This window comes from Pseudomonas cremoricolorata DSM 17059 = NBRC 16634 (assembly GCF_000425745.1).
Taxonomy (GTDB): Bacteria; Pseudomonadota; Gammaproteobacteria; order Pseudomonadales; family Pseudomonadaceae; genus Aquipseudomonas; species Aquipseudomonas cremoricolorata.
This window is the reverse complement of record NZ_AUEA01000010.1, coordinates 56,428-112,890: the sequence shown is the minus strand read 5'-3', so window position 1 is coordinate 112,890 and position 56,463 is coordinate 56,428. Positions and strand designations below refer to the sequence as shown.

General features: G+C 62.8%; 55 protein-coding genes and 2 riboswitches (2 of these 57 cut by a window edge). Of the genes, 26 read left to right on the top strand and 29 right to left on the bottom strand.

The window, feature by feature from the left end; translation table 11 throughout:
- A protein-coding gene (locus H618_RS0113095) for a glucose/quinate/shikimate family membrane-bound PQQ-dependent dehydrogenase (RefSeq protein ID WP_028695485.1) crosses the window boundary here: on the bottom strand, positions 1-383 show its 5' end (the start). The gene continues 2,035 nt to the left of window position 1, outside the view; 383 of the gene's 2,418 nt are visible here — the first part of the coding sequence; the start codon lies at positions 381-383; its stop codon lies off the left edge, out of view.
- Positions 384-1,448: 1,065 nt separating this feature from the next.
- Here H618_RS0113095 and H618_RS21685 point away from each other — a divergent pair.
- The 4 genes from H618_RS21685 (at position 1,449) to H618_RS0113070 (ending at position 6,445) form a co-directional block, all read left to right on the top strand.
- Positions 1,449-2,333 (top strand): tetratricopeptide repeat protein, encoded by an 885-nt coding sequence (locus H618_RS21685; protein ID WP_050577311.1) that lies wholly within the window; start codon positions 1,449-1,451, stop codon positions 2,331-2,333.
- Between the two features lie 133 nt (positions 2,334-2,466).
- Positions 2,467-2,979: a sigma-70 family RNA polymerase sigma factor gene (locus tag H618_RS0113080; protein ID WP_028695483.1), complete on the top strand. Its 513-nt coding sequence runs from the start codon at positions 2,467-2,469 to the stop codon at positions 2,977-2,979.
- A complete protein-coding gene (locus H618_RS0113075) occupies positions 2,972-3,910 on the top strand; it encodes a FecR domain-containing protein (protein ID WP_028695482.1) in 939 nt (312 codons plus the stop codon). Before H618_RS0113080 ends, H618_RS0113075 begins: the two co-directional genes overlap by 8 nt.
- Positions 3,911-4,012: 102 nt before the next feature.
- Positions 4,013-6,445: a TonB-dependent siderophore receptor gene (locus H618_RS0113070; RefSeq protein ID WP_028695481.1), complete on the top strand. Its 2,433-nt coding sequence runs from the start codon at positions 4,013-4,015 to the stop codon at positions 6,443-6,445.
- Positions 6,446-6,488: 43 nt separating this feature from the next.
- Here H618_RS0113070 and H618_RS0113065 read toward each other — a convergent pair whose 3' ends face one another.
- Entirely contained in the window at positions 6,489-8,663 is a 2,175-nt protein-coding gene (locus tag H618_RS0113065; RefSeq protein ID WP_028695480.1) for a TonB-dependent siderophore receptor, read from the bottom strand.
- A 192-nt stretch (positions 8,664-8,855) separates the two neighbouring features.
- Here H618_RS0113065 and H618_RS0113060 point away from each other — a divergent pair, with 192 nt between their 5' ends.
- From H618_RS0113060 to ribB, 4 genes are all read left to right on the top strand, one after another.
- Positions 8,856-9,548, top strand: a complete 693-nt coding sequence (locus H618_RS0113060; protein ID WP_028695479.1) for a response regulator transcription factor — start codon at positions 8,856-8,858, stop codon at positions 9,546-9,548.
- Positions 9,548-10,900 carry a HAMP domain-containing sensor histidine kinase gene (locus tag H618_RS0113055; RefSeq protein ID WP_028695478.1) on the top strand — a complete coding sequence of 451 codons (1,353 nt, stop codon included), beginning with the start codon at positions 9,548-9,550 and terminating at the stop codon, positions 10,898-10,900. Before H618_RS0113060 ends, H618_RS0113055 begins: the two co-directional genes overlap by 1 nt.
- Before the next feature lie 92 nt (positions 10,901-10,992).
- Complete coding sequence (locus tag H618_RS0113050) at positions 10,993-11,889, top strand: alpha/beta hydrolase (RefSeq protein ID WP_033727671.1); 897 nt, start codon at positions 10,993-10,995, stop codon at positions 11,887-11,889.
- Between the two features lie 89 nt (positions 11,890-11,978).
- A riboswitch (FMN riboswitch) is annotated at positions 11,979-12,120 on the top strand.
- A 79-nt stretch (positions 12,121-12,199) separates the two neighbouring features.
- On the top strand, positions 12,200-12,841 hold the full coding sequence (gene ribB / locus H618_RS0113045) for a 3,4-dihydroxy-2-butanone-4-phosphate synthase (RefSeq protein WP_028695476.1): 642 nt from the start codon (positions 12,200-12,202) through the stop codon (positions 12,839-12,841).
- 248 nt (positions 12,842-13,089) lie between these two features.
- Here ribB and H618_RS0113040 read toward each other — a convergent pair whose 3' ends face one another.
- The 3 genes from H618_RS0113040 to H618_RS0113030 are packed head-to-tail and all read right to left on the bottom strand — an operon-like array spanning position 13,090 to position 16,742.
- The gene (locus H618_RS0113040) at positions 13,090-14,289 is read right to left on the bottom strand and encodes an SGNH/GDSL hydrolase family protein (RefSeq protein ID WP_028695475.1); all 1,200 of its coding nucleotides are present in this window, start codon (positions 14,287-14,289) and stop codon (positions 13,090-13,092) included.
- 1 nt (position 14,290) lies between these two features.
- Positions 14,291-15,352, bottom strand: coding sequence for an SGNH/GDSL hydrolase family protein (locus H618_RS0113035; protein WP_028695474.1), 1,062 nt, complete (start codon positions 15,350-15,352; stop codon positions 14,291-14,293).
- Complete coding sequence (locus H618_RS0113030) at positions 15,339-16,742, bottom strand: MBOAT family O-acyltransferase (protein WP_028695473.1); 1,404 nt, start codon at positions 16,740-16,742, stop codon at positions 15,339-15,341. Before H618_RS0113030 ends, H618_RS0113035 begins: the two co-directional genes overlap by 14 nt.
- A gap of 243 nt (positions 16,743-16,985) precedes the next feature.
- Between H618_RS0113030 and H618_RS0113025 the strand changes: the two genes are divergently transcribed.
- The 4 genes from H618_RS0113025 to H618_RS0113010 all read left to right on the top strand — a co-directional run bounded on the left by H618_RS0113025 (position 16,986) and on the right by H618_RS0113010 (position 22,110).
- Positions 16,986-17,228, top strand: a complete 243-nt coding sequence (locus H618_RS0113025; protein WP_028695472.1) for an exodeoxyribonuclease VII small subunit — start codon at positions 16,986-16,988, stop codon at positions 17,226-17,228.
- Positions 17,225-18,112 (top strand): polyprenyl synthetase family protein, encoded by an 888-nt coding sequence (locus H618_RS0113020; RefSeq protein ID WP_028695471.1) that lies wholly within the window; start codon positions 17,225-17,227, stop codon positions 18,110-18,112. Before H618_RS0113025 ends, H618_RS0113020 begins: the two co-directional genes overlap by 4 nt.
- 167 nt (positions 18,113-18,279) lie before the next feature.
- Complete coding sequence (gene dxs, locus H618_RS0113015) at positions 18,280-20,190, top strand: 1-deoxy-D-xylulose-5-phosphate synthase (RefSeq protein WP_028695470.1); 1,911 nt, start codon at positions 18,280-18,282, stop codon at positions 20,188-20,190.
- A gap of 45 nt (positions 20,191-20,235) precedes the next feature.
- Positions 20,236-22,110 carry a TonB-dependent receptor plug domain-containing protein gene (locus tag H618_RS0113010; RefSeq protein ID WP_028695469.1) on the top strand — a complete coding sequence of 625 codons (1,875 nt, stop codon included), beginning with the start codon at positions 20,236-20,238 and terminating at the stop codon, positions 22,108-22,110.
- Here the strand turns inward: H618_RS0113010 and H618_RS0113005 are convergent.
- From H618_RS0113005 to nrdR, 10 genes are all read right to left on the bottom strand, one after another.
- Positions 22,088-22,924 carry a cobalamin-binding protein gene (locus tag H618_RS0113005; RefSeq protein ID WP_033727685.1) on the bottom strand — a complete coding sequence of 279 codons (837 nt, stop codon included), beginning with the start codon at positions 22,922-22,924 and terminating at the stop codon, positions 22,088-22,090. The genes H618_RS0113010 and H618_RS0113005 overlap by 23 nt on opposite strands.
- 11 nt (positions 22,925-22,935) lie before the next feature.
- Positions 22,936-23,553, bottom strand: a complete 618-nt coding sequence (gene ribA / locus H618_RS0113000; RefSeq protein WP_028695467.1) for a GTP cyclohydrolase II — start codon at positions 23,551-23,553, stop codon at positions 22,936-22,938.
- A gap of 74 nt (positions 23,554-23,627) precedes the next feature.
- Entirely contained in the window at positions 23,628-24,362 is a 735-nt protein-coding gene (locus tag H618_RS0112995; protein ID WP_028695466.1) for a substrate-binding periplasmic protein, read from the bottom strand.
- 121 nt (positions 24,363-24,483) lie between these two features.
- Positions 24,484-25,449, bottom strand: a complete 966-nt coding sequence (gene thiL / locus H618_RS0112990; protein WP_028695465.1) for a thiamine-phosphate kinase — start codon at positions 25,447-25,449, stop codon at positions 24,484-24,486.
- Between the two features lie 18 nt (positions 25,450-25,467).
- Positions 25,468-25,968, bottom strand: coding sequence for a transcription antitermination factor NusB (gene nusB, locus H618_RS0112985; protein ID WP_028695464.1), 501 nt, complete (start codon positions 25,966-25,968; stop codon positions 25,468-25,470).
- Positions 25,965-26,441, bottom strand: a complete 477-nt coding sequence (gene ribH, locus H618_RS0112980; RefSeq protein WP_028695463.1) for a 6,7-dimethyl-8-ribityllumazine synthase — start codon at positions 26,439-26,441, stop codon at positions 25,965-25,967. Before ribH ends, nusB begins: the two co-directional genes overlap by 4 nt.
- Before the next feature lie 90 nt (positions 26,442-26,531).
- Complete coding sequence (gene ribBA, locus H618_RS0112975) at positions 26,532-27,623, bottom strand: bifunctional 3,4-dihydroxy-2-butanone-4-phosphate synthase/GTP cyclohydrolase II (RefSeq protein WP_028695462.1); 1,092 nt, start codon at positions 27,621-27,623, stop codon at positions 26,532-26,534.
- A gap of 23 nt (positions 27,624-27,646) precedes the next feature.
- A complete protein-coding gene (locus tag H618_RS0112970) occupies positions 27,647-28,312 on the bottom strand; it encodes a riboflavin synthase (protein WP_028695461.1) in 666 nt (221 codons plus the stop codon).
- A 43-nt stretch (positions 28,313-28,355) separates the two neighbouring features.
- The gene (ribD, locus tag H618_RS0112965) at positions 28,356-29,486 is read right to left on the bottom strand and encodes a bifunctional diaminohydroxyphosphoribosylaminopyrimidine deaminase/5-amino-6-(5-phosphoribosylamino)uracil reductase RibD (RefSeq protein ID WP_028695460.1); all 1,131 of its coding nucleotides are present in this window, start codon (positions 29,484-29,486) and stop codon (positions 28,356-28,358) included.
- A gap of 2 nt (positions 29,487-29,488) precedes the next feature.
- Positions 29,489-29,953, bottom strand: coding sequence for a transcriptional regulator NrdR (gene nrdR, locus H618_RS0112960; RefSeq protein WP_033727684.1), 465 nt, complete (start codon positions 29,951-29,953; stop codon positions 29,489-29,491).
- Positions 29,954-30,058: 105 nt separating this feature from the next.
- On the opposite strand from nrdR, the gene H618_RS0112955 reads away from it, so the two are divergent.
- From H618_RS0112955 to trxA, 3 genes are read left to right on the top strand one after another with little or no spacing between them, the layout of a single operon-like run.
- Entirely contained in the window at positions 30,059-30,514 is a 456-nt protein-coding gene (locus tag H618_RS0112955) for a YbaY family lipoprotein (RefSeq protein WP_028695458.1), read from the top strand.
- Between the two features lies 1 nt (position 30,515).
- Positions 30,516-31,175, top strand: a complete 660-nt coding sequence (locus H618_RS0112950; protein ID WP_028695457.1) for a class I SAM-dependent methyltransferase — start codon at positions 30,516-30,518, stop codon at positions 31,173-31,175.
- Between the two features lie 29 nt (positions 31,176-31,204).
- Entirely contained in the window at positions 31,205-32,080 is an 876-nt protein-coding gene (gene trxA, locus H618_RS0112945; RefSeq protein WP_033727670.1) for a thioredoxin, read from the top strand.
- Position 32,081: 1 nt separating this feature from the next.
- Here trxA and H618_RS0112940 read toward each other — a convergent pair whose 3' ends face one another.
- A complete protein-coding gene (locus tag H618_RS0112940; RefSeq protein WP_028695455.1) occupies positions 32,082-32,441 on the bottom strand; it encodes a hypothetical protein in 360 nt (119 codons plus the stop codon).
- 136 nt (positions 32,442-32,577) lie between these two features.
- On the opposite strand from H618_RS0112940, the gene H618_RS0112935 reads away from it, so the two are divergent.
- The 5 genes from H618_RS0112935 (at position 32,578) to H618_RS0112915 (ending at position 36,498) form a co-directional block, all read left to right on the top strand.
- Positions 32,578-33,162: a DUF2796 domain-containing protein gene (locus H618_RS0112935; RefSeq protein WP_028695454.1), complete on the top strand. Its 585-nt coding sequence runs from the start codon at positions 32,578-32,580 to the stop codon at positions 33,160-33,162.
- The gene (locus H618_RS0112930) at positions 33,163-33,873 is read left to right on the top strand and encodes an ABC transporter ATP-binding protein (protein ID WP_028695453.1); all 711 of its coding nucleotides are present in this window, start codon (positions 33,163-33,165) and stop codon (positions 33,871-33,873) included.
- On the top strand, positions 33,873-35,138 hold the full coding sequence (locus tag H618_RS0112925) for an ABC transporter permease (RefSeq protein WP_028695452.1): 1,266 nt from the start codon (positions 33,873-33,875) through the stop codon (positions 35,136-35,138). The genes H618_RS0112930 and H618_RS0112925 overlap by 1 nt, the downstream gene beginning before the upstream one ends.
- Positions 35,139-35,215: 77 nt before the next feature.
- Positions 35,216-35,707: a DUF3299 domain-containing protein gene (locus tag H618_RS0112920; RefSeq protein ID WP_425414199.1), complete on the top strand. Its 492-nt coding sequence runs from the start codon at positions 35,216-35,218 to the stop codon at positions 35,705-35,707.
- Positions 35,708-35,814: 107 nt separating this feature from the next.
- Positions 35,815-36,498, top strand: a complete 684-nt coding sequence (locus H618_RS0112915) for an OmpW/AlkL family protein (protein WP_028695450.1) — start codon at positions 35,815-35,817, stop codon at positions 36,496-36,498.
- Between the two features lie 74 nt (positions 36,499-36,572).
- On the opposite strand, the gene H618_RS0112910 is transcribed toward H618_RS0112915, so the two are convergent.
- From H618_RS0112910 to H618_RS0112900, 3 genes are all read right to left on the bottom strand, one after another.
- Entirely contained in the window at positions 36,573-37,505 is a 933-nt protein-coding gene (locus tag H618_RS0112910) for an NAD-dependent epimerase/dehydratase family protein (protein WP_028695449.1), read from the bottom strand.
- Positions 37,498-38,382: a sugar nucleotide-binding protein gene (locus tag H618_RS0112905; RefSeq protein ID WP_028695448.1), complete on the bottom strand. Its 885-nt coding sequence runs from the start codon at positions 38,380-38,382 to the stop codon at positions 37,498-37,500. The genes H618_RS0112910 and H618_RS0112905 overlap by 8 nt, the downstream gene beginning before the upstream one ends.
- 96 nt (positions 38,383-38,478) lie before the next feature.
- Complete coding sequence (locus tag H618_RS0112900) at positions 38,479-39,297, bottom strand: Cro/Cl family transcriptional regulator (RefSeq protein WP_028695447.1); 819 nt, start codon at positions 39,295-39,297, stop codon at positions 38,479-38,481.
- A gap of 174 nt (positions 39,298-39,471) precedes the next feature.
- On the opposite strand from H618_RS0112900, the gene H618_RS0112895 reads away from it, so the two are divergent.
- Together H618_RS0112895 and H618_RS0112890 are read left to right on the top strand one after the other, a co-directional pair.
- Positions 39,472-40,914: an alanine/glycine:cation symporter family protein gene (locus H618_RS0112895; protein ID WP_028695446.1), complete on the top strand. Its 1,443-nt coding sequence runs from the start codon at positions 39,472-39,474 to the stop codon at positions 40,912-40,914.
- Between the two features lie 70 nt (positions 40,915-40,984).
- Positions 40,985-41,974: an asparaginase gene (locus tag H618_RS0112890; RefSeq protein WP_028695445.1), complete on the top strand. Its 990-nt coding sequence runs from the start codon at positions 40,985-40,987 to the stop codon at positions 41,972-41,974.
- A gap of 81 nt (positions 41,975-42,055) precedes the next feature.
- On the opposite strand, the gene H618_RS0112885 is transcribed toward H618_RS0112890, so the two are convergent.
- A complete protein-coding gene (locus H618_RS0112885) occupies positions 42,056-42,802 on the bottom strand; it encodes a sulfite exporter TauE/SafE family protein (RefSeq protein WP_028695444.1) in 747 nt (248 codons plus the stop codon).
- Positions 42,803-42,920: 118 nt separating this feature from the next.
- On the opposite strand from H618_RS0112885, the gene H618_RS0112880 reads away from it, so the two are divergent.
- A complete protein-coding gene (locus H618_RS0112880) occupies positions 42,921-43,820 on the top strand; it encodes a LysR family transcriptional regulator (protein ID WP_028695443.1) in 900 nt (299 codons plus the stop codon).
- 89 nt (positions 43,821-43,909) lie between these two features.
- On the opposite strand, the gene H618_RS0112875 is transcribed toward H618_RS0112880, so the two are convergent.
- Both H618_RS0112875 and H618_RS0112860 read right to left on the bottom strand, forming a co-directional pair.
- A complete protein-coding gene (locus H618_RS0112875; protein ID WP_028695442.1) occupies positions 43,910-44,401 on the bottom strand; it encodes a hypothetical protein in 492 nt (163 codons plus the stop codon).
- Positions 44,402-45,114: 713 nt separating this feature from the next.
- Positions 45,115-46,008 carry a LysR family transcriptional regulator gene (locus tag H618_RS0112860; RefSeq protein ID WP_028695440.1) on the bottom strand — a complete coding sequence of 298 codons (894 nt, stop codon included), beginning with the start codon at positions 46,006-46,008 and terminating at the stop codon, positions 45,115-45,117.
- A gap of 108 nt (positions 46,009-46,116) precedes the next feature.
- Here H618_RS0112860 and H618_RS0112855 point away from each other — a divergent pair, with 108 nt between their 5' ends.
- Positions 46,117-47,289, top strand: coding sequence for a TDT family transporter (locus H618_RS0112855; RefSeq protein WP_028695439.1), 1,173 nt, complete (start codon positions 46,117-46,119; stop codon positions 47,287-47,289).
- A gap of 3 nt (positions 47,290-47,292) precedes the next feature.
- On the opposite strand, the gene H618_RS22485 is transcribed toward H618_RS0112855, so the two are convergent.
- Positions 47,293-47,868, bottom strand: a complete 576-nt coding sequence (locus H618_RS22485) for a uracil-DNA glycosylase (RefSeq protein WP_245586780.1) — start codon at positions 47,866-47,868, stop codon at positions 47,293-47,295.
- Between the two features lie 84 nt (positions 47,869-47,952).
- Positions 47,953-48,014, top strand: a riboswitch (Fluoride riboswitch).
- 122 nt (positions 48,015-48,136) lie between these two features.
- On the opposite strand from H618_RS22485, the gene crcB reads away from it, so the two are divergent.
- The gene (gene crcB, locus H618_RS0112845) at positions 48,137-48,520 is read left to right on the top strand and encodes a fluoride efflux transporter CrcB (RefSeq protein WP_028695437.1); all 384 of its coding nucleotides are present in this window, start codon (positions 48,137-48,139) and stop codon (positions 48,518-48,520) included.
- A 10-nt stretch (positions 48,521-48,530) separates the two neighbouring features.
- On the top strand, positions 48,531-48,860 hold the full coding sequence (locus H618_RS22480) for a DUF190 domain-containing protein (RefSeq protein ID WP_081673771.1): 330 nt from the start codon (positions 48,531-48,533) through the stop codon (positions 48,858-48,860).
- Here H618_RS22480 and tnpC read toward each other — a convergent pair.
- The 6 genes from tnpC to H618_RS0112815 form a co-directional block, all read right to left on the bottom strand.
- Positions 48,857-50,431 (bottom strand): IS66 family transposase, encoded by a 1,575-nt coding sequence (tnpC, locus tag H618_RS21680; RefSeq protein ID WP_050577309.1) that lies wholly within the window; start codon positions 50,429-50,431, stop codon positions 48,857-48,859. The genes H618_RS22480 and tnpC overlap by 4 nt on opposite strands.
- Positions 50,432-50,481: 50 nt before the next feature.
- On the bottom strand, positions 50,482-50,817 hold the full coding sequence (tnpB, locus tag H618_RS23210; protein WP_028695436.1) for an IS66 family insertion sequence element accessory protein TnpB: 336 nt from the start codon (positions 50,815-50,817) through the stop codon (positions 50,482-50,484).
- Positions 50,814-51,140, bottom strand: a complete 327-nt coding sequence (tnpA, locus tag H618_RS0112830; protein ID WP_028695435.1) for an IS66-like element accessory protein TnpA — start codon at positions 51,138-51,140, stop codon at positions 50,814-50,816. Before tnpA ends, tnpB begins: the two co-directional genes overlap by 4 nt.
- A 59-nt stretch (positions 51,141-51,199) precedes the next feature.
- Complete coding sequence (locus tag H618_RS21675; protein WP_154660660.1) at positions 51,200-53,284, bottom strand: DEAD/DEAH box helicase; 2,085 nt, start codon at positions 53,282-53,284, stop codon at positions 51,200-51,202.
- The gene (locus H618_RS0112820; protein ID WP_281169476.1) at positions 53,281-54,909 is read right to left on the bottom strand and encodes a HamA C-terminal domain-containing protein; all 1,629 of its coding nucleotides are present in this window, start codon (positions 54,907-54,909) and stop codon (positions 53,281-53,283) included. The genes H618_RS21675 and H618_RS0112820 overlap by 4 nt, the downstream gene beginning before the upstream one ends.
- A 479-nt stretch (positions 54,910-55,388) precedes the next feature.
- On the bottom strand, positions 55,389-56,463 hold the 3' end of the coding sequence (locus H618_RS0112815; RefSeq protein ID WP_028695433.1) for a 3'-5' exonuclease. It continues 1,214 nt past the right edge of the window; the window shows 1,075 of its 2,289 coding nt (coding positions 1,215-2,289); its start codon lies beyond the right edge, outside the window — the gene reads right to left on this strand; it ends in the stop codon at positions 55,389-55,391.

Genomic DNA, 56,463 nt, shown 5'->3' with positions numbered 1-56,463 from the left:
AGGCCGTAGGCGCTGCGCCCGGCGACGCCACCACTGGCACGCACCAGCATGGGATAGACCAGGGCCACGACCAGACCGATGGCGCCGAACATGAACAGGCGAGAGAACAATGGCCAGAACACCAGGCCGGCGTCGATCACTGCCCAGATGGCCGTGCCGAGCAAAAAGACCGCATACAGCCAGGCGCCGGCGGGTTTGCGCAAGGCTAGCAGGATGCCTGACAAGGTCATCAGAGCGCCGCCCACCAGGAAGTACCAAGAGCCACCCAGGCTGACCAGGCGACCGCCGCCGATGGCAAGGCCTGCTCCGAGCAGGCTGATGATCAACCCTAGCCCGATCAGAATGAAGGTTGCAGCTCGAAGTCGTGAGCCAGTGTTTGTCATGATTGAAGACCTCATGGGGGGATCATCTGAAAAGGTGGTTTTTCTGCTCGAGAGCGTTGCCGGCGAAAACCCATATGCCCGCCAACTGCCAGCGAACGGGTACGCCATGACCCGGCCCCAGAGCACGCCCATACCGCAGCCGAGGGCAAAAATCGTCGACCAGACGTGGTCCAGATCGGCGTAGGCGCTTTCGTCGAGCTCAAGCCATGCACCCTCGAGCACCATCGGTTGCTCGCAAGACCAAGGGTGATGGCAGAGACCGGGATGTGAAACGAAACGACGAAGGCGAACTGGTTTCGGGCAGGCTCTGACGCACGTCCATCGAACATGCACTTCTGCCCTGACAAGGATGACACAGGCAGTGGTCCGTCAAGGCGGCAGGTCGCAGTAACATTAGCTTACACGTTGTGACGACCGCCTGTCGTGCCTGAGGCACCTGGCCGATACGGGTTCCCGACCGCCACAGGCGATGCGAGTCCATGCTGGCCGCCCTGACTGTTTGCGCAGACGCCTGACCTGGGCTGCCCCCGATCGTGTCGCACCTTCATCTCAAGACTGTGGCTACAGAGCCTGGTGCGAGACCCTACGCAACATCTGATTGAAATGATGACGCAGGTGATGAGCAAGCAGTATGAAGATCCATTGTTGAATCAGTAGCCCAATGTTGAACTCAAACGCCAAACCCAAATCACTCTTTGAAAAAAATCAAACTTTGGCCGATTTTTTCTCAACAGCCGGAATATAAATTCCTTCACGGCTCCACACTACACACATCAAAATCTCAGAACATTCCTACCTGAAAAATCAACACATCCCTCAATATCACGCTGAGCTTTTATCCAAGCAGATGCACCAGCGCCATAATCGTAAATCCTGGAAACCACTATCAAATAAGCACACTGTAAAAGTTACACTTTATCGCTTTTCCCACCCGCACGTTTTCTCTAGAGTCCTGACCCGCCGGCACAGTCAAGTACGCCTCGCTCGCCAAGGTCTTTCAGAAAGGCCGATGCCGGTCCCAGCTAGGCGGCCACTGGCTATCCGTCTTTTTCAGAGAGTTCGTCAATGTATAAATCGGCGTTAATCATCGTGGCCGCCCTCGCCCTCACCGCCTGCGCAAGTCCGAATCCATCCACACACAGCGCCGAACTGAAGCTCGCCGCGGTGCGCTGCCTAGTATTGACCGAAACACCGCCGGTGAAAGCCAGTACCGTCGACTATGTGATGGCTCAGGCAGAGAGGGGCAACACCACGTGCATGAAGACGCTTGGAAAGATGTACCAGCATGGCAAGGACTATGGTGTTTCGCAGAACTTCACCAAGGCGCGTAGATTGTTCCGCGCCGTTAGCCACTATGATCCCTCCGCCTATGCGGCATTGGGCCAGATGGCGGAAGAAGGCCAGGGTCAGTCGGTCGATTACGTCAAGGCGCGCGGATTTTATCATCTGGCGGGCGAATCCGGTGCCATACAACTTGGGCAACTTGTGGAGGCAGGAAAAGGCGGCCCGAAGGATGTTGACGAAGCCTTGGCGCTTTACATGAGTGTCATGCGCCGCTTCGACGACGAGGCGTGGAACAACGTAGCTCGTCTACGCCACTTGGGGCAGCCGTTCGACGCCTTGCAGCGCGAGCGGTATCAGGACTTGTGGGTGCGGGGTGTGCATGAGCGGTTAGGCTCGATCCTCAAAAGCCGAGAGTCAGTCGATGCCTTCAGGGCGAGTGGGCAAATCGACGAGGTCAGGACGGCCAAATTGTTTCTCACCTTCACCGCCGACAGCGGCAAACCGAGGGTCAGGCTGAGCGAGCGTACCGGGTATGCTCGTCTGGATGCGGCGCTACTCAGTGTGGCATCGACCTTCAGCATGGGCTCGTCTGCGCCGTTCACCGACAAGTCAGGCAAAGTGGAAATGATCGCACCGGTGATCTTCGCAACCCCATTCGAGCTGTAAAGCTCGCGATCGATGTCCACAACGAGGTGCCTGTGCCGCTCAAACTGCGAGCCAGTTACCACCAGCGACCGCTTGTTATCCTGCTGGCTTTTCGCCAACAATGTAGAGAATCATTCTCACATAGCACGCTGCCATGTCTGCCCTCGATTCCTCTTCTTTGCATCAGCTCTACCAGGCCCACAACGGCTGGTTGAAACAGTGGCTGCGCACGCGTCTGGGCAATGCCAGCGATGCGGCAGATCTGGCCCAGGACACCTTCGTGCGGGTGCTGGCTGCGCGAAATGTGCAGTCGATTCGCGAGCCGCGCACCTACCTCAGCGCCATCGCCCGGGCGTTGATGATCGATCGCTTCCGCCGCCGCGCCATCGAGCAGGCCTACCTGGAAACGCTGGCTTTACAGCCCGCTGCCGTGGCGATCTCGCCGGAAACTCGGCTGTTGATCATCGAGACGCTGGTGGCAGTGGATGCGCTGCTCGAGGGCCTGGGTGAGCGAACCCGAGGGATTTTCCTTGCCGTGCAGCTCGAAGGCCTGAGCTACGTGGCCGCAGCCGAACGCTTCATGGTATCGGTGACCACGGTGAAGAAGCATATGGTCCGCGCCCTCACCCACTGCCTGCTGTTGGCCCAGGAAGGCGACGGTGCTTGAGCGCAAGGAGCTGGAGGCCGCAGCCAACTGGTACGTGCAACTGACGGCGCAGCCTGGGCACGCCCCCACCCAGGCAGCCTGGCAGCGCTGGCTGGCGGCCGACACGCGGCACGCCCAGGCTTGGGCGCAGGTGGAAAAGCTGCAACGTCAGTTCGCCCAGTTATCACCCGAACAGGCCCTGCCGACCTTGGCCGGCGCCAGGGCTCGACGGCGTCAGGTGCTGAAAGTGCTTGGCGTGCTGCTCGCCGCTGGAGCTACGGGTACGGGCGCACTGCTGGTCGAACCGCTGCCCTCGCGCCTGGCGCGGTACCGCACCGGTAAAGGCGAGCGCCGGCATCTGCAATTGGCCGATGGCAGCCGGCTGCTGCTCGACACCGACACCCGCGCCGATGTGCATTTCAACGAGCGGCGCCGTGAAGTCCAGCTGCATCGAGGTCGACTGCTGCTCGAATCCGCCGCCGACCCCGCCCACAGGCCGCTGCTGGTACTGACCCCGCAAGGCAGCGTGCGCGCCTTGGGCACGCGCTTCAGCGTGTCCAGCCAAGGCGAGCACAGCACGGTGCAGGTGTTCGAACACGCTGTGGAGCTACGCCCGCTGAACAACCCCGGCGCGCTGCTGCGGGTAGAGGCCGGCGAGCGCTCGAGCTTCGATCGGCAAGGCCACGACGCCATCGCCGCGCTGCCGCCCGGCAGTGATGGCTGGACCCGCGGCATGCTCATGACCCTCGACTGGCGCCTGCGTGAGGTGCTGACCGAACTGGCCCGCTACCGCCCTGGCTATCTCACCTGCACCGACGCTGCCGCCGGGCTGCGGGTGACCGGGGCGTTTCGCCTGGACGACAGCGATGCGGCGCTGGGCAACCTCGCCAGCGCCCTGCCGATTCGCATTCAGTACCTGACCCGCTACTGGGTACGCATCGACTTGGCATGAAAAAACCGCACGCAGGGGTTGCCGATTTTCATTCTCGTTCGGCCATGCACTGAAGCGGCGATCACTGCCGCACCTCTGCCACGTCGACGAAAGGAAAATCGCATGTCCCGCCCCACCCCGAAACTGCCCAGTGCGCTGGCGCGTGCCGTTCACCTGGCCTGGCTCGGCCTGCTGGTCGCGCCCATCACTGCGCTGCCAGGGCTGGTCATGGCCCAGGCCCAGGTCACCCGCTTCGATATCGCCCCCGGGCCGCTGGGCAAGGCACTGGCGGAGTTCGCCAATCGCGCCGGAGTGACGCTGTCGTTCGCCAGTGAACAGACCGCTGGCCTCAGCTCGCCAGGCTTGCGCGGCGATTATGGGGTGGATGATGGCCTGGCCCAGCTGCTGCAAGGCAGCGGGTTGCAGGTGCGCCGGGAAACCAATGGCGGTTACCTGCTGATGCCCAGCACCGCCACCAGCGACGGTGCGCTGGAGCTGACCGCGCTGAGCATTTCCGGCAAGGCGCCAGGCGCCACCACCGAAGGCACCGGGTCGTACACCACGGCATCGTCGAGCAGCTCGACGCGGCTGAACCTGTCGCTCAAGGAGACCCCACAGTCGATCACCGTGCTGACCCGCCAGCGCCTGGACGATCAGAAGCTCGACACCCTCACCGACGCTCTCGATGCCGCCCCGGGCATCACCGTGATCCGCGAAAGTCTGGGCGCAGACAGCACGGTGTACATGTCACGCGGCTTCTCGATCCGCAACTTCGAGATCGACGGCGTGCCGACCTCGGCCAACATGGACAACTACACACAGAACACCGCGATGTACGACCGAGTCGAGATCGTGCGCGGCGCCACCGGCCTGATCAGCGGCATGGGCTACCCCTCGGCGACCATCAACCTGATCCGCAAGCGCCCGACCGATGCTGCGCAAGTGCTGCTATCGGCCGAGGCCGGCAGTTGGGACCGCTATGGCCTGAGCGTGGATGTGGGCGGTGCGCTGAACGACGCCGGCACGGTGCGCGGCCGTTTCGTCGCCGATCACAAGGACCAGCACGCCTGGATCGACCGCTTCAGCCAGGAAACGTCCACCCTGTATGGCATCACCGAAATGGACCTCAGCGACTCGACGCTGCTGACCTTCGGCCTCAGCCACCAGGTGACCCACAGCAACGCGCCGATGCGCACCGGCTTTCCGTTGTTCACCGTCGATGGCCAGCGCACCGACTTCAAGCGCTCGTTCAACACCTCGCCGGACTGGAGCTACTACGATCGCCAGCAGAGCACGCTGTTCACCTCGCTGGAGCACCAGTTCGCCAACGGCTGGAGCGGCAAGCTCGAATACAGCCACGCCCGTAATGCCTACGACACGGTGATCGCCTATGTCGACGGCGAGATCGACCCGGTCACCGGCGAAGGCGCGACCATTTCGCCCAACCGCTGGCAAGCCACCCCGACCCAGGGCAACCTCGATGCCTACCTCACCGGCACCTTCCCGTTGCTCGGCCGTGAGCATGAGCTGATCGGCGGCGTCACCCTGTCGCGCATCGAAGAACGCGGCACCGCCAACTACGGCGGCTGGCAAAGCGCCCGCACCGGCTACGACGACACCATCGACGACATCTTCAACTGGCACGGCCAGTCGCCCAAGCCGGTGTTCACCAAGTTCGGCACCACCGACATGACCGAAACCCAGTACGCCGCCTACCTGACCTCACGCTGGCGCCTGAGCGATGCGGCCAGCCTGATTCTCGGCACGCGCGTGGTCGACTGGCACCGCGAGAACCTCAACAAGCCCTACAGCGGCGACCGCCAGCGCACCGAGCGCACCGAAAGCGGCGTGGTGATTCCCTACGCCGGCCTGGTCTACGACCTGGATGACACCTGGACTGCGTACGCCAGCTACACGCAGATCTTCAACCCCCAAGGCAATCAGGTGCGCGATGTGAACGGCTCGCCGCTCGACCCGCTGGAGGGCACCGGCTACGAGCTGGGGCTGAAGGCCGACTTCTTCGACAGCCGCCTGAACGCCAGCCTGGCGCTGTTCCGGGTCGAGCAGGACAACCTCGCCGTGGCCGATGGCAGAAATCTTCAGCCCAGCGGCTTCCAGGCCTACCGCGCCGAGAGCGGCACCACCAGCGAAGGGGTGGAACTGGAGGTCAATGGCGAGTTGAGCGAAGGCTGGCAGGTGATGGCCGGCTATTCCTACAACGTCAGCTTCAATGACGACGACAAACGCATCGTCACCGAGATTCCGCGCAACAGCGTCAAGCTCTTCACCACCTACCGCCTGCCCGGCGAGCTGGACAAGTGGACCGTCGGCGGCGGCGTGAACTGGCAGAGCGCCGCCGGCTACGACCTGAGCTACGCCACCACGCAAAGCAGCTACGCGGTGACCAACCTGATGACCCGCTACCAGATCACCCCTGCGCTGTCGGCCACGGTGAACCTCAACAACCTGTTCGACAAACACTACCTGACCACCACGGCGGGCGGCCTGTACGGCGCGCCGCGCAATGTCATGACCACATTGCGTTATGCGTATTGACCCCGTTGGTTAGTGCCCTGCCGCGTGGGTGAGCCAGACCGGTTCAGAACGTGTAGCGAGCGCCGACCATCATGCTCCGCGAAGGCCCGTAGAAGTTGAAGGTCGAGGTCGAGCCGACCCGGGAGAGGTAGTCACGGTCGAACAGGTTGTTGACGTTGAAGGTCGCGGTCAGCTTGGACGTGAGCGGGTACGACAGCATGGCGTCGACGGTGGCATAGCCCGGCGCGTCGATACGTACGCCGCCGTTCTCAGCGTGGAAGTTGCTCATCGCCGAGATCCCGCCGCCAATCGCCAGGCCGCTGAGCGGCCCCTGGTCGAGGGTGTACTTGCTCCACAGCGAGGCCTGATGGCGCGGCATGATGAAGAAGGTGGTCTCGGCATCGCCCTTGACCGTGTCGGTCTGCATCCAGGTGTAGCCGGCGAGCAGTTCCCAGTTGGTCGTGAGCTTGCCGCTGACCTCCACTTCCATGCCTTTGACCCGGGTCTTGCCCGTGGCCACCGAGTAGCCGGTATCCACGCCGTCTGCGTCGAAGGCCGTGGTGGCGCGGTTCTGGTCGGTGAGGTGGAACGCCGACAGGCGCGTGTTCAAATCACCTCCGTAGAAGCTGCTCTTGAGCCCGAACTCATACTGCTCGCCCTCACGCGGCTTGAGCACCCGGCCCTGGGCGTCGGTGTCGGATTGCGGCTTGTACACCTGGGAGTAGCTGGCATACAGCGCATGGGTGTCGGTCAGGTCATAGACCACGCCGCCATAGGGTGTGAAACGGCCATCCACGCGTTTGTCGTCAGTTGCCGTCGCACCGGTGCTCAGGGTGGTGGTGTAGAAGTCGCCGCGGTACCAGCTGAAACGGCCACCGGCGATCAGCGCCAGACGCTCGACCGGGCGCAACGTGACCTTGGAATAGAGGCCATATTCTTCCTCCTGCATGCCGGTCTCGGTGCTGTAGTTGGGCGACGGTTTGGCGAAGTCGGTGGGGCGGTAGCTGCCGACATCGATCACGCCGAGGTTGCTGGTGCCGTTGAGGTACTCGGTGTCGTAGTTCTTGTAGTCGCTGCCGACCACGAATTCACTGACCTGGCCGAAGGTGGCGAAGGGCTGGCTGTAGCTGGCATCCAGCGAATAGGTGTCCTGGGTGAAATCCCGGGCGCTGACCCGCTCGGAATTGGCCCCGGTGTTGGCGTTGGTGGCGGTGAAGGCGTACAGGTAGTCGGTCCTGCGCTGCGAACCGCGGGCGGCGATACGGCCATAGCCGCCATTGTCGAAACGGTGGGTCAGCTCGGCGACCAGGTCGGTGGTCTTGCCGTCGAAATGGTTCCAGTCGGCGCCGAGGAAGCGCGAGTGGCTGAAGTCCGGCACCTCGCCCGACAGACTGGCCGGGTAGCCGTTGTGCGGAACGATGTTCTTCACTTCATGGATCAGACCGAACGACAGCGTGGTGGCTTCATCGAGGTCGACATCCAGCGCGCCGTAGTAACTGTTGCTGGTGTTGGCGTTGTAGTCGACTTCGCCGTTGGTGTCGTCGCGCGAGGCGATGAAACGCCCACGCACCCGGCCTGCATCATCCAGCGGGCCGCTCAGGTCGATCTCTTCATGGTTGGTGTCCCAGGTGCCGTAGCTGGCGTCGACATGGCCCTGAAATGCTGCGGTCGGGCGCTTGCGCACCATGTTGACGATGCCGCCCAGCTCGCTGGTGCTGCTGAACAGGCCTGCCGGGCCGCGCATGATTTCCACGCGGTCGAAGGCCGCCAGCGAAGGCACGGTGCCGAAGATACTGCCCATCGGCGCTGGCAGGCCGTCGATGTTGTATTCGCTGTACTCGTAGCCGCGGGCGTAGATCGACGAGCGGCCGCTGTCGTTGGTCAGCGTGCGCAGGCCCGCGGTGTACTTGGCCAGGTCGTCCAGGTGCACGAACTGGCGATCCTTGAGGTAGTCCTGGGTGTAGACGGTGATCGACTGCGGGATCTCCTTGAGCGAGGCCGGGGTCTTGGTGCCGACGGTCGCGGCATCGACGCTGTAGCCGCCGGTGGCTTCGGAGGGCAGCATGTCGTACAGGCGATTGCCTTCGATGGTCAGCGCGGGCAGGTCCAGCGCGGGCTCGAGGCTGGTCTGCTCGGCAACCGTCTGCGCCAGCGCCGAGAAGGAAAATGGCGCCAGCATGCCCAACCACAGCCAGCCACGAATGCGTCCCGAGTTGCCCAAACCGTTGCTACCGCACATGCCCTGCTCTCCCCGCCCAAATGATATTGAATCGCAAACGCAACACGTTGCTTTTTGCGAAGATACCGAAGCCGGTACTGGGGTGCAGCAGGCTTAACCTTCTTAACCCTTGCGCCTGCGGGCAGCGATTGCCCTGCCTGGCCGACAGTGGGATGATCGCCAACTGATAAACATTCTCATAACCAGCCAACCATGCCGACCTCCCTCCTACTCGTCGAAGACGACCTGCGCCTGCGCCACGATCTGCGCGAGCATTTCCTCAACCGCGGATTTCAGGTACAGGACTGCGCCACCGGCACACAGGCGCTGGAGCAGGTGCAGCGGCGCACGTTCGACCTGGTGCTGCTGGACATCATGCTGCCCGGCATCGACGGCCTGAGCCTGCTCGACCAGCTACGCCGCGAGCAGGCGGTGCCGGTGATGCTGATGTCGGCGCTGGGTGCCGAGCAGGATCGCATCAGCGGCTTCACCCGCGGCGCCGACGATTACCTGCCCAAGCCATTCAGCCTCGCCGAACTGGATGCGCGCAGCGATGCCCTGCTGCGCCGCGCCGCCTACGGTCGTGAGACGGCGCGCGAGGCCCAGGGCAGCGGCTTGCAGTTCGATCACCAGGGTCAGGATGTCTTGCACCACGGCCGCGCCGCCGGACTGACCGCGTCCGAGTTCCGCCTGCTGGTGACCCTCAGCGCACATCCCGGCGAAGCCCTGAGCAAAGCCTTTCTTTACCAGACCGTGCTGTATCGGGCCTACACCCGCCTGGACCGCGGGCTGGATGTGCATGTGTGCAACCTGCGGCGCAAACTGGCCGACATCGGCGCGCAGCACCTGCAGATCCAGGCAGTGCGCAGCCAGGGCTACGTGCTGCTCGACGCCGGTCACGACTGATGCGGCGCCATCCCCTGCTGTGGAAACTGGCGGCCATTCAAGTGAGTTTCGGGCTGCTGCTGACCTGGCTGATCTGGACCTGGGGCTTGTCCGTCGAGCGCAGCAGCTACTTTCTCGCACCCGCCGATCAAGCCTACCTGGCCCGCTACGCGCAACAGGCCGAGCAGGCCTGGCAAGAAGGCGGCGCGACTGCCGTGGACGCGTTCGGCAAGCAACTGGCAGCAGCTGAAGACACCTGGGTGGCGGTGGTCGGTGCCGATCTGCAAAGCCTGGGCAGCACCGCGCTGAGCGCAGAGGAGTCGGCCAACCTGGCGTTCATGCGCAAGCTCGACTGGCCGCTGAGCCGGCGCCTGCAGGATCAACTGCCCTACGTCAGCATCGAGTTTCCCCGCCACCCCGAACTCGGCCGGCTGGTGTTGCAGCTACCCGAACGCTTGTTGCCCACTGGGCTGACGCCCTGGACCCACGTCGTCACCCACGGCGTGGCCCCTACCTTGCTGGCGTTGCTGCTGGGGCTGGCGCTTTATCGGCAACTGGTAGTGCCGCTCAACCGCCTGCGCGATCGCGCCGACGCTCTGCGCGCCGACAACCTCGACAGCCCGGCGCCTGCCTTGCAAGAGCGTCGCGACGAGCTGGGTGAGCTGGCCCAGGCCTTCGAACATATGGCCGCGCGGCTGCGCCAGAGCCTGGAGCAGCAGCGCCTGCTGCTGCGCACGTTGTCCCATGAACTGCGTACGCCGCTGGCGCGGCTGCGCATCGCCCATGACAGCGACCTGCATGGCGCGCAGTTGCGCGAGCGGGTCGGACGCGAAGTCGACGACATGCAAAAGCTGCTCGAAGACACCCTGGACCTGGCCTGGATGGACACCGAACAACCGCAGCTGGCGACCGAGCCGGTGCCCGTGCTGTCGGTCTGGGAAGCGCTGTGCGAAGACATCTGCTTCGAAAGTGGCTGGGCTCCTGAACGCCTGCCGTGCACCCTGGGGATCGACTGCCAGGTGCAGGCCCATCTCGACAGCCTGGCCCAGGCCCTGGAAAACCTGCTGCGCAATGCCGTCCGCCATTCGCCGGTCGCCGGCCTGGTCAGCCTGGAGGGCTGGCGCGAGGCCGAGTTCTGGCACCTGTGCCTGCGCGACCACGGCCCGGGCGTGCCCGACGCCGAGCTTGAGCGGATCTTCCAGCCCTACCAGCGCCTGGCCGACAGCGGCGCCGGGTTCGGCCTGGGTCTGGCCATCGCACGTCGCGCCATCGAGCTGCAGGGCGGCAGGTTGTGGGCCAGCAACGCCGACCCAGGGCTGCGCCTGCATCTGCTGCTGCCGGCCGCTGCGCTCGCCTGCGAGCGCTCTGTTTAGAGTGTTAATGCGCTTTACCGCTGCTCGCTGCCGACTATCATCGGGGGCCTTCGGCGACGCCTGTGTGGCGCTGCCCCTGACCGAGCGCCGTGATGCCCATCCTGATCCTGCCCCTGTTGCTGACGGCGCTGCTGTCACTGCTCGCCCCTGTCGCCCTGGCGCGACCTGACCCGCAGCAGCCGATGGACACTTCGCTGCTGCAGCGCCACGACCTGGGCTACCGCTTCAGCCAGCTCGATGTCGATTCGCTCGACGGCCAGCGGCATTACCGCCTGTGGATCGGCCGACCGGAGCGTCCGGCGCCGGCTGCGGGTTACCCGGTGCTGTGGATGCTCGATGGCAACGCAGCGCTCAGCGCACTCGACGCACAGCAACTGCAGCAACTGGCCGCAGGCCAGGCGCCATTGCTGGTCGCGGTCGGCTACCAAAGCGCGCAGCGTATCGAGCGCAGGGCACGCACCTTCGACTACACCCCGGCGCTGCCCGGGCAAGCGCAGCAGATCGACCCCCTGAGCGGTGAACCCAGCGGTGGCATCGACGCGTTTCTCGACCTGCTGACCCAGCGCATGCGCCCGGCGGTGGCCGCGCGAGCGCCCATCGACGCACAACGGCAGACCCTGTGGGGTCACTCCTACGGCGGCCTGGCGGTGCTGCACACCCTGTTCACCCGCCCCCAGGCATTCACTGACTACATCGCCGCCAGCCCCTCGTTGTGGTGGCACGACGGCGCGATCGCTGCCCAGGCGCAGGGCCTGCATCAGCGTCTCGGCACGCATGCCGCGCGTCTGGTGCTGATGCGCGGCTCGCAGGAACCGGCCACCCCCCAAGGCCCGCAACAGGCCGATGCGGAAGGGCCGATGCGCGCACTGCTCGATCAACTGCGTCAGACCCCAGGCCTGAGCGTACGCTTCGAACGCTTCAACGGCTTGAGCCATGGCCCGATGCTGCCGGCCTCGTTGCACTGGGTGCTGGAGCAGATGCAGCGCTGAAGCCTGTGCATCGGCGTGCGCGTCTGTGAAGCTTGTCACCTTGCGCCAACCCGGACTTGCCAGAACGCCACTGCCTGCCTGTATGCTTTACGGGTCTTCAGGGCGGGGTGAAAGTCCCCACCGGCGGTAAATCGAAAGATGAGCCCGCGAGCGCTCCGACCCGGTCGGAGGTCAGCAGATCTGGTGCGACTCCAGAGCCGACGGTCATAGTCCGGATGAAAGAAGGCGTAGGTCAGGTGCCGAGTTCGGCGCCTGCACGCGCATTGCGTTCGCCCCGAGACGTTCATCGAGCCATTACGAGGAGCGTTTCATGTCTACCCCGCATTTCCCCAACGTATCCGCCGCCATCGCCGCGTTCCAGGCCGGCCGGCCCGTGCTGCTGCTGGACGACGACGACCGTGAAGATGAAGCCGACATCATCGCCGCCGCAGAAAACATCTCGCTGCAGACCATGGCCATGATGATCCGAGACTGCAGCGGCATCGTCTGCCTGTGCCTGGACGAGGCCACCGTCGACGCCTTGCAACTGGCGCCGATGGTCGCCAACAACCAGGCCCGGCACGGCACCGGCTTCACCGTCACCATCGAGGCCGCCGACGGCATCAGCACCGGCGTGTCGGCACAAGACCGCATCACCACCATCTTCGCGGCGCTCGATTCCACCCCGCAGCACCGCCGAATCGTCAGCCCCGGGCATGTCTTCCCGCTGCGCGCGCGCAACGGCGGCGTGTTCACCCGCCGCGGCCACACCGAAGGCTCGGTCGACCTCGCCCGCCTGGCCGGCCTGCGCCCGGCGGCGGTGCTGTGCGAACTGATGAACTCCGACGGCAGCATGGCCCGCGGCGAGCAGGTGCAAGCCTACGCCCGCGAGTACCAATTGCCGGTGCTGACCATCGATGAACTGGTGCGCTATCGTCAGGCGCTGATGCAGCGGGAGGTTGTGGCGGGGTGAAGGGCGTTGGGCAGTGGTCGGGCTTGATCTGACCCGCCTGACTGGAACCTGTCTTGGCAAGCCAGCCCCTTCCTTTTCACGCCCGCCATGCACTTGGCGATCTCTGCGTGTGATCAAAATACAACCACTGCCGCCTTGGAATGGATGTACCGCAAGATTGGCAAGGGCAAACACCTCCAGTACGTGCGTTGCCCAAGAGCCGAACCCTGCACGGATACCCGGCACGTCGATCGACGTGCCGGGCTGCGTTACAGCTTCAGTCGTTGCTTGAGGAAGTCGTACAAACCCTGAGCACTCTTGCGGTAGCCGTCGGCGCTCAGGTGCACCAGATCGGGTCGGGCCAGGCCCTGGGCCTGCCAACGGGCAATAGAGCAAGGGCCGCCCATGTAGGCCTGCCAGTCCCAGAACAGCGCCTGGTGCTTGCGCGCGAGCTGGCGTTGAATCCGCACCACTGCGGCCAGCGGTTGTGGCTGGCGAGCTGCACAGCTGCCGGCGCGACGTTGCTTGATCGAATCCGGCGGGCCGACCAGCAGAATCGCGGCGCCTGGCATGTCGCGATGCAGGCGGGTCAGCGTGGCGTCCATCTGACTCTGGTACAACGCCAGGTCCAGGGTGTCATCGAAGGCTTCATTGGTGCCGTAGGCGAGGATGATCAGGTCGGGGCGCAGGGCCTTGAGGGTGTCCTGCCAGCCGGCTTGCCACTTGTCGACCACCTCCAGCCGCGCCCCGTTGATGCCTAACGATGTGTAGGTGACGCCGGCGTTCTTGCGACCCTGCACGTACCAGCCGCCCAGGGCCAGGCCCTGGCTCGCGCTAACGTTCAGTTGCGTCGGCAACCCGATGTTGTCCAAGGCCGGGCTCAAGCGCCACTGCCCTTGCGTGGCGGGCAGCGCGACACGCTGGCCAGCGCTGGCGCTGGCGCTGAGGCTGGCATCGGCACCGGCACGGTACAGCGCCGAAACCTGGTAGCGCCGGCTGTCGTCGCCCCGTGCTTGCAGGCTCACCGTCGAACGCGCCGCCAATGGCAACGAAAGATAGCCGCCCAGCGGGAACTGCTCGCTTTGCTCGTTGCGCGCCGACACCAACTGCCACTGACGAGCGCTGCTGTTGATGATCAGCCGGTCGCTGCGAATGCCCGGCACCGCACTGGCCGGCACCAGGCCGATACCACCGTCGCCGTAGCGCGCCTGCAACAACTGGCGCAGCTCGCCGCTGAACAGGTCGGCGGCGGTGTGCGAATCGCCCAACTGCACGATATGTACACCCGCCCGCTTGGCCGCGCGCAGTTTGCCGGCCAATACCGCCGCCGGCGTTCGCGGCGCAGCGGGCGCGGCGGCCACCGGTGCGAGGTTCGGCGCCGGCTTGGCGTGTCTGCCGGCGTCGGCGCTACAGCCCGGTGTGGCACTGAAGATCAGCGCTGCGGCGGCGAGGTGAAGCCATGGGCGCATGTCAGTGTCCTGTAACGATCAGGCCGGAAAAACCGATCAGGGCCATGAGCTGGCTGGCGATCATTTTTTGTCCAGTGATGGTGAAGTGAATGCCGTCGTCGCCGCGCACCTTGACCTGGGTACCGTCGGCGCCAGGCACGCTGGCGGAAAACTGCTCGTCGGTGTAGCCGAGGAACGGGTTGGCGGAAACGTAGTGCTGGCCGTATTGCCCGGTCTGCTGCTGGTACAGCTCGCTCAAGTAGGCCATGGCCTGAGACAGACGCGGCGTGCTCATGTTCGGCGGGCCGACCCAGATCACCTGCACGTGGTGGTCGCGCGCAGACTGCAAGATGGCGTCGATGCGCGCGCGGTAGGTCTGTTCCCACAGTGGCGACTTGAAGTACACGAACGGCTTGCCCTTGCCTTGCGGCATGTCCCACGGGTCGTTGGCGCCGAGGAACACCACCATCAGGCGGATGTGCGGGTGTTGCGCCAAGGTGTCAGCGACGGTGCGCGGCCAGTTGAAGAAGCCCGGGTACGACAGCCCGGTGCTTTGCCGACTGAGGTTGACGGTGCGCACCTTGTGCCGGCGCAACAGGCTGTTGGCCAGGTGCGGCGCGACGCCTTGCATCAGCGAGTCGCCGACCAGAAACACTTCATCGCCCTCGGCCAGGGTCGCCAGCACAGGCCGGTCGCTGGACAGCGCTGACGGCGCTGCGGATGCGGCCGGCTGCACCGGCAGCGGCGGTTGTGGCGCCGGCGCGGTGCTGACATCCACCGTGACCACCGGCGCGGTGGCAGGCAGGTTCACGGTTGGCGGCTGATCGGCCTGCTGCTCGCGGTCGCTCAGGCTGGCGAGGAAACTGTCGCGGCCTTCACCTAGTGCGGTGCTCAGATCCGCGCCCAGGCGCCACAGCGACCAGCCTCCCAACACCGGCACTTCGCAGCTCTGGTGGTATTTCTGCTGGCAATAGAGCTTGATCGAATCCTGGTTCAGCCAGCACAACAGCACGCTGACCACCAGCATGGCGTACAGCGTACGGGCGACGCCGAACGTGCTCTGCGGCGCGTCAGAAACTGGCATAGATGAACCCCGGCACACCCGATTGCGAGGCGAAAATCACCAGCGCGATGAACAGCGTCAACGGCAATGGATACAGCTGCCACGGCAGGCGCTGACTGGCGGCAAAACCCTGGCGCAGCATCGCCAGCCACTGCGGATAGGTGGCGACGAACAGCAGGAAGGCCAGAATCAGCGCGCCGCTGCTCGAGTGCAGGCCGGCCAGGCTCAGGCCGCCCAGGCCACTGAGCATGTCCCAGGCATCGTCCAGCGTTGCGCAGCGGAAGAACACCCAAGCCAGGGCTACGTAGTGGAAGGTCAGCAAGCGCGCCAGCAGCGCCGCGCCGGGCATGCGGGCAAAGCCCCAGACTTCCTGGCGAAACAACTTGAACAGCGCCAGGCCCACACCATGCAGTGCGCCCCAGACGATGAAGTTGAGGCTGGCGCCGTGCCACAGGCCCGAGACCAGCATCGCCACCAGCATGTTCAGGTTGCCGCGAAAGGCGCCTTTACGGTTGCCGCCCAGCGGGATGTACACGTAGTCACGAATGAAGCGCGACAGGCTGATGTGCCAGCGCTCCCAGAATTCCTTGAGGTTATGCGCGGCGTAGGGTGCGTTGAAGTTCGTGGGCAGGCGAAAGCCGAGCAGCAGCGCGATGCCGGTGACCAGGTCGGTGTAGCCGCTGAAGTTGAAGTAGATGAGGAAGCTGTAGGCATACACGCTGAGCAGAATCTGCTCGGCGCCGAAGCTGCCGGGGGTGGCGAACACTGGGTCGACCCACAGGCTGCCCAGCCAGGCACTGCAGAAAAACAACTTGAACACCGCCAGCGCCACCAGCCCGAGGGCACGCGGCGGTTCGAGGACCTCTCGTCGCTCGCTGCTGCGGATTTGCCCGAGCAGGTGATCGGCGCGGTTCACCGGCCCCGCCACCACGCTTGGAAAGAACGCCAGGTACAACGCCAGGTCCTGGGGCGCAGCAGGCTTCATCTCGCCGTGGTGGATCGACACCAGGTAACTGACCGAATGAAAGGCATAGAACGACAAGCCGATCGGCACCAGCAATTGCAGCACCGGCAACGACACATGCACGCCCAGATCGGCGAATGCAGCCTGCGCCCCTTCGACCAGGAAGGTCTGGTACTTGAACAGATAGAACGCGCCGAGCACCAGGCTCAGCAGCAGCAGGGGATTGAACCAGCGTCCCGGGTAACGCCCGGCCAGCAGGCCCAGCAGACAGACCAGCGCGCTGTAGCCCAGCAGGGTGTACAGCGAGGCCAGCCCGAAGCTTGCGACCAACCCGTAGCTGGCGCCCAGCAACAGCAGGTTCTGCCACTTCGGCCAGGCGCCCAGACCCCAATAGGCCACGAACAACAGCAGAAAACACAGGCCGAATTCGATCGAAAGGAAACTCACGACGCAGTCCGTTACGCGATAGAGAAGAAATGACTGGCAAACCCGTGCCGGGGCCGGTGCCAGAGCGCGGCGAGTATGGCAGAGGGCATCAGGGCTCACAATGAAAGGAATTTCCTGAAATCAAGAGGAAATCGGCTGTAGACCCTAAGGAAAGTGCAACAAGACGTAAGCGCGTAGCCATTTGCTACCCCTGTCCCGCTCTGCTAACGTCGCCGCGTTATATACGCCACCGAGACCAGCGCCATGGCCCGCAAGAAAACCCCTATCGATTTCGAACAATCCCTCGCGGAGCTTCAATCTGTGGTCGAGCGCTTGGAGAATGGGGAGCTGTCGCTGGAAGACTCGCTGGCCGCCTTCGAACAAGGCATCAGCCTGACCCGCGACTGCCAGGGCGCCCTCGCCCAGGCCGAGCAAAAGGTACAGATTCTGCTGGAGCGTGACGGCCAGCTCAGGGAGCAGCCGTTCGACCCGGAGCCCGAAGCATGATCGGCGCCTACCAGGCCAGCAGCCAGGCGCGCGTCGACGCGGCCCTCGAACCGCTGTTCCAGGCCCCGGCGCCTGAGCTGGAACGCCTCTACGCAGCGATGCGCTACAGCGTCATGAATGGTGGCAAACGGGTTCGCCCGCTGCTCGCCTACGCCGCCTGCGAAGCCCTGGACGCGCCGGCTGAACTGGCCAACGGCGCGGCCTGTGCGGTCGAGCTGATCCACGCCTATTCGCTGGTGCATGATGATCTGCCGGCCATGGACGACGACGATCTGCGCCGCGGCCAGCCCACCACCCACAAGGCTTTCGACGAAGCCTGCGCGATTCTCGCTGGCGACGGCCTGCAAAGCCTGGCGTTCGGCGCGTTGCTCGACCCGCGCCTGAGCCCGCAGAGCGACAGTATCCGCCTGCGCATGGTGCAGGCATTGTCGGCCGCAGCGGGCCCTGCCGGCATGGTCGGCGGGCAGGCCATCGACCTCGGTTCGGTGGGCCTCAAGCTCGATCAACACGCTCTGGAGTTCATGCACCGGCACAAGACCGGCGCGCTGATCGAAGCCAGCGTGCGCCTCGGCGCCCTGGCCAGCGGACAGGCTGACGAGCAGCGCTTGCAGGCATTGCAGGTGTACGCCCGGGCGGTGGGCCTGGCATTCCAGGTGCAGGACGACATCCTCGATGTGGAAAGCGATACCGCGACCTTGGGCAAGCGCCAGGGCGCCGACATCGCCCGTGACAAACCAACCTATCCGGCATTGCTCGGCCTGGCTGCGGCCAAGGCCTATGCGATCGAACTGCGTGACCAGGCGCTGGTCGCAGTGCAAGGGTTCGGTGAATGCGCCGAGCCACTGCGAGCCTTGGCCCGCTATATCGTCGAACGCCGCCACTGAAGGGTTGCCGAACATCACCCAGGTGCAGTGCCGAGCGGCGCTCGCTCAGCGCTGAACCGCGGTGGATATTGGCCGGTACGCTCCACTGAGCGGCGCCCAGTGCAGGGGGCAGGTTTTCCCTCAATGGGGTAAACTGCCGCGTCTTCAAACCTATAACGACTCGCCTGATGCCCACGACGTTTCAAGAGATTCCCCGCGAACGCCCGGTCACGCCGTTGCTCGACCGCGCCGACACGCCTGCCGGCTTGCGCCGCCTGGCCGAAGCCGACCTGGAGACCCTGGCCGACGAGTTGCGCCAGGAACTGCTCTATACCGTGGGCCAGACCGGCGGGCACTTCGGTGCGGGCCTGGGCGTCATCGAACTGACCATCGCCCTGCACTACGTCTTCAACACCCCCGATGATCGGCTGGTGTGGGACGTCGGCCACCAGGCCTATCCGCACAAGATCCTCACCGGTCGCCGCGAGCGCATGCTCAGCCTGCGCCAGAAGGACGGCATCGCCGCCTTCCCGCGCCGTGCGGAAAGCGCTTACGACACGTTCGGCGTCGGCCATTCCAGCACCTCGATCAGTGCCGCACTGGGCATGGCCATCGCTGCCCGCCTGCAGGACGACCCGCGCAAGTCCATCGCCGTGATCGGCGACGGCGCGCTGACCGCCGGCATGGCCTTCGAAGCGTTGAATCACGCCCAGGAAGTCGACGCCGACATGCTGGTGATCCTCAACGACAACGACATGTCGATTTCGCGCAATGTCGGCGGCCTGTCCAACTACCTCGCCAAGATTCTCTCCAGCCGCACCTACGCGAGCATGCGCGAGGGCAGCAAGAAGGTGCTGTCGCGCCTGCCTGGCGCCTGGGAAATCGCCCGCCGCACCGAAGAGTACGCCAAGGGCATGCTGGTGCCGGGCACGCTGTTCGAAGAGCTGGGCTGGAACTACATCGGCCCCATCGACGGCCACGACCTGCCGACGCTGATCGCCACGCTGCGCAACATGCGCGACCTCAAGGGCCCGCAGTTCCTGCATGTGGTGACCAAGAAGGGCAAGGGCTTCGCCCCGGCCGAAGTCGACCCGATCGTCTACCACGCCATCACCAAGCTCGAACCGCTGGACAAGCCGGCGGTGCCGAAGCCAGCCGCGCCGAAAGCGGTCAGCGGGCCGAAGTATTCCGGCGTGTTCGGCCAGTGGCTGTGCGACATGGCCGCGGCTGACCCGCGTCTTGTCGGCATCACCCCGGCGATGAAGGAAGGCTCCGACCTGGTGGCCTTCAGCGAGCAGTACCCCGAGCGCTACTTCGACGTGGCGATCGCCGAGCAGCACGCGGTCACCTTCGCCGCTGGCATGGCCTGTGAAGGCGCCAAGCCGGTGGTGGCGATCTATTCGACCTTCCTCCAGCGCGCCTACGACCAGTTGATTCACGACGTCGCGGTGCAGAATCTCGATGTGCTGTTCGCCATCGACCGCGCCGGGCTGGTGGGCGAAGACGGCCCGACCCACGCCGGCAGCTTCGATCTGTCGTACCTGCGCTGCATCCCCGGCATGCTGGTGATGACCCCAAGCGACGAGAACGAACTGCGCGCGATGCTCACCACCGGCCACCTGTACGACGGTCCGGCGGCGGTGCGTTATCCACGCGGCACTGGGCCGAACGCGCCGATCAGCGCAGAACTGCAGCCCCTGGAAATCGGCAAGGGCGTGATTCGCCGCCAGGGCAGCAAGGTCGCCCTGCTGGTGTTCGGCGTGCAACTGGCTGAAGCGCTCACGGTCGCCGAGGCGCTCGACGCCACGGTGGTCGACATGCGTTTCGTCAAACCGCTGGATGAAGCCCTGGTGCTGGAGCTGGCCGCCTCTCATGAGTTGCTGGTAACCATCGAGGAAAACGCCATCATGGGCGGTGCCGGCTCGGCGGTCGGCGAATTCCTGACACGCGAGGCGGTGCTCAAGCCGCTGTTGCAGTTGGGCCTGCCTGATGTTTACGTCGAGCACGCCAAACCTGCGCAGATGCTGACTGAGTGCGGTCTGGATGCCGCGGGGATCAAGGCGTCGATTGAAGCCCGTATGGCCAGGCTAGGCCTGTAATAACGCTATGGGAGCGGCCGGCCGGCCGCTCCTACACGGTCCCCTATGAAACGACCTGCCCTCGCCACCCTGCTCTGCCTGCCCGGCACCTTGTTTGCCGTAGAACCTGATCGTGACGAGGCGCTGAAGCTGGCCGATGTCGTGATCAGCGCCAACCGCCAGGTCGAGTCGCGCAGCACCAGCAGCGCCGCCAGCACGGTGTTCACCCGCGCCGACATCGACCGCCTGCAACCACCCGGGGTCACCGACCTGCTGCGCCGGGTGCCAGGCGTGCAGGTGGCGCCGACTGGTGGCCGCAGCAGCGTCACGGGCATCTTCCTGCGCGGCACCAAGACCGCCCAGGCGCTGGTGCTGGTCGACGGCGTACGCATCGCCAATGCAACCTCCGGTGACAGCGGCCTGCAGTTTCTCGACATCGACCAAGTCGAACGGGTCGAAGTACTGCGCGGTTCGCGCTCGGCGGTGTACGGCAGCGACGCCATCGGCGGCGTGATCCAGATCTTCACCCGCCGCAGCAGCGGCCCCGGCCTGCAACCGCGCCTGCACCTGGCCGCTGGCAGCCAACACACCTGGCAGCGCAGCCTGGGGCTCTCCGGCGGTGACGACGCCACCCGCTTCAACCTCGGCGCCAGCCTCGATGAAAGCGCGGGCATCGACGCCACCGGCCCATCGTTCGCAAGCGACGCTGACCACGAGGCGTACCGCAATCGCTCGCTGAACCTGAGCCTGAGCCACGCCTTCAACGAACGTTTCGAGGCTGGGCTGAACCTGCTCGACAGCCAGGGCCGCAGCGAGTACGACAACCCCTACGGACGCTTCGACCCGGTCACCTTCGACAGCCTGGCGCAGAAACCGTACACCGACTTCACGGTCAGCAGCCTGGGCAGCTACCTCGATGCGCAATTGAGCGAACGCTGGCACAGCCGCCTTGAGCTGGGCCATAGCGAGAACCGCAGCGAAGGCCGCGACAAGCTCAGCAGCGAGCGTTCGGCGTTCAACACCTACCGTGACCAGCTCACCTGGCAGAACACCCTCACCCTGAGCGAGCAGCACAGCCTGTCAGTGGGTGCCGACGGTTATCAGGACCGCGTCCACGCCAGTGAACGCCTGGACCGCAACAGCCGCTGGAACCGCGCTGCGTTCATTCAGCACCGCTTCGAAGGCGAGCACTTCAACACCGAATTGGGCGTGCGCCGCGACCAGAACCAGCAATACGGCGGGCAGACCAGCTGGAGCGCCAGCCTGGGCGTGCCGCTGAACCTGGCCAACGACCTGCTGGTTTCCTACAGTGAAGGCTTCCGCGCGCCGACCTTCAATGACCTGTACTACCCCGGCTTGAGCAATCCGGGACTGCAACCGGAACGCTCGAAGAGCGTCGAGCTGCAATGGCGCAGTCAGTTGAGCAGTAGCAGTCGCCTGGAAGCCTCGCTGTACCGTACCGAGCTGCGTGATGCCATCGTCTTCGCCGAACGGCAACCCGAGAACGTCGCTGCCGCGCGCATCAACGGTTTCGAACTGAGCCTCGACCAGCGCTGGGGCGCCTGGCAGAGCCAGCTCGGCCTGGCGCTGATCGACCCGCGCGACCGCGACAGCGGGCATACCCTGGCCCGTCGTGCCCGCCGCACCCTGAGCCTGGACCTCGACCGACAGTTCGATGCCTTCAGTGTCGGCGCCAGCTGGCAGGCGGTCAGCACCAGCTTCGATGATGAAGCCAACCGGCGGCGCCTGGCGGGTTATGGCTTGCTTGGACTGCGCGGGGAATGGGCTGCGAGCCCTGCGCTGAAGCTGCGCCTGAGCCTCGACAATCTGTTGGACAAGTCGTACAGCCGGGCCTTGTACAGCTTCGATGGCGCCCACTACGGCTATCGCGAAGAGGGCCGCACCTGGCTGATGAGCGTTACCTGGACGCCGGCGCTGTAGTTTCGATCAGGGCGCAGAGCTTGGCCGTCGCCTCGATCATCTGCCCGCTGGGCCGCTCGATGCCGTTGTCCGGCACCACCAACAAGCGGGCATGGGCAACCGCATCGACCTGCTTGCGGGCCTTCCAGGCGTTGAGCTGGGCCTGATCGTTGCCCAGGATGACCTGCGGATCACGCTCGATCACCGACTCGACACTGACCATCGGCGCGGGCTGGTCGAGATCTTCGAACACATTGCGCGCGCCGCACACGCGCAGGGCATCGCTGATGATCTGTTGGCCACCGAGGGTGTACAGCGGGTTGTCCCAGACCTGATAGAACACCTTCAGCGGCTCGGCGCGACGGTACTGCGCACGCAGCGCCTGCAAGCGCGTGCGTAGTGCGGCGGCGTGCTGCCTGCCTTGCTCGGCACGGCCGACCCGCACGGCCAGCGCTTCGATCTTGTCGATCAGTTGGTCGAGGTCACGCGGCACGATGGCCAGGCTGGCAATGCCCAGGTTGTGCAATTGCTTGAGCTCGGCGGGCGACACCCCGCCCTCCCACAGCAGCACCAGATCAGGCTTGAGGCTGACCAGTCGCTCCATGTTCAGCGAGCCGTAGGTGCCGACCGAGGGCAACTGCGGCAGCGGCGCTGCAACGCCCTCGGCGTCGACCACACCCACCAGCAGTTCCTGGGCACTCAGTTCGATCATCATTTCGGTGAGTGCCGGGGCCAGGCTGACCACCCGCGACGGCGCGGCGTGGACGCTGAACGCGCAGAGCAATGACAGCCCGAGCAACGACCGCGCAACGCAGTGGCGGGCGCGGCCTGTCATGGCCGGGAGATTCACCCCTGTGGCACTTCGCCCTGATGCTCGTTGCCCATCATGTGGCCGAGCTTGCCGGCCTTGGTGGCCAGGTAGTGCAGGTTGTGCGGGTTCTGCCCGGTGTGCAGCGGCACACGCTCGGCCACGGCGATGTTCATGCTGGTGAGGGCGTTGACCTTGCGCGGGTTGTTGGTCATCAGCCGCAGCGAACTGACACCCAGGTGTTCGAGCATCGGCAGGCACATGGCGTAGTCGCGCTGGTCGGCGGCAAAGCCCAGGCGCTCGTTGGCCTCGACGGTATCGGCACCGCCATCCTGCAGCTCGTAGGCGCGAATCTTGTTCAGCAGGCCGATGCCACGGCCTTCCTGACGCAGGTACAGCAACACACCTCGGCCCTCGCGGGCGATGGCCTGCAACGCCGCCTCCAGCTGTGAGCCACAATCGCAGCGCTGGCTGAACAACGCGTCGCCCGTCAGGCACTCCGAATGCAGGCGCCCCAGCACCGGCTGACCATCGGCAATGTCACCCAGGCTGAGCACGACGTGCTCGCGGCCAGTGGCTTCGTCGAGAAAGCCATGCATAGTGAAGGTTGCAAAGGGCGTCGGTAATTTTGAGGCGGCGACAAAGACGACGGGCACGTTGTGCTCCTGATGGGTAACTAGGGGGTTCACGTGCGGCGATTGTATCAGCAGACCCGGCAACTGTGCGCAGGCTACTGCGGCTGGCTGTTGGCGGTGAACGGGTACGGCTGCTGCCAGCGCTGGAAGATTGGCTTGAGCTCTCCGCTGCGCACCAGTTCAGCCATGCGCCGATCGAACAGCTCCAGCAGTGGCCGGGCCTCGGCGGTATTGGCGAACGCCAGGTACAGCGGCAGTTCGGCGACGTGCGTGCGGCGAAAACGCCGCGGCTCGGCGGCGTGGCCCAGCACGTAGTCGACCTCGGTCAGGGCGTCGATGTAGAAGTCGACGCGGTGATGCTCGAGCATCGGCAAAATGCCTTCGCGGCGCTGCACCTCGCGGCCATTGCTGACGTTTGGCAGATAGCGCGCGTAGTCGTAGCCGCGCACCCAGGCCAGGCGATAGCTGCCGATGTTCTCGGCGCTCGGCACAGGCCCGTCGACCAGGCCCAAGGCATAGATGTGATCGACATCGAAGTGCCAGCGCGGATACAGGTTGTCGGCATTCTCAGCCTTGTACGAGCCGACCCAGGCATCGGCCTCGGCGCGCCTGACCAGGCCGATGGCACGGCTGTACGGCGCGGTTTGCGCCACCACCTTGACCCCAGCCGGCTCGAACACCTTGCGCAGCACGTCCCAGGCCAGGCCACTGCCATCGGCTTCGGTGTACTGATCCCAGTCTTCGCTGACCAGAATGATCTGCGCGGGCGGCGCAGCACACGCAGCACCTGCGCAGAGCATCATCAGCAGCGCCAGCAGAACCGCTTTCATCCTCGACCCCTTCTAGTACGACAGCGTCTGCACCTGTGCCTGCGCATGCAGCCAAGCGAAGACTGCAAGCGGCGAATCGTCAAGCGTGCCGCGCCTCTCGCCACGGCACGCGCAACAGCCTTCAGGGTGCCCCGTGGAAATGCTGATAACCGCGTAGCACCGGCGTGACGTCACGCCCTTGATCGTCGACTACGCTGACCCCGTGACCCGCCAGCACCCGGCCAATCACATGAATCCCTGGCACCGCATGAGCCAGGCCGGCCAGCTCGCCAGGCGGCAGGGTAAACGCCAGCACGTAGTCATCACCGCCACTGAGCGCCGCCTGCAACGCGCCCTGCTCGCCCAGCAGCGCCTGCAATGCCGGCGACAGCGGCACCCGCTTGCGCTCGATCTGCAACGCCACTGCCGAGGCCTTGGCGATATGCCCACAGTCGGCCAGGAGACCGTCAGAAATGTCCAGCGCCGCACTGGCCCGCCCGCGCAGTGCCTGGCCCAGGGCCAACTGCGGCGGCGGTGACCAGTAATGCGCCAGCAGCGGCGCGCTGATGTGCTGGGCCGCCGTTTGGCTGCCGAGCACCAGCGGCAACGCACCGGCCGCATCGCCCAGGTTGCCGCCCACGCACAGCAGGTCGCCCGGCTGCGCGCCGCTGCGGCGCAGCGCCTGGCCATGCGGCACACGACCGAACACGGTTAGGGTCAGGCTCAGCGGGCCACGGGTGGTATCCCCTCCGACCAGGCTCAGCCGGCATTGCCCGGCCATGCACTGCAGGCCCTCGGCAAAGGCCTTGAGCCAGGCAGCGCCGACATCGGCAAGGGTCAGGGCGAGGGTGAAGGCCAGGGGCGTGGCGCCCATGGCGGCAAGATCACTGGCAGCAACGGCCAGCGCGCGCTGGCCGAGCAGGTAGGGGTCGGCATCGTGGGGAAAATGCACCCCTGCCACCAGGGTGTCGGTGGACACCGCCAGGTGCTCGCCAGGAGGCACCTGCAGCAGGGCGCAGTCGTCGCCGATCCCCAGCGCCACGCCCTCGCCACCTTGCGCACAGGGCGCCGCAGCGAAGTAGTGGTTGATCAGCTCGAACTCACCCATTGAGCGTCAGCGCCGTGCTCAGCGCTTGTTCGCCTTGACTTCGACTTCACGCAGCGTCGGCGCCAGCTTGTCGAGTACGCCGTTGACGAACTTGTGTCCGTCGGTCGCACCGAACACCTTGGCCAGTTCGACGCCTTCGTTGATCACCACGCGGTACGGCACATCGACACGCTTGAGGAACTCCCAGGTGGACAGGCGCAGAACCGCCAGCTCCACCGGGTCGAGCTCGTCCAGGGCGAGGTCGAGGCAGGGCGTCAGGGCGGTATCGATTTCCACCTTGCTGGCGGGGACGCCATGCAGGATTTCGCGGAAGTAGGCGCCATCGACATCGGAGAAATCGTTATCGACCCGGAACTGCGCTTCGATCTCGTTCAGCGAGTGCTTGGCCATGTGCCACTGATAAAGCGCCTGGGTCGCGAGCTTGCGGGCTTCGCGGCGCTTGGCGCTTTTCGACGGCTTGCCGGCATCCGCAGGTTTTGGATCGCGCGGGTTGAAACGATCGCTTTCGTCGCTAATCACTTGGCCTCCAGCTGCGCCAGCAGACTCACCATTTCCAGGGCCGACAGAGCAGCTTCGGCGCCTTTGTTGCCGGCCTTGGTGCCGGAACGCTCGATGGCCTGTTCGATGGAATCGACGGTCAGGACACCGAAGGCCACCGGCACGCCGAACTCCATGGAAACCTGGGCCAGGCCCTTGGTGCATTCACCGGCCACGTATTCGAAGTGCGGGGTACCGCCGCGGATCACCGCACCCAGGGCGATGATGGCGTCGTATTCGCCCTGCTGTGCGACCTTCTGCGCCACCAGCGGGATTTCGAACGCGCCTGGGGCACGGATCAGGGTGATTTCGCTTTCGCTGACGCCGTGACGCACCAGCGCGTCGACCGCGCCGCTGACCAGGCTTTCGACGACGAAGCTGTTGAAGCGGCCAACCACCAAGGCATAGCGACCTTTGGGGGCGATGAAGGTACCTTCGATGGTCTTCAGGGTCATTCCAGAGTTCTCATATTCAGTAGCGAGGCCGCGCTAGGCGGCCTCGACAGGGTTTCGACTCGAGCTTCAGGGCGTAGGCCGCGCCTGGCGTCACTCGGAGGGCACGTATTCTACAACTTCCAGATCGAATCCGGATATCGCGTTGAACTTCATCGGCGAACTCATCAGGCGCATCTTGCGCACGCCGAGGTCACGCAGAATCTGCGAACCAGCACCGACGGTGCTGTAGGTGGTCGGGGTCTTGACCGGGGCTTCGCCGGCGCTTTCGCGGATGTGCGAGAGCAGCACGTCACCCTCCAGCGGATGGCCCAGCAGCAACACCACGCCACTGCCGGCCTCGGCGACGGCAGCCATGGCCGCGCGCAGGCTCCAGCGGCCCGGTTGCTTGACCAGCAGCAGGTCGCGCAGCGGGTCCATGTTGTGCACCCGCACCAGGGTCGGCTGTTCGCCATTGATGTCGCCCAGGGTCAGCGCCATGTGCACGTCGCCTTCCACCGAATCACGGTAGGTGACCAGGTTGAACTCGCCCAGCTCGCTTTCCACCGGCTGCTCGGAAACCCGCTGAACGGTCCGTTCGTGGATCATGCGGTAGTGGATCAGATCGGCGATGGTGCCGATCTTCAGGCCGTGCTCGGCGGCGAACACTTCCAGCTCGGCGCGGCGCGACATGGTGCCGTCGTCGTTCATCACCTCGCAGATCACCCCGCTCGGCTCGAAGCCGGCCATGCGCGCCAGGTCGCAGGCCGCCTCGGTGTGGCCGGCGCGAGCCAGGGTGCCGCCGGGCTGGGCCATCAGCGGGAAGATGTGGCCGGGGCTGACGATGTCTTCGGCCTGGGCATCCTTGGCCGACGCCGCCTGCACGGTGCGCGCGCGGTCAGCGGCAGAGATGCCGGTGGTGACGCCTTCGGCCGCTTCGATGGACACGGTGAACTTGGTGCCGAAGCCCGAACCATTGCGCGGCGCCATCAATGGCAGCTTGAGGGTTTCGCAGCGCTCGCGGGTCATCGGCATGCAGATCAGACCGCGGGCATGCTTGGCCATGAAGTTGATGTGCTCGGCCTGGCAGCATTCGGCTGCCATGATGATGTCGCCTTCGTTCTCGCGGTCTTCGTCATCCATGAGGATGACCATCTTGCCTTGACGGATGTCTTCGACCAGTTCTTCGATGCTGTTGAGCGCCACGCGGCACCCCCTTCTCAATTCATTCAGGATTTCAAGAAGCCGTTGGCGGCCAGGAAGCTTTCGGTGATGCCACTGCCCTTGCTCGGTTCGGCAGCCTTGTCGCCCAGCAGCAGACGCTCCAGGTAACGGGCCAGCAGGTCGACCTCAAGGTTGACCCGACGCCCAGCGCGGTAGTCGGCCATGATGGTTTCGGACAGCGTGTGCGGGACGATGGTCAGCTCGAACTCGGCGCCATCGACTTCATTGACCGTCAGGCTGGTGCCGTCAACGGTGATCGAACCCTTGTGGGCGATGTACTTGGCCAGCTCCTTGGGTGCACGCACGCGGAACTGGATGGCGCGGGCGTTATCGCTGCGCGAGATGATTTCGCCGACACCGTCGACGTGGCCGCTGACCAGGTGACCGCCCAAGCGGGTGGTGGGCGTCAGGGCTTTTTCCAGGTTGACCCGGCTGCCGGTCTTGAGGTCGACGAAGGCGGTGCAGTCGAGGGTCTCGCGGCTGACGTCGGCCCAGAAACCGTCGCCGGGCAGTTCGACGGCGGTCAGGCACACGCCATTGACCGCGATGCTGTCGCCGAGCTTGACGTCGCCCAGGTCGAGCTTGCCGGTGTGCACGTAGACGCGCACGTCGCCGCCTTTGGGGGTCAGGCTGCGGATGCTGCCGATGGATTCGATGATGCCGGTGAACATGGTGTCTTCCTCGGGAACAGGGCTGCGCGCGGCGAGCCGGGCATTATACGGCGCAGGGCCGCAGCGGCACGGCAGTGACCTGCCAGTCGTCGCCAACGGCGCGCATGCCGGTGATTTTCAGCCGTGGCGCTTCGCTCATGTGGGCCAGCGGCCAGTCGAGCAGCGGCCTGGCGCTGGACCCCAGGAAGGTGCCGGCGACGAACAGACGGTACTCGTCGATCAGCCCCAGTTGGGCAAAGGCACCGACCAGGCCGGCGCCTGCTTCCAGCAAAATCTCGTTCACGCCACGCGCTGCCAGGGCAGGCAACACGGCGGTCAGGTCGACGCGGCCAGCGCTGCCGGGCAAACGCAGCAGTTCATGCCCAGCGGCGCTGTAGCGTGGGTCGTCGGCGGCTGCGGTGATCACCAGGGCGGGGCCGGCTTGGAAGAACGGCGCGCTCAGCGGCAGGCGCAGGCGGCCATCGATCAGCACCCGCAGTGGCGGGCGCGACTCGGCCAGCGTGGCGAGTTCGGTATCGACCCCCAGCTCGGCGCTGCGTACGGTCATGCGCGCGTTGTCGGCAAGCACGCTCTGGGCGCTGCTCAACACCACGCTGGAGCGTGCACGCAGGCGCTGCACGGCGGCCCGCGCAGCGGGGCCGGTGATCCACTGGCTTTCGCCGCTGGCCATGGCGGTGCGGCCGTCCAGGCTCATGGCAAGTTTTGCCCGCAGGTACGGCAGGCCGTGCTCCATGCGCTTGAGAAAGCCGGGGTTGAGCGCCCGCGCCTCGGCCTCGAGCACGCCACTGGCGACAGCGATGCCAGCCTCTGCCAGACGCGCCAGACCTTGCCCGGCGACGCTGGGGTTGGGATCTTGCATGGCAGCGACCACCCGCGCCACGCCGGCGTTGATCAGCGCATCGGCACAGGGCGGGGTACGCCCATGGTGGCTGCACGGCTCGAGGGTGACGTAGGCACAGGCACCGCGCGCACGCTCGCCGGCCTGGCGCAGCGCATGCACCTCGGCATGGGGTTCGCCGGCGCGCACATGCCATCCTTCGCCGACCACTTCGCCATCACGCACGATGACGCAACCGACGCGGGGATTGGGGTGGGTGCTGTAGAGGCCCTTGCGCGCCAGTTGCAGCGCCCTGGCCATGTACTGGGCATCGAGCTGAGCGGTCAGGCTGGACATGTTCACTCTTTGGCAGGCTCGCGGGCCAGGCGGTCGATCTCTTCACGGAATTCTTCCAGATCCTGGAAGCGTCGGTACACCGAGGCGAAGCGAATGTAGGCGACTTCATCGAGCTTGCGCAGCTCGCTCATCACCAGCTCGCCGACCACCAGCGACTTGACCTCACGCTCGCCGGTGGCGCGCAGCTTGTGCTTGATGTGCGCCAGCGCTGCTTCCACCCGTTCGATGCTCACCGGGCGTTTTTCCAGCGCCCGCTGCACGCCGGCGCGCAGTTTGTCTTCGTCGAAGGGTTGCCGGGTGCCGTCCTGCTTGATCAGCCTGGGCAGCACCAGCTCGGCGGTTTCAAAGGTGGTGAAGCGCTCGCCGCAGGCCACGCATTCACGGCGACGGCGCACCTGCTCGCCCTCGGCGACGAGGCGGGAGTCGATGACCTTGGTGTCGTTGGCACCGCAAAAGGGACAGTGCATGGTGGCAGGCAACAGAAAAAAGGGGGCCTCATGGTAGCGCATCCCACTGGCAAGACAAGCCAAAGGGTTTACCATCAGCGAAATCTGCCCGTGAAGGATTACCCCATGCACCCTCGTGCGCTCATCGTGCTGTGCTGCGCCGCCCTGCTGGCTGCCTGCGGCAGCGATCGCCCCAAGACCCCACCTGCCGTGGCAGCGCCGCCCGAGAAGGTGGCGGTGAAGAAAGTCGATGAACCCGGCCCGCTGCCCGCCTGGCAGCGCGAACTCAACGGTTCGCTGGAAAACATTCCACCGGGGGCAGACGTGGAACTGGCGCTGCTGGTGGTGGATGACAAAGGCCGTCCGCAGCGCCTGCTGGCCAGCAGCAACCTCACCGGCACCGGCCAGCCGCTGGCGTATCACCTGCGCTTCAACCCCGACGCCTTCCCGGCCAATGCCCGCGTCGAACTGCGCGGCCGCGCCAGCCAGTCGGGACAGTTGATTCTGCACATGGATTCGCAGCGTATCGCTCAGGCTCAGACCCAAACCCTCGCCCCCGTTCGCTTCGACAAGGCGCCCTGAGGTGCCGCTGGCGCATCTGCAGCACGCCTTGAGCGCGCTGATCGGCGAAGCGCGCCTGGCCGTCAGTGCCCTGCCCGGCACCGACCTGCAGCTGTGGCTGCTCGACGAGCAGAACATGCAGCGCGCCTTCAGCAGCGAAGAAACCCAGCGCATCCTGGCCGAACCACCGTACTGGAGCTTCTGCTGGGCCAGTGGCCTGGCCATGGCCCGGTATCTGGCCGCACAGCCGCAGTGGGTGCAGGGCAAGCGTGTGCTCGACTTCGGCGCCGGCTCAGGGGTTGCCGGGATCGCCGCCGCGCGCGCCGGGGCCAGGGAGGTGGTGGTGTGCGACCTCGACCCGCTGGCCTTGCAGGCGTGCCGGGCCAACGCCGAGCTGAACGCGGTGACCCTGGGCTACAGCGCCGACTTTTTCAGCGAGGCGGACCGCTTCGACCTGATCCTGGTTGCCGATGTGCTGTACGACCCCGCCAACCTGCCATTGCTCGACCAGTTCCTCAGCCGCGGCAGCGAAACGTTGTTGGCAGATTCCCGAGTGCGCGATTTCAGCCATCCGCTCTACCGCCCGCTCGGCACGCTGCACGCCCTGACCTTGCCGGACCTCGCCGAACCCCACGAATTCCGCCGTGTCAGCCTGTACCATGCGGCGCGCCAGCCTTTATAGTGGCGTCACCTTGCCTTGCGAGAATCACGATGAGCGCTACCGACACCCCGTACATCTTCGATGCCACCGATGCCGACTTCCAGCAGTCGGTGATCGAGAACTCCTTCCACAAACCGGTGCTGGTGGATTTCTGGGCCGAATGGTGCGCGCCCTGCAAGGCCCTGATGCCGATGCTGGCGAAGATTGCCGAGGAATATCGCGGCGAGTTGCTGCTGGCCAAGGTGAACTGTGATGTCGAGCAGCAGATCGTCGGCCAGTTCGGTATCCGCAGCCTGCCCACCGTGGTGCTGTTCAAGGACGGTCAGCCGGTCGACGGTTTCGCCGGTGCTCAGCCTGAATCGGCCATCCGCGCGATGCTCGAACCTCACGTTCAGTTGCCGCCGGCACAAGAGGCATCGCCTCTGGAGCAGGCCCAGGCGCTGTTCGCCGAAAGCCGCTTCACCGAAGCCGAGGCGACCCTCAAGCAACTGCTCAGCGAAGACAACAGCAATGCCTTGGGCCTGATTCTGTATGCCCGCTGCCTGGCCGAGCGTGGCGAACTGGGCGAAGCCGAAACAGTGCTGGGTGCGGTGACCGGTGACGAACACAAGGCCGCGCTGGCCGGTGCCAAGGCCCAGCTGACCTTCCTGCGCCAGGCCGCCAGCCTGCCTGACGTCGCCGAGCTGAAAACCCGCCTGGCGCAGAACCCGAGCGATGACGAAGCGGCCTACCAGTTGTGCATCCAGCAACTGGCGCGTCAGCAGTACGATGCCGCGCTCGATGGCCTGCTGAAACTGTTCCAACGCAACCGCAGCTATGCCGATGGTCTGCCGCATAAGTCATTGTTGCAGGTCTTCGAACTGCTCGGCGGCGATCACCCACTGGTCACTCAGTACCGCCGCAAGTTGTTCGCCGCCATCTACTGAGTCAACTCTGCCCCGCGCTACCCAGCCAACGGTACAGCGGGGCATCGCCCGCACTCTCGACCTTGACCTCAGCGGCATGACGCAAGCGCACCAGCAGGCGCTTGCCGGCAGTCTCGCTACCCGCCAAGACTTCCAGTCGCTCGAGCAGTTGAGGCCCGTTGAGTTCGCCCGCTTCCTGCAACACCGCCTTGGCGGCTTCCCAGGTGCGGTCATCGCTGCGCGCAGTGGCTGGACGTGGCGTGTGCGCTTCGGGCTCAGGCTCGGCCGGTGCGATCTGGCCGCGCAACTGCGCCCACTCGTCAGGCTCCAGTTCGACGGTCAGGTCCACCGGCCAGTCGCCGATCTGTCCACGTATTCTCACGATGTCACCTTCTGCATGATCCGACGATGCCGCGCATGCTCCCATGACATGAAACTTGCGCCAAGCACTCTGGCAGCGCCGACGACCTTTGTTATAACATCACAAAATCTTCCCGCACCCGCTTCCGGAGTCGTCCATGCGTCGTCTGCTGCTCGCCCTGCCCTTCGCTTTGCTGCCACTGGCCGTTGCCCAGGCCCACGACGATCACGACCATGATCATGACCATGCCCACGGCACCCTCGCGGCCCACGAGCACGGCGTCGCAAGCCTTAACGCCGTGCTCGACGACAGCACCCTGGAGCTGCAACTGGTCAGCCCGGCCATGAACCTGGTGGGCTTCGAACACGCTGCCAGCAGCGATGCCGACAAGGCCAAGGTCGCCGCCGCACGCCAGCAGCTCGAACAACCGCTGAAGCTGTTCGCGCTGCCTGCCGCCGCAGGCTGCAAGGAAGACTCCCAGGAGCTGGAAAGCCCACTGTTCGGCGATGCGCCCGAGGCTGACGACGACGATGGCGATGCGCATGAACACGGTCACGAACACGCCGACGTGCACGCGCACTACCAACTGACCTGCGCCAACCCAGGCAAGCTCACTCAGGTCGACCTGGCGCCGCTGTTCAAAGCCTTCCCCGCCACCCAGAAAATCAACGTGCAGGCAATCGGCCCGAACGGTCAGAAAGGCCTGGAAACCATACCAGGCAAGGCCGTGGTCGCGTTCTAAATGAGCCAGCCGCTGATCGACCTGAATGACCTGACCTTCGCCTGGCCCGGGCAACCGGCCTTGCTCGACATTCCGCGCTTTCACCTCGAGCGCGGCGAAGCGCTGTTCCTCAAAGGCCCCAGCGGCAGTGGCAAGACCACCCTGCTGGGCCTGCTCGGCGGGGTCAATCGGGCGCAGCAGGGCAGCATCCGTCTGCTGGGGCAAGACCTGGCCGCCCTCGGCCAGGGCGCCCGCGACCGCTTCCGGGTCGATCACACCGGCTACATCTTCCAGCAGTTCAACCTGCTGCCATTTCTGTCGGTGCGCGAAAACGTCGAACTGCCCTGCCGCTTTTCCCGCAGCCGTGCGCAGCGCGCCAGCCAGCGTTTTGGCAGTGTCGAGCGCGCCGCAGCGACATTGCTGGCGCATTTGGGTCTGGCCGATGAAACGCTGCTGGCGCGGCGTGCCGACAGCTTGTCGATTGGCCAGCAACAGCGCGTGGCCGCCGCCAGGGCGCTGATCGGCCAACCGGAACTGGTGATCGCCGACGAGCCCACCTCGGCGCTCGATGCCGACACGCGCGAAAGCTTCATCCGTCTACTGTTCGCCGAATGCCGTGAAGCCGGCGCCAGCCTGCTGTTCGTCAGTCACGATCAAAGCCTGGCGCCGTTGTTCGACCGCCACCTGTCGCTGCTCGATCTCAACCGCGCCAGCAAGCCCCAGGAGGCCTGATGCACCTGCTTCGTATTGCCCTGGCCAGCCTGGCCAACCGGCGTTTCACGGCGCTGCTCACGGCTTTCGCCATCGCTCTCTCGGTGTGCCTGCTGCTGGCGGTGGAGCGCGTGCGTACCGAAGCCCGCGCCAGCTTCGCCAGCACCATCAGCGGCACCGACCTGATCGTCGGCGCCCGCTCGGGGTCGGTGAATCTGCTGCTGTATTCAGTGTTTCGCATCGGCAACGCCACCAACAACATTCGCTGGGACAGCTTCCAGCACTACGCCAACGACCCACGGGTGAAGTGGGCGATTCCGATTTCCCTGGGCGACTCACACCGCGGCTACCGGGTCATGGGCACCAGCACGGCATATTTCGACCATTACCAGTATGGCCACCGGCAGAACCTGCAACTGGCGCAGGGCCGCGCCTTCGCCGACGATCCATTCGAGGTGGTGCTCGGCGCGGAGGTCGCCGAAGCGCTGCACTACACACTGGGCGATCACCTGGTGCTGGCCCACGGCATCGCTGCGGTGAGCCTGGTCAAGCACGACGACAAGCCGTTCACCGTGGTTGGCGTGCTCAAGCGCACCGGCACACCGGTTGACCGCACCTTGCACATCAGCCTGGCCGGCATGGAGGCCATCCACATCGACTGGCACAACGGCGTGCCCGCCCGCGGTGCCGGGCGCATCAGCGCCGAGCAGGCGCGCGGCATGGACTTGCAGCCGGCGGCCATCACCGCCTTCATGCTCGGGCTGAACAACAAGATCGCCACCTTCAGCGTGCAGCGCGAAATCAACGAGTTCCGCAACGAACCGCTGCTGGCGATTCTGCCCGGAGTGGCCTTGCAAGAGCTGTGGAGCCTGATGAGCACCGCCGAGCAGGCGCTGTTCGTGGTGTCGCTGTTCGTCGTGCTGACCGGCCTGATCGGCATGCTCACGGCGATTCTCACCAGCCTCAACGAGCGGCGTCGGGAGATGGCGATTCTGCGCTCGGTCGGCGCCCGGCCCTGGCACATCGGCGGCTTGCTGGTGCTGGAAGCCGCTGCCCTGGCCGCAGCCGGTATCATCGCCGGCCTGGCCCTGCTGTACGCCGGCATCGCGCTGGCCCAAGGCTATGTGCAGGCCAACTACGGCCTGTACCTGCCGCTGGCTTGGCCCAGCGCCCACGAGTGGAGCCTGCTGGGGCTGATTTTCGTCGCCGCCTTGCTGATGGGCAGCGTGCCGGCCTGGCGCGCCTACCGCCAATCACTGGCCGACGGCCTGTCGATCCACCTGTGAGGCCGCCCGCGATGAACCGCCGCATGCCACCGGCAAAACGCCTGGGACCGGGCGCGCTGACACTGATTCTGCTGCTGATGCTTGCGCTGATCGCACCCGCCTGGGCGGGCGAGCCGCGGGAGCTCGATTGGCCGGCGCTGATCCCCGAGGGCGCGCCGATCATCGAGCCGCAGATGGCCCCGCTGCACGACCTCTCGCAACTGAGCGATGCGCTGTCGGCCGAGTCGGCGCCAGCGGCGCTGCAACCGGCGCCCAACGCCCCGGTGGTGCAGGCGCTGGACGGCCAGATGATCAAGCTGCCCGGTTATATCGTGCCGCTGGAAGTCAGCGAGGAAGGCCGCACCACCGAGTTTCTGCTGGTGCCGTACTACGGCGCCTGCATCCATGTGCCACCGCCCCCGGCCAACCAGATCGTGCACATAGTCAGCGAGATGGGCGTGCGCGTGGAAGACCTCTATCAGCCGTACTGGATCGAGGGCACGCTCAAGGTCGCGCATTCGAGCAGCGAGCTGGCCGAGTCGGGCTATCAGATGGAAGCCGAGAAGATCTACGCCTACGAATTGAAGTGAGCAAGAGTTCCCTGACCCCGACGCTTTGTTGAGCTGTGTCAAATCTTGCGCAAAGGCCGCTCCGTACCATTGCGCCATTCACTTCATAACGTCCTTTCGGAGCTTCCATGAACAAGTCCTTGCTCGGTGCCTCGCTGATCGCCCTGGCCCTGGCAGCGCCGGCTGCCCACGCTTATCAGGCTGGCGATTTCATCCTGCGTTCCGGCGCCATCACCACCGCGCCCAACGAAGACAGCGGCGAAATCAAGCTCGACGGCGCGCGGGTTTCGGGCACTAAAGCCACCCTCAACAGCGACACCCAACTGGGCCTGGCCTTCGCCTACATGCTCACCGAGCACGTCGGTATCGAACTGCTGGCCGCCACCCCGTTCAAGCACACCGTCGGGGTCAAGGGCCTGGGCGCAGGCCTTGACGGCAAGCTGGCCGACATCAAGCAACTGCCACCGACCCTGTCGCTGCAGTACTACCCGATGGACGCCTCCTCGAAGTTCCAGCCCTACGCGGGTATCGGCGTCAACTACACACTGTTCTTCGATGAAGAACTGAGCAGCTCGCGCAAGCAGCAAGGCTTCAGCAACATGAAGCTGCAAGACTCGGTAGGCCTGGCCGGCCAGCTGGGCATGGACTACATGCTCACCGACAACCTGCTGGTCAACGCCGCGGTCTGGTACGTCGACATCAACACCAAGGCCACCATCGACGGCCCGAGCGCCCTGGGCGTTGGCAAGACCAAGGTCAACGTCGAAGTCGACCCATGGGTGTACATGGTCGGTATCGGCTACAAGTTCTGATCTGACCCCAGTCAGAGCAACGCCCCACCCCCGCGACAGCGGAGGTGGGGCGTTTTCATAGGGGTCTGAAACGATCAGGCCTGCTCGAGCAGCTCGCGCAGGCCATCGACCAGGGCGGTCGGCTCGGCCAGGGTGAAGCGCGCCAGGAGGCGGCTGTTGTCAGCCCGTGAGTGACGAATGTCGCCGGAGCGCGCCGAGCCATGGCTGATCGCAGGCAGATTGCCCAGCGCCTGACCCAGCGCGGTCAGCAGCTGATTCAGCGAAGTGGCCTGGTTCAGGCCGATGTTCACCGCGCCCTCTTCGACCTCAGGCTGGGCCAGGGCCTGGAGCATGATCTGCACCAGGTCGGTAATGTAGAGGAAATCGCGGGTCTGCTCACCATCGCCGAATACCGTGATCGGCAATTGCTGCAGCGCCCGTTGGCAGAAAATGCTGATGACCCCGGAGTACGGCGAAGATGGGTCCTGGCGCGGGCCGAAGATATTGAAGAAACGAAACACCACCGGCTGCAAACCATGCTGGCGGCGGTAGAAATCCAGGTACTGCTCGCTGGCGAGTTTATCCACCGCATAGGGCGTCAACGGCGCCTTGGGCGTGTCTTCAGCGATGGCCTGGCCTTCACCGTTGTTGCCATACACCGCCGCACTGGAGGCGAACAGTACACGGCCTACGCCGTGCACGCGCATGGCTTCGCAGACGTTCAGGGTGCCGATGAAATTGCTCTGGTGGGTCTTGACCGGGTCTTCCACCGACGCCTGCACCGACGCCACCGCGGCCAGGTGCACCACGGCGCGACAACCTTGCACAGCACGCAACACCAGCGCGCTGTCGGCGACATCGCCCTGAATCAGCTCGAGGTGCGGGTGATCGATCTGCAGGTTGCTGCGCTTGCCGGTGGACAGATCGTCCAGTACCCGCACTCGCTGACCGCTCGCCAGCAGCGCGTCGCACAGGTGCGAGCCGATGAAGCCGGCGCCGCCGGTGATGAGAACGGGTGCATCAGACATTTCGGTAGAAGCGCTCTAGTAAAGGGGGCAGTCCAGCGCGCCAGGCACGCGGCTTGATGCCGAAGGTATGCAGAATCTTCTTGCACGCCAGCACCGCGTTCTGCGGTTCTTCGCTGGCATCGAGGCTGGCAGCGTGCGCTTGCGCGCCGGGTACCTGAATGGCCAGGGTGCGGCGCTGCGCAGCCTCGGCGAGAATCGCCTGGCCGAGCACCACCGGAGTGGTCGCCTCGTTGCCGGCGTAATGATAGGTACCCCACAGCGGTGCGGCGCAATCGAGCTGTTTGAGCACAGAGATGATCACCCGCGCGGCATCATCGACCGGTGTTGGGTTGCCCCGTCGGTCATCGGCCAGCAACAGTTCCTGGGGCAGCTCGGCGCGGGTCAGGAAGCGTCCCAGCAAGCCGTCGATGCTCTCGTCCAGCACCCAGCCGAAACGCAGCAGAATGTGCTGCGGGCAGGCCGCGCGCACGCTCTGTTCGATCCGCCACAAGGCCTGACCGCGCTGGCCGAGCGGTACCGGCTCGTCCTTTTCGCTGTAGGCGGTGGCCCGTGAGCCATCGAACACGCGATAGCTGGACGGTTGCACCAGGGTGATCTGGTGGTGCTGACACAACTCGGCCAGCCGCTCCACCGCACGCTCTTGTTGTGCCAGGCGCTGGTCGCTGACCGACTCGGCCTGGAACCAGTCGAAGTAATAGGCGAGGTTGATCAGTGCATCGGGACGGTTGTCGTCGAGCAACTGGGTCAGGCTTGCGGCATCCCAGCCGTCTTCGGGTGGCCGCGGTGCGAGAAATCCGATGTTTTCCTCGGCCCCGAGACGAATCAGCGCTTGCCCGAGGGCATTGCCACCACCCAACAGCATCAGGCGCATACGCATAGAGTCAGCAGATCCGAACAGGTTGATAAGGAAAGCGAACATTGTGGGGTTTCCCTTCCTGCCAGCGCAACCCCGGCAACGGCGCGGCCCACGCGGCTATTCGATTTCGAACAAGCCGTGGCTGATCGGCCCGACGCTGAGGCGTTCACGCACATCATCATCGATGCGCGGGTCGTCAGGCCGGTACAACCTGACCTGGCGATAGGCGTTGATCCGATTGATGTCTGCGCCCAGGAACTCCCACACCACCCGGGTACAGGCCGGGTTGCGCCGGTCGCCACTCGATACGCCGGTCTTCAGACCGTTGAGTCGAGTAATGCGGCTCTTGAAGCTGGGAATCAGGATGGTCTGGCTCATTTCGTTGAGCGTCAGCGATTCGTAGTCGATCAGGAACAGTCGATCCTGCAATTGAAAGGCCGCGCCCAGATAACGGCAGCGCACCCAGTCTTCGGCCTGCACGTCGGTGCTGCTGGTGCGTTCCTGACGCTCCTGGCGTTCGAACAGGAAACGCCCGGATTCCTCGCGCAGATGCACCAGCGACAGCAGCACCATTCCCGGCACCGATATGCAGTTGGAATACTCGAAGTAATAACCGCAGTAGCGCGACAGGTTGCCACCGTGTTCATGCAATGGCTGGAATAGCTCGGCGATGGGGTCGCCCTGCTGCTGGGCCAGCGTCGAGGTGTGTCGCGCGCCGATCAGCCGCGCGAACTGCTCGGGCGGCAGGCCCAGTTCGTAGTCCTCGACGCCGAAGAAATCGCCGATGCGTTTGAGGTTGTAGTTCGTCGGACGGCTTTGCCCGCTGAGGTATTTGTTGAATTGCGCGCGATTGATCGCCAACTGCCGGCAAACCTCGGAGATAGAGCGGTAGTGGCTGCAGGCCAGCTTGAGATTGAGGGCGAAGTGCTCGCTCATGTGTCCGTCCAACTGATGCTAAGGGCGCAATTCTAGCATCAAGTCGCATCAAGTGAGACCAAGCCGCGAAATTGTAACCCTTCGTGTCATAGCCAACCATGCGCCCCATCGAATTGCGCCGCGCCCTGCCGCGCGGGTCATCCAACGCGAAAAATAAGAATCGAGGTTCTTTCCATGCTCGACGCACTCAACGATTTCCTCTCGGGGAAACTCCTCATCGTGCTCATCGTCGGTCTCGGCGGCTACTTCACGATCCGCTCGCGGTTCGTGCAGTTTCGCCACTTCGGCCACATGTTCGGGGTATTCAAGGAATCCCTTCGCGGCCAGGCAGGCCAGCTCAGCTCGTTCCAGGCGCTCATGCTCAGCCTCGCTGGCCGGGTCGGCGCCGGTAACATCGCAGGTGTCGGTATCGCCGTGACCCTGGGCGGTCCAGGTGCGGTGTTCTGGATGTGGGTCACCGCGCTGGTGGGCATGTCCAGCAGCTTCTTCGAATGTACCCTGGCCCAGGTGTACAAGCGCGCCGACGGCGACGGCCTGTATCGCGGCGGTCCGGCGTACTACATCCTGCACGGCCTCAAGCGCCGCAGCATGGCCATCGTCTTCTCGATCCTGCTGCTGGTCACCTATGGCTTCGCCTTCATCGGCCTGCAGTCGTACACCGTGACCCACTCGCTGCAGAACGCCTTCAACTTCTCGCCGAGCCACACCGGCCTGGTACTCGCAGTACTGCTGGCGATCACCTTCATCGGTGGCATCAAGCGTATCGCTGCGGTGTCCGACCTGCTGGTACCGGTCAAGACCCTGGCCTACATCGGCGTGACCCTGTACGTCATCGGCACCCAGATCGAACACGTGCCGGCGATGCTGGAAACCATCTTCAAGAGCGCCTTCGGCCTTGACCCGGCATTCGGCGGCCTGCTCGGCAGCGCCATCGTCATGGGCGTGAAGCGCGGTGTGTTCGCCAACGAAGCCGGCCTTGGCAGTGCGCCCAACGTCGCAGCGGTGGCAGCCGTCAAGCACCCGGGTGCGCAAGGCGTGGTGCAGGCTTTCAGCGTGTTCCTCGATACCTTCGTGATCTGCACCTGCACCGCGCTGCTGATCCTGCTGTCGGGCTTCTACACCCCTGGCTTCGAAGGCGATGGCATCGTGCTGACGCAGAACTCGCTGGCCGCTGTGGTGGGTGACTGGGGCCGTATCTTCGTCAGCGTGGCGCTGTCGCTGTTCGTCTTCACCTGCATCCTCTACAACTACTACCTGGGCGAAAACAGCCTGCAGTTCCTGACCCGCAACCGCGCGGTGCTGATGGGCTTCCGCGCACTGGTGCTGGCACTGGTGGTGTGGGGCTCGATGCAAGACCTGTCGACCGTGTTCGCCTTCGCCGACATCACCATGACCTGCCTGGCCTTCGTCAACCTGATCGCCCTGACCCTGCTGTTCAAGGTCGGCCTGCGGGTAATGCGCGACTACGACGCCCAGCGCCGTGCCGGCATCAAGCAGCCGGTGTTCGACTCCAGCAAGTTCGCCGACCTCGACCTGGATCGCGCCGCCTGGCCGGCCAATCCGCAGCACGAAACCGCTGCCGACCACAGCGTCGTCCACCCTCAGACGCAACGCTGATACCCTCCCCTCGTCAGCCGCCCCGTTCGCGGGCGGCTGCCCTCCTTCGCCCATCGCTACGGAATGCTCCATGCGCGCAGTCAAGAATCTTCTGGTTTTGTATACCGGCGGCACCATCGGCATGCTCGAAACCCCAAGCGGTCTGGCGCCGGCTGGCGGCTTCGACGCCCGCATGCGCGAACATCTGCTGCAGCGCAGCGATGCCCCGCAGATCGACTGGACCTTGCGTGAACTGAACCCGCTGCTCGACAGCGCCAACATGCAGCCGGGCAACTGGCTGGCGATGCGCGATGCCATCGTCGAGGCGGTCGACCAGCACGGCCATGACGGCGTGCTGGTGCTGCATGGCACCGACACCCTGGCGCACAGTGCGGCCGCACTGTCCTTCCTGCTGCTCGGCTTGCCGGTGCCGGTGCTGCTGACCGGCTCCATGCTGCCAGCCGGCGCGCCAGACAGCGATGCCTGGGACAATCTGTGCGGCGCCCTCAGCGCGTTCGAACAGGGCCTGGAAGACGGCGTGCAGGTGTTCTTCCACGGCAAACGGCTGCACGGCTGCCGGGTGTCGAAACTGCGCAGCGAAGCGTTCGATGCGTTCGCAGCGCTGCCCCGTCACCGTGAAAGCGAAAAGGCTACCGCCGTACCCGCCAACCTCGACTACCGCCACCCGCGCCAGCCGGTGAACCTGGCCGTGCTGCCAGTGTTCCCGGGCCTGCAGGCCGAACAGGTCCGCGGCCTGATCGACAGCGGCGTACAGGGTCTTGTGCTGGAATGCTACGGCAGCGGTACCGGCCCGTCCGACGATCAGGCACTGCTCGACGTACTGCACGACGCCCGCCAGGCCGGCGTGGTGATCGTCGCCATCAGCCAATGCCCGGAAGGTGCCGTGCTGTTCGACACCTACGCCGCCGGCAGCCGCCTGCGCGACACCGGCCTGCTCAGCGGCGGCGGCATGACCCGCGAAGCGGCCCTGGGCAAACTGTTCGCCCTGCTCGGCGCCGGGCTCGACCAGCAGGCCGCCGAGCACTGGTTCATGCTCGATCTGTGTGGTGAGCGGGCCTGAGTCGCTGACCGCTGCCGAAAAAAAACCGTGGCCTGAGGTCACGGTTTTTTTTTGCGCAGCGTACACGGTAGGCGACACCGCTCAGATGAACGGACGACAGGCCAGCTCCAGGCCGAGCACGATCAAAAAAAGCAGGAAACACTGGCGAAAGCGCGCTGCACTGATGCGCACTCTTATCCGCTGACCCAGCCACATCCCCAGCAGTGCAGGCACCACGGCCAGCGTCGACACACCCACCTGCGAGATCTGAAACGCACCGTTGAAGAACAGTCCAAGGGCCAGCGCCAGCGTCGAAACGGTGAACGACAGCCCCAGCGCCTGAACCAGTTCTTCGCGACTCATGTGCAACGACCCCAGATACGGCACAGCCGGCATGACGAACACCCCGGTTGCGCCTGTGACGATGCCGGTGAGCGCACCGATCAACGGCGACAGCCACCGCTCGGCCGTGATCGGAACGGCGAGGGTCGGCGCGATCAGTGCGTACACGGCATACACCAGCAAGGCCAGGCCCAGCGCGAACCCTGACCATAGCGGATTGACCGCCACCAGCAGCGCAGCGCCAGCCGTCGTGCCGATGATGATGCACAGCATCATCGGCCACAGCCGCCGCAGCAGACGCGCCAGCGATGGCCCGCTGAACAGCTGCCAGATATTGGTCACCAACGAAGGAATGATCAGCAGCGCTGCTGCGGCCACAGGCGACATGACTGCACCAAGCAAGCCCATCGCCACTGTCGGCAGGCCCATGCCCGTGACCCCCTTGACCAGCCCCGCCGCCAGAAAGGTACCGGTCAGCAGAAGGGCGAAGACAACCGAATCATGCATGCTAGAGCGCCTGATCTGAGGTGGAGTTGGCTCAAATTGAAGCCCGTGCGCGCCTGCGGCACAATCAGGAAATCTCAGCCAAGCCTTCGGCTAGTCCGAAGGCAGCCCCAGGTGAACCATGCGTCTGGATGTAGCCGACCTTCAGCTGTTCCTGTGCATCGTCGACGCTGGAAGTATCACAGCCGGAGCCGAGCGCGCCAATCTCGCCCTGGCGTCGGCCAGCGAGCGCCTTCGCAGCATCGAGAAGGCGGTGGGCGTTGAGCTGCTGCAGCGCCGCTCCAGAGGTGTGACCACCACCGAAGCCGGCGAGGCCCTTGCCCACCACGCCCGCTTGATCGTGCGGCAACAGGAAGCGCTCAAGAACGAGCTGGACGATTACGCCAAAGGCGCTCGCGGCACGGTGCAGCTGTATGCCAACACCGCAGCCCTGTCGGATTTTCTGCCCAGCCGCCTGGCGCCTTGGCTGGCGCAGCGCCCGCGTCTGCGCATGGAGATCAAGGAGCGCACCAGCGCCGATATCATCCACGCGGTCGCTGCAGGGCTGGTCGAGGCCGGGGTGGTTTCGACCGCCGTACAGGTGCAGGCCGTCCAACTGATAGCGATTGCACAGGATCATCTTGTGCTCATCGCCGATCCAGCGCTCGCGAGCGGCTTTGCCCGAGAAGTTGCGTTCGCCGACCTGCTGGCTCTGCCTTTTGTCGGCCTCTACCCAGGCAGCGCGTTGCAGGATCACATCGATCAGCATGCACACGATGCCGGAAGACCCTTGGACATTCGAATCAGGATGAGCAGTTTCGAGAACGTGTGTGAGATGGTCGCTCACGGCGTGGGCGTTGCGATCGTTCCCAGGAGGATCGCTCAGCGATACAGACGGCGACATTCACTGCGAGTGTTCGGACTGAGCGATGCCTGGGCAAAGCGAGAATTGTGTCTTTGCCTGCGTAACTGGGAGGGGCTGTCTGGCCCCATGCAGAGCCTGCTCACGCATCTCCGACAGGGTGCGGAAAGGCGGGATTGAGGGGCTAGAGATCAGTCCTGCAATGACAGACTGTACGGTTGGGTCGTCACGTACCGTATGAACTGCAGGACACCCTTCGGGTGTTGCGACTAACTTGCGGGAGTTGGCGGACTGGCCTCTTCAGTAATGGGTGTAATACTGAAAGTATCACCACCCAAGTACTCGATCTGCACCTTACCTGCTGCGGCTTGGCCATCCGCAGTAATAAGGTTGTAGGCAGCTCCCAGGAACGTTTCTGGATCGACCGTCGCATAAACCGATAATAGGCTGGTGCTTATGCCAAACAGAGCACAGCCCATCCAGGTAAGATGCATGGCGTAGGCCTGAATGTACTGGAACAGCGAAGGCCCAGTGCTTACGAGATAACGAATCTCCGACGGTCTGACGATCAGTGCATAGACGCCCAGTAGACCAACAACAACCCCTACGCCGCATAACGCCCATGCAAAGTAGTAGCTGGCTGATTGGCCGTTTTTGAGGTAGATGGAATAGAGCTCAGAAAAACCTCGTATGGTGTAATCACCCGGCTCACCTCTCAGGTGTATATCTGGCCGTTTTAATTCTTCCTGTCTTGGTTGCATGAGCCACTCCTTTAAAAGGATGGATTGTAGGCAACTCAAGAGGTAGATAAGGACTTGAAAACTAGCTTCGGAAACTTCCTACGTTAAAAGTAGATATCCCTTTAAGTTAAGAGCAATTGAAAGCGTCACTTTCTCTGACCAGATAGAAAAAGCCCGAGGCAATGGCCTCGGGCTTTTGGTTTAGCGCACTGTCTGACGGTTCGAATCAGAACGGGAGTACAGATAAAACATATACATCTATCTGTTTTTATTGGAAAAACACTAAAATTTAGCTAGTGCAGCGATATTCTGTAAAGAAAAGCAAACAGCTTCTGACTAGCGATTTTCGCGCCGTCAAGACTGTAAAGAATGCCGTGCATTTTCGTTAGGGGCGTCATGCTTAGGAAGATCCAAGCCTCCAGCTGGCCCTCAATCCAGAAGACTGAAGTAACAGGGGCATCTATCCCAGACATGGAATAGATTCTGGCCTGGCCCTGGCCCTGGCCCTGGCCAGCAGCATATGGAATGGCGAACCTTCACTCAGCCCCTAGAGCCCGCCTCACGAAACTCTGGTCTACGTACCCCATAAACTCCCAGGCCTGTTCGTTCTGCCGGAGATATTCAGCCAGCTCATCCACGCCCGCTCCTTCGGGAAACTCCACCAACTCAGCCATGCGGTGTGTAAGCGGCTGGTGAACACGTCTTCCATTTTGATGAGGGCATCGCGTGGCCCCTCATCTGGCGTTGGCCGACGCAAAATCCTTGATCACACTGAAAAAGGTTTCAAGAGAGCGAGAGATAAACTTGTCCCTGTGATAAACCGCGTGCAACTGCCGCTTGTGCTCAGGAATCACGTGGTTCAACGAGATCAGGCTGCCTTCGGCGATGAGGTCTCCGACTACCCAATAGGAAAGGCAACTGATTCCGACGCCCGCCGCTACCATCCGCTTGATGGCTTCTGAACTGCCAATCTGCCGGGCATTGCGCCAGGCACCCAGGTGTGGAAAAAGCCAGCGTTGCACCTCTTCAGCCGTGCCCGATCCCTCTTCGCGCACCAGCCATCGCGCGTCTTGCAGGTCACCAAGCGAGAGCCGCCCCTTGTGGGCCAGCGGGTCATCTGCCGCTGCGACAATGATCAACTCGTCTTCACACCAGGGCCGCACGGCCAGAGTGGGCTGGTGGCTCGGCCCTTCGACCAGGCCAACGTCAATTGACAACTGTGCCGCCTGCCGGGCGATCTCTGCGCTGTTGCCCAGGATGACATCGATCTGCATCCCGCCGGCGCGCTTGGCCATGTCTTGCATCAACTGCGGCATGATGTAGTTGCCAATCGTCGTGCTGCAACCTACTTGCAGCCGCGCGACCACGTCAGTCCGAAAACCATCCTCGATCTCCAGCGCAGCCTCCAGCAGGCGGATAGCCTTGGGCAACAGTGTCTGGCCGTTTTCGTTCAGCACCAGGCGTTTGCCGACGCGGTCAAAGAGTCGAATACCCAATGCGCCTTCGAGTTCATGGAGTGCCGCACTGGTGGCTGATTGCGACAGGGCAAGGGCTGCACTGGCTTGGGTGGTTGAACCCAGTTGGGCGATAGCGCGGAAGATATCCAGTTGCCGAAGTGTGAGCTTCACTTTCTTACCTTTAAAATAGGTATGCCATATTCAAAATACCCGTTTTTCCAGATAAGCGCATGCCGCTATTCTGAACCTGTTGCCGCATCGCAATCATTCGGAGGTTTTATGCGCGAGATCAGCCTTACCAAGATCATGCAGGGCGGCCAGCCACTCTCGGCGCTTTCCAATCCCAAGGAAGCGATTCGACAGTTCACGCCTAACTGGTTTGCCGCCACGATGGGCACCGGTATTCTGGCCTTGGCCCTGGGGCAGTTGCCGGGTCACAGTGCGCTGCTTGCAGGTATTGGGGAGGCCCTTTGGCTGTTCAATATCTTGCTGTTTACCGTCTTCACCCTGATGTACGCCGCGCGCTGGGTGTTCTTCTTCGATGAGGCCAAACAGATCTTTGGGCATTCCACGGTTTCGATGTTTTTCGGCACGATACCGATGGGCCTGGCAACGATCATCAATGGCCTGGTTCAGTACGGCCTGCCCAACTGGGGAGACGGTGTGATCCCCTTGGCCCACATGCTCTGGTGGCTGGACGTCGCCATGGCACTCGCGTGTGGGGTGCTGATCCCGTTCATGATGTTTACCCGGCAGGAGCACAGCATCGATCAGATGACTGCTGTATGGCTGCTTCCTGTGGTAGCGGCGGAAGTGGCAGCGGCGAGCGGCGGTACCATCGCACCGCATCTGGCCGATATCAGCGCTCAGTTCACGATGCTGATCACCAGTTACGTCTTGTGGGCTTACTCGGTTCCGGTGGCCTTGAGCATTCTGGTTATCCTGGTACTGCGCCTGGCGCTTCACAAGTTACCCCATGAGAGCATGGCGGCGTCGTCCTGGTTGTCGCTGGGGCCGATTGGTACCGGTGCTCTGGGCATGTTGGTCATTGGCAGCGATGCACCAGCAATCTTCGCTGCCCACGGCATGCCAGGCATCGGCGTGGTGGCCGGGGGTATCGGGGTGGTATCGGGCGTCCTGTTCTGGGGCTTGGGCTTATGGTGGATGCTGTTGGCGCTGCTGATCACCGCGCGTTATGCCAAGGGCGGAATACCCTTCAATCTTGGCTGGTGGGGCTTCACCTTCCCGCTGGGGGTATATGCGGTGACCACACTGAAGCTCGGCGCGACGCTGAATCTGGCCTTTTTTGATGTGCTGGGTGCCAGTCTGGTGGTGATGTTGGCCATCATGTGGCTGGTGGTCGCAAGCAAAACCGCCGCCGGTGCATACCGTGGCAATCTGTTCGTATCGCCCTGTATCGCGTCGCTGAACGCCAAGCGCGCCGGTCGCTGACGATTAGACGCTTGCCAGGTGCGCCGCTCGGGTGAGCGTGGAGACGATGTCTTTAGCGACATCGGGGTGCTGACACACTGAAAGCGGGCTTGGGTGGGGCATGGCGAGTAGCCTGAGCTCGGGGCGATAATGCTCGATTCCAGGTGCCCCTCTCTGCGCCACGCGTCCGGCCAAGACCACCACGCGAAGGCGCGGGAGCAGATCCAGTACCTCTTTCAGGAGTTTGACGCCCTCAGTGATTTTCGAGCGGCTAATGGCTTGGGCAGGGCTGCCCAGATCCGGCAGCCATGGATAGAGGTTCCACAAAATGGTCTGCTCACGCGCGAGGCATGCCTGTTCAAGGAAGCGCTTCAGGTTTCGCTGGGCAGGCCCTGCATTGTCGCGAGAAACGAAGCGTGGCCATGAGCTGTCCCTCGCCGGAGACTCCAGCAGTATCAGGATACGAGCATCAACTCCGCCATCCAGTGGATCAAAGTAAGGCAATTTTCTGCCCCCTAAGCAGTAGGCTTCCACCCATCTATTCAAGGCTGCAACGGAGCGAGAGTACAGACGATGTCTGCGCGCATCTTCAATATTCATCAACCCCCTGGACATCGATATAAGTGACGCTCGCATCGTTGATCGTAACGCGCTATTTACCTGACAATTATGGGAGTGATATGTTGCCTCCAAGGAGATGGCATTCCTCCTCATAACCGCCCCGTGCTGATGATGCCTACGTTAACCCCTGACAGGGTGCGTAGGTGCGCCCTGTCCATAGACGAGGACAGGAAATGTATTTTCGACGTTACTACCCATTAAATCAGCTCTTGCCTTATCCCACCGTTCGGTGGGAAGGGTTCACATCGTGCTGAAGTCACTGATGGCCATCGCGGGAGGTGCTGCGCTTGGCGCCTGGCTTCGCTGGGCGCTGGGCCTGAAACTCAACAGTTGGTTTCCTTCGCTACCGCCAGGTACCGTCGTCGCCAATTTTATAGGCGCCTACATCATAGGCGTCGCCGTTGCGTTTTTTTCAAACCTGCCTGGTATTGCTCCTGAATGGCGTCTTTTCCTGATTACAGGCTTCTGCGGAGGCTTGACGACTTTCTCTACATTTTCCGCCGAGACCTTGGTCTTGATCCAGCAAGGACGACTGTTGATGGCGCTTGCAGCGATCACAGTGCACGTGGTTGGGTCTCTGTGCCTGACTGCGCTAGGAATGGCCACCTACTTTTTATTCAATCCAAGGTGAGGGTTATAGCGTGAATTCTGTTAATGGTTACTTGGTTACATTTTATACCCAGCAAGATCGCCGTCACGGCCATCAGCAAATCAGTGAATGGCTCATGAATCTTGCACGCGACCTAGGCTTTGAAGGGGCGACACTCACCGTAGCAACAGAAGGATTTGGTCGAGACCGAAAGCTGCACTCCGCGCACTTTATCGAATTATCTGACATGCCAGTTCAACTGAGTCTCGCGATTACGGAGCAGGAATGTAATACGCTTTTCGAGAGGCTTGAAGCAGATGATGTTCAGGTGTTTTTTATTAAAGTGCCCATTGAAATGGGAACCTCTGGTAGGCATAGCTAGTGGCTGAGAGTATGGAACTCTTGGTTTAGTGATGGATGAGCGGTGCAAGACGGCTGCCAGAAGCTTGGTAGCAGTTCATCAATCTCGCTAAACCTCTGTGTCGGCAACCGCGTCAACACATCCTTCAGGTACGCGTACGGATCGTGCCCATTCATGCGGGCGGACTGGATCAGGCTCATGATCGAGGCTGCCCGTTTACCGCTGCGCAGTGATCCTGCGAAGAGCCAGTTCGATCTACCGAGCGCCCACGGCCTGATCTGGTTCTCCACGGCGTTATTGTCGATAGGCACAGCCCCATCATCCAGATAGCGCGTCAGCGCTATCCAGCGTTTCAGGCTGTAATCCAGTGCCTTGGCTGTGGCCGATCCCTCGGGCACAAGCGCGCGTTGAGCGATCATCCACTCGTGCAACTTTTCAGCGATGGGCACCGCAACTTCCTGGCGTAATCGCCAGCGGTCTTCATCGCTCATGTCCTTGGCCTGCCGTTCGACTTCGTACAAGCCGCCGATGGAGTGCAGCGCCTGTTCGGCCAGCTGGCTTTTATTCGCCACATGCAGGTCGAAAAACTTGCGCCGGGCATGGGCCATGCAGCCGATTTCGGTGATGCCCTGCTCGAAGCCGGCTTTGTAGCCTGCGAAGTCATCGCACACCAGCTTGCCGTTCCAGGTGCCCAGGAAGTTGCGCGCATGTTCGCCGGCACGGCTGGGGCTGAAGTCGTACACCACAGCTTTAAGTGCCGAGAACGGTGTCGTGCAGTAGGCCCAGACGTATGCTCGATGGGTTTTCTTTTCGCCCGGGGCCAGCATCTGCACCGGTGTTTCATCAGCGTGGACGACTTGCTGGGCCAGCACGGCTTCGCGCAGCGCATCTACCAGGGGTTGCAGGTGTACGCCGGTTTGGCCGACCCACTGAGACAACGTTGAACGCGGTATCGCCAGGCCGGCACGATCGAAGATCTTTTCCTGCCGGTACAGCGGAAGATGGTCGGCGAACTTGGCCACCATCACGTGGGCCAGCAAGCCGGCGGTGGGGATGCCCTTGTCGATCACCTGTGCCGGTACCGGCGCTTGAGTCAGCGTTTCACACTGACGGCAGGCCCACTTTCCACGTACATGTTGCTCAACCGTGAACACGCCCGGCGTGTAATCCAACTTCTCGCTGACGTCTTCGCCGATGCGCTGAAGTTGGCAGCCACAGGAGCACTGAGTGTTCTCTGGCTCGTGATGAATGACGGTACGAGGAAACTGCGGCGGCAGCGGCGCACGTTTAGGTTGTTGACGTGCTTCGTCCGGTGCCGGGGCGGGGCGAAGCGCTTTCAACTCGGCATCAATGGCTTCGAGGTCAGTGCTCAGCAAGTCATCCAGCAAGCTGCCTTGCGCCGGGCTGATCTGCTCACTGCGCTTGGCGAACTTGTGACGTTTGAGAATGGCGATCTCGTGAGAGAGCTGCTCGATGACGGTCTTGTCGCGGCGACTCTCTCGGCCCATGGTGTCGACCTTCGATAGCAACTGCGCAGCGAGTGCGCGCAGTTGATCAGGCGTCATTTGGTCGAGATTGGGCGAGGAAGTCATGCCGTGGATTTTACCAAAGCAACCCACCTGACACAGCTAAAAGACCCGATTCAGAGCAACGTAATTGCGCCTTTTGGGCCAACCCGCTGCCAAGGCAGGCCCAGCACCAGCGCTTGAAATTGTTCGGCGTCGAGTTCGACTTCCAGGCCCCGGTGTGTGCCTGGCCAATGGAACTTGCCCTGGTTCAGGCGGCGCGCGGCCAGCCAGATACCCACGCCGTCGTGCACCAGTACTTTCATCCGATTGGCGCGGCGATTCGCGAACAGATACGCGCTGTGCGGCTTCGCCGCACCGAACACGGAGATCACACGGGCAAGGGCTGTTTCGGTGCCGGCGCGCATATCCATGGGCTCAGTGGCGAGCCAGATGGCGTCGATGCGAATCATTGGGAGAGGCTACGGATAAAGCGGGCGCAGCCGTCCGGGTCGGAGATCGGCCAGTTCACAGTGACTGCTTGCTGCCCTGAGGAAATATCGATGCGGGCTACATCCTGCAGAGCAGGCGTCGCCGCAGCGTTCTCAAGCTTCAACTGTACAAATGCAGGCAAGGCAGAAGCCTGCCGGTCACGATAGATAGGTATCCACTTGCGAACCAGATTAGCGTTGATGCCGTGCCGCAGCGCCACGCTGGCAATGGATACATCGGGGCTCAGGCATTCCTGGACAACTTGGGCCTTGAAGAGTTTGGGATAAGAGGTGCGCTGACGCATGGTGTTCCTTGAATTAAGGACGATGGTGTCCACGTATTTTAAGGTGGACACCATCGCCCTTAATCTGGGGATTCTGAAGGTGTGTTCGCCATCCGCTTACTGCGGTGTAGCGTCTGGATGGGGATACCTATCTCTTCAAGCGCGTTCACGCCTGCTGGGAGGTGGAAATTCTCAAAGCCCATCCTGACATGGCTGTAGTCAATAGTGCTGCGCATCCCCTTTTTGATAGCGTGCAAACGAACAACGTCCTCCAGCAGCCCCAGCAACTTGGGGATGGTGTATCCGAAGGCATTGCTCACCAGCTTCAGATCATTGTTGAGCGACTTGGAGAGGTTTACTTTCTCCTGTGCTTTGATCCGCTGCTTGGTGTACTCAATCTGACCTTTTAGAAAAGCCGAATAACTGTCGGCCTTTAGGTAGGCGGTCAGCTTGGCCAAGATGGTATCTGGGGTTTTGGTTTGAAGACCATTCGTAGAAAACGCCTTGGGTACGATCTTGCTGCTGATCTTAGCCAACGTTTTCAAAAATCCGGGCGCTGGAGACCAGTGAAAAATAAGTGACTCAAACTCGTCTTCGTTGAGCATCTGAACCAAGCTGTACAGTTGCTCAAACTGCTCCATCCTGAAGTAGGAGTGCTTCTTGACTAGATCGACGGAAAACCGATCCTGGACAAACGCGGCTTCAAACCGATCCTGGGAATATTCAGTCAAATGATCTGGCTGGGCGCTAGCTAGCAGGTTCAGCGGCGTATCGTCATCCTGAATCCCCAGAGGGATATCGACCTCCTGATTCAGGTTGTCTTCGGGAACGTCTTCCAGGCAAAACACCTTGCCGACGAAGTGGATGCCCATCCGCCCCGCACGGCCTTTAATGTTGCCGTGGGTGAATTTGTCGATTCCTCGGGTGCCGTTGCGGTTGTCGTAAATAACGACATTCTTAGCAATCGTATTTACACCCTCGATGATGGTTGCGGTGCACAGGAGAAATCGCAGATCCCCCGCATTGAACCGGTCGGCGGTGTACTGCTGAAGGGCTCGGGGAAGTCCGCCGAAATGCAGACCGATGCCATTCTTAAGGGCATAGGTGTAGTCCCAATCCGGGTCGAACTCTTCAGCAACCCAATCAATGTGAGGACTCTGGAACGGCTGACCGTACCCAAGTCTGACCAGCTCGCGGGCGACGTTGCCGGCCACAGTGGACGACTTGCAATAGATAATCGTGGCGCCTTCACACTGTGGTGCGATGGTCGCCAACATCTCAAGCTTCTTCTCATCATCATTGGGATCCACACCGAAGGTCTGCACATCGACCGCCACGGTGTTGAAATCGGCAGATATGAATGTGTGGTCGTACCCCAGTTCGGTTAGGCCCCGAATGCTGTTGATGAAGGGCCCCGTGAGGTAGAACTGCTTGGACACTTTCAGCAGCTTACTGAGGGCGATATTCAACTCAGTAACCCGTTCATCCTTGAAGTCGGTGGTGCCGTTTTTAAGCTGCTGGAAGGCCAGTTTGTAGAACTCATCAATAACGAAAAGATCGATAGCCTTGATGTCATCACGCTCGTTTACCCGTTCTTGGGTCAAGACGTATACGACCCTGTCGCTGCGGCACTCTTGCGAGCTGTGGTGAATGATCTGATAGACCTCGCCAAAGCGCTCCTGAAGACGCCGCCGTGTCTCGTCAGCCAGAGCGACCGTGGGTACCACTAGAACGACCCGCTTGAAGCGACCAAGGCCAAGTAGCGAGTCGACGATGGCACTCTTGCCCATGCTGGTAGGCGCACTCAGTACGACGTTGCGGCCAGCCTTGAGCAGATCGAAGATCCGGAACTGCATCGAGTGAAAAACAAAGTCTTCCGAGAATGGCGTTCGGTACACGTCCAAGGCAATACGTTCGCCTTGGGAAAGCTCCGAGAACTCTTTCTTCAAGTACGGAAATAACCCAGCCTTCCTTACCATATTGCGCAGAATACCAACGTGATCCACGAATTTCTCACGGGAACCAAGCGCCCGAATGGTCAAATCTCTACCCAATGAACTGGAAACGGGGTTGGACAGGAGGGAGTTGACCGCTGAGAGGTAGCGGAACGCGGAGAACCCATCTGCGCCCAAACTCTGTTTTGCAGCATCATAAACTTCGATCACAAGGCCTCCCTGACCTTCTTGTCTACCAACTGGGTTAACGTCTCCAAACTTGGCGCTGGGTAGATGAACACGTTGATTGTGAGCTTTGCGAAGGTGGGGTCGTGTTCCAGGTCATCGGCAAACTTTTCGAATAGGGCTGCCGTTTCCTGCTCAAGCTGATCTTCGTGCCCCAGGGTTTCAGGCTCAGTGAGCAACGTTGAGTCGTACCCTATGAAGAGCACGAACCGAAGACGATGCAGATGAGAGTCGAACGAGTTGCTCTCGTCCAAGATCGTGTCGATATCATGGCGCAGTAGGTAGGCATCATCCTTGATGTCGAGGATCTTGCCGCGAGCGCTGCTGAAGCACTCCATAATCTCCTCGTAGAGCTCATCACGGATCTCATGCAAGCGCGCAGCGATGTTTGACGCCGTGACAAGCTCACTGAAGCCAACCCACAACTCATCACCCTCGGGATCTCGCCGAACGATATGGACGTTCTCCAATATCTTTTCTTCGTCCTGACCTTGGAGGTAAAGCATGCAGGGTATCGGCTGACTGGAATGCGTCTGTCGAATCGTGGCGTGGAGAAGCACCCGACCCAAGAAGGAACGCACATCTGCCAGGGAAGCGAAGACCGTGTTTTTTAAGCGCTGGCTTTGCTCAACAAGCGATAGCTTGTGGATGTCGGCCAGTTCATTGGGGCGGAGAAACACCTCGTCCAGCCATTTGCAGACGTTGTCGACGATGTGTTTATAACGGTAGCGCGTCATGCTGTATTGCTGGTGCAAGACGAGGCCGTTTCGTTTAGCACACGGTGTGGACAAAGGGGCGCGGAACGGAACCAGAATATGCGGTAGCTGCCGCTTGACGTAGATCTTGCGCCCTACCCGCTTCTGATCTTCCTCGACCCGGCCTTGGAACCAAGTGTTCAAATCGGCGCGAAGATAAGATTTGCTATCCACCGAGTGGATTCTGCGTGACAGAGCGCCTTTACGCGTAACCGTGTCCAGGATACCTCGCCAGATATCCTCTGCAGAAGCCTCGGTGCTCAAGATGGCCCCGTGGAGCTCATCCGCAGCAAGCCGAATGTTCCTAATACCCAAGAGCTCAATCTCGCGCATGGTTCGGAACACTTGCCACCACGCGGCGTCAACCCAATTCGCCACGTCCACCCCACTGGTAGCAACGTAATTGGCGGTTTTCGAGTTGAGGTATTTGATCAGCTCATCGCGCCCTGGCTTGCCGTCACGTTCGTCTCGGCTGATAAGCAGGTATTCGAGAGTGACGTTAGTGGGATGCTCCGTAACGATCCTGAATTTTCTTGGCACGGTGAGTTCAGGTTCGCACTCCATGGACTTGTGCAAGATCGAGCTACAAGGGATCTTTTTGTTTTTGGCACCCTTACTCAGAACGACAAGATCACTCTGGGCCCAAAGGGTCTTCGTGGTGGTTTTGACCTGTACGAACTCTACGAAATCATCGCAGACGACATCGATATCGTCTGTGACCTCGCAGCGGATGCGTCGAATTGTCTTGTCACGAAGCATCTGTGTGACGTAAAAGGCGGCAACGCAATCCTGAAAAATGAAGCCGTGCTTGGCAGCAACTCCGCCGGCATCGTTTGGTTCCATCTTGACATCCATGGCAGCTCTGTCCATGGAATTTATGGCAATAGCCCCCATGCGTCTAGGTTATTGATGGCGTTTTGATGTGTCTCGCGTGGGCCGGCAGCCTCCTGATGCGTTATTTCACTGCCTTCGGGCCCCCGCCCCCCGCGCCATTCTTGAAGCCCCAGACCACTCAGAAGCCCCAGCTGACAGCATCCCAACCGCAATCAAATCAGGGGGGATGTTGACTGATCCTGGCCTCCTGGTGGACACCCATGGCCCAACGATTTTCGGATGAGTTGATCGTAAGGGGCCGGTGAACACACCTTCCGAGCCTGCCCGGTAAGGGTAATTGTGTCCGCGTATTTTCAAGCGGACGCAATTACCCTTAACGCTAGGATCGCTACCACTTAACTAGCTGGACACTATGCTTTCGGCGGTTGAGACAGGAACGTTTGTTGGAGGACGGTTACGCTGAGGGAGCCAGCCAGCGCGGCCAACTCCTCAGTGCGCGCTCATGCGTATTCAGTAAGCGACCGGACTTTTCCGCCTTTAAACTTCAATAGCTCACACCAGGGCTGGATAGTGTTCAGTGCTTCGACGGGAGACAACTCAGCGTTAGAGATGTAGCTGATATGAAGCTGATCACGGGCACGTGTCATCGCGACATACAGCTTGGCAACATCACCAGCGTCAGTCACTTCTTGCGGACGAGCAATGGAAACCGGCTCGGCCACACTGGCAAGGAACACGCAGCCAAACTCAAACCCTTTGGCGCTTTCCACTGTCGACACACGAACACCTGGCGCATCGATCGAAGCCTTGATGTCAACATGAGGTATGCCCAAGCCCATCATGGCCTGAATCACATCACTTCTGAAGCCTCGCGACCGCGAGATCACGCACACGTCATCAAGAGCTTCGACGCCGTGGATTTCCTTGATTTTAGTGATTGCAGAGATGACGTACGCCAGTTCGTCCTCTTTGGTCTTACACCTCACGAGTCCTGGGCGCTCACCCCGCCGAACGGCGAAGTCAGGCGCCAACGGCTTCTGCTGAGAATCTTCATCAATGTCCGAAAATTCGTAATTGATGATCAGGGCATACGCGGCTTGCAGGATTTCTTTGGTATTGCGGTAGTTCTTCTTAAACACGCTAGCCCGATTGAGCGTGATCCCGAGCGTTTTCAGCGAGAAGCCTCGCTTATAGATGGTCTGCGCGCCATCGCCCACCAAAAATAGACCGTCTGGAGCCGTTTTCAGCAGATCACCGCTGTCCGTCCTGATCAACGACAGCATGTGAATCTCGTTCTGGCTCAAATCCTGAACCTCATCGGCCAGCACGGCACGCCAGCGTTTTTTACTCTTCTCCCCAAGAGTATTCTGAAGGGTGATGGCGTCCTGCACGATGCCCTCAAAATCTGGAGCACCGCCCTGCGCAATGAATTCTTCATAAACTTGAAGACCCTGCATGACTAATTTCCGAGCAGGTTCCGCCAATGCTTTACCCCGACCAATTCGTCGGAACGAAGATTTTAGGTAGTTTGAGTATTCCGATGGCAGCAATCGAGTGCGGATGTAGCTCAGCTCC

Bases quoted from the DNA above. Each gene is read 5' to 3' on its own strand.
- H618_RS0113005 (WP_033727685.1), bottom strand. From the start codon at position 22,924: ATGACAGGCCGCGCCCGCCACTGCGTTGCGCGGTCGTTGCTCGGGCTG.
- tnpA (WP_028695435.1), bottom strand. From the start codon at position 51,140: ATGCGTCAGCGCACCTCTTATCCCAAACTCTTCAAGGCCCAAGTTGTC.
- dxs (WP_028695470.1), top strand. From the start codon at position 18,280: ATGCCCACGACGTTTCAAGAGATTCCCCGCGAACGCCCGGTCACGCCG.
- H618_RS0112955 (WP_028695458.1), top strand. From the start codon at position 30,059: ATGCACCCTCGTGCGCTCATCGTGCTGTGCTGCGCCGCCCTGCTGGCT.
- tnpB (WP_028695436.1), bottom strand. From the start codon at position 50,817: ATGATTCGCATCGACGCCATCTGGCTCGCCACTGAGCCCATGGATATG.
- H618_RS0112820 (WP_281169476.1), bottom strand. From the start codon at position 54,909: ATGGATGTCAAGATGGAACCAAACGATGCCGGCGGAGTTGCTGCCAAG.
- H618_RS0112890 (WP_028695445.1), top strand. From the start codon at position 40,985: ATGCGCGCAGTCAAGAATCTTCTGGTTTTGTATACCGGCGGCACCATC.
- H618_RS0113035 (WP_028695474.1), bottom strand. From the start codon at position 15,352: ATGCCAGTTTCTGACGCGCCGCAGAGCACGTTCGGCGTCGCCCGTACG.
- H618_RS0113025 (WP_028695472.1), top strand. From the start codon at position 16,986: ATGGCCCGCAAGAAAACCCCTATCGATTTCGAACAATCCCTCGCGGAG.
- tnpC (WP_050577309.1), bottom strand. From the start codon at position 50,431: ATGACTTCCTCGCCCAATCTCGACCAAATGACGCCTGATCAACTGCGC.
- nrdR (WP_033727684.1), bottom strand. From the start codon at position 29,953: ATGCACTGTCCCTTTTGCGGTGCCAACGACACCAAGGTCATCGACTCC.
- H618_RS0113060 (WP_028695479.1), top strand. From the start codon at position 8,856: ATGCCGACCTCCCTCCTACTCGTCGAAGACGACCTGCGCCTGCGCCAC.
- H618_RS0113065 (WP_028695480.1), bottom strand. From the start codon at position 8,663: ATGTGCGGTAGCAACGGTTTGGGCAACTCGGGACGCATTCGTGGCTGG.
- ribH (WP_028695463.1), bottom strand. From the start codon at position 26,441: ATGACCCTGAAGACCATCGAAGGTACCTTCATCGCCCCCAAAGGTCGC.
- H618_RS0112880 (WP_028695443.1), top strand. From the start codon at position 42,921: ATGCGTCTGGATGTAGCCGACCTTCAGCTGTTCCTGTGCATCGTCGAC.
- H618_RS0112905 (WP_028695448.1), bottom strand. From the start codon at position 38,382: ATGCGTATGCGCCTGATGCTGTTGGGTGGTGGCAATGCCCTCGGGCAA.
- H618_RS0112875 (WP_028695442.1), bottom strand. From the start codon at position 44,401: ATGCAACCAAGACAGGAAGAATTAAAACGGCCAGATATACACCTGAGA.
- H618_RS0113050 (WP_033727671.1), top strand. From the start codon at position 10,993: ATGCCCATCCTGATCCTGCCCCTGTTGCTGACGGCGCTGCTGTCACTG.
- trxA (WP_033727670.1), top strand. From the start codon at position 31,205: ATGAGCGCTACCGACACCCCGTACATCTTCGATGCCACCGATGCCGAC.
- H618_RS0112855 (WP_028695439.1), top strand. From the start codon at position 46,117: ATGCGCGAGATCAGCCTTACCAAGATCATGCAGGGCGGCCAGCCACTC.
- ribD (WP_028695460.1), bottom strand. From the start codon at position 29,486: ATGTCCAGCCTGACCGCTCAGCTCGATGCCCAGTACATGGCCAGGGCG.
- H618_RS0113040 (WP_028695475.1), bottom strand. From the start codon at position 14,289: ATGCGCCCATGGCTTCACCTCGCCGCCGCAGCGCTGATCTTCAGTGCC.
- ribB (WP_028695476.1), top strand. From the start codon at position 12,200: ATGTCTACCCCGCATTTCCCCAACGTATCCGCCGCCATCGCCGCGTTC.
- H618_RS0113080 (WP_028695483.1), top strand. From the start codon at position 2,467: ATGTCTGCCCTCGATTCCTCTTCTTTGCATCAGCTCTACCAGGCCCAC.
- H618_RS21685 (WP_050577311.1), top strand. From the start codon at position 1,449: ATGTATAAATCGGCGTTAATCATCGTGGCCGCCCTCGCCCTCACCGCC.
- H618_RS0112910 (WP_028695449.1), bottom strand. From the start codon at position 37,505: ATGTCTGATGCACCCGTTCTCATCACCGGCGGCGCCGGCTTCATCGGC.
- H618_RS0112900 (WP_028695447.1), bottom strand. From the start codon at position 39,297: ATGAGCGAGCACTTCGCCCTCAATCTCAAGCTGGCCTGCAGCCACTAC.
- H618_RS0113010 (WP_028695469.1), top strand. From the start codon at position 20,236: ATGAAACGACCTGCCCTCGCCACCCTGCTCTGCCTGCCCGGCACCTTG.
- H618_RS0112895 (WP_028695446.1), top strand. From the start codon at position 39,472: ATGCTCGACGCACTCAACGATTTCCTCTCGGGGAAACTCCTCATCGTG.
- H618_RS0112970 (WP_028695461.1), bottom strand. From the start codon at position 28,312: ATGTTCACCGGCATCATCGAATCCATCGGCAGCATCCGCAGCCTGACC.
- H618_RS0113070 (WP_028695481.1), top strand. From the start codon at position 4,013: ATGTCCCGCCCCACCCCGAAACTGCCCAGTGCGCTGGCGCGTGCCGTT.
- H618_RS22485 (WP_245586780.1), bottom strand. From the start codon at position 47,868: ATGAATATTGAAGATGCGCGCAGACATCGTCTGTACTCTCGCTCCGTT.
- H618_RS0112935 (WP_028695454.1), top strand. From the start codon at position 32,578: ATGCGTCGTCTGCTGCTCGCCCTGCCCTTCGCTTTGCTGCCACTGGCC.
- H618_RS0112925 (WP_028695452.1), top strand. From the start codon at position 33,873: ATGCACCTGCTTCGTATTGCCCTGGCCAGCCTGGCCAACCGGCGTTTC.
- H618_RS0112885 (WP_028695444.1), bottom strand. From the start codon at position 42,802: ATGCATGATTCGGTTGTCTTCGCCCTTCTGCTGACCGGTACCTTTCTG.
- H618_RS0112920 (WP_425414199.1), top strand. From the start codon at position 35,216: ATGCTTGCGCTGATCGCACCCGCCTGGGCGGGCGAGCCGCGGGAGCTC.
- H618_RS0112930 (WP_028695453.1), top strand. From the start codon at position 33,163: ATGAGCCAGCCGCTGATCGACCTGAATGACCTGACCTTCGCCTGGCCC.
- thiL (WP_028695465.1), bottom strand. From the start codon at position 25,449: ATGGGTGAGTTCGAGCTGATCAACCACTACTTCGCTGCGGCGCCCTGT.
- H618_RS0113055 (WP_028695478.1), top strand. From the start codon at position 9,548: ATGCGGCGCCATCCCCTGCTGTGGAAACTGGCGGCCATTCAAGTGAGT.
- H618_RS0112915 (WP_028695450.1), top strand. From the start codon at position 35,815: ATGAACAAGTCCTTGCTCGGTGCCTCGCTGATCGCCCTGGCCCTGGCA.
- H618_RS0113020 (WP_028695471.1), top strand. From the start codon at position 17,225: ATGATCGGCGCCTACCAGGCCAGCAGCCAGGCGCGCGTCGACGCGGCC.
- H618_RS0112995 (WP_028695466.1), bottom strand. From the start codon at position 24,362: ATGAAAGCGGTTCTGCTGGCGCTGCTGATGATGCTCTGCGCAGGTGCT.